This is a genomic window from Caballeronia sp. LZ062 (genome assembly GCF_031450785.1).
In the GTDB taxonomy this organism is placed as follows: Bacteria; Pseudomonadota; Gammaproteobacteria; order Burkholderiales; family Burkholderiaceae; genus Caballeronia.
Map to the genome: position 1 here is coordinate 1,310,739 of NZ_JARTWB010000002.1, position 57,671 is coordinate 1,368,409.

The 57,671-nt window shown below is 64.8% G+C and carries 51 protein-coding genes (2 of these 51 cut by a window edge); 19 read left to right on the forward strand and 32 right to left on the reverse strand.

Annotation, left to right across the window (positions count from 1 at the left end; genetic code table 11):
• A protein-coding gene (gene guaB, locus P9239_RS12225; protein WP_250533841.1) for an IMP dehydrogenase crosses the window boundary here: on the reverse strand, window positions 1-847 show its 5' portion. The gene continues 614 nt to the left of window position 1, outside the view; 847 of the gene's 1,461 nt are visible here — the first part of the coding sequence; it begins with the start codon at window positions 845-847; the stop codon falls past the left edge of the window.
• Window positions 848-1,044: 197 nt separating this feature from the next.
• Between guaB and P9239_RS12230 the strand changes: the two genes are divergently transcribed.
• Window positions 1,045-2,019: a DMT family transporter gene (locus P9239_RS12230; RefSeq protein WP_309751103.1), complete on the forward strand. Its 975-nt coding sequence runs from the start codon at window positions 1,045-1,047 to the stop codon at window positions 2,017-2,019.
• Between the two features lie 12 nt (window positions 2,020-2,031).
• Here the strand turns inward: P9239_RS12230 and P9239_RS12235 are convergent, their stop codons facing one another.
• Window positions 2,032-2,361, reverse strand: a complete 330-nt coding sequence (locus P9239_RS12235; protein WP_309751105.1) for an RnfH family protein — start codon at window positions 2,359-2,361, stop codon at window positions 2,032-2,034.
• Entirely contained in the window at window positions 2,358-2,795 is a 438-nt protein-coding gene (locus tag P9239_RS12240; protein WP_175940150.1) for a type II toxin-antitoxin system RatA family toxin, read from the reverse strand. Before P9239_RS12240 ends, P9239_RS12235 begins: the two co-directional genes overlap by 4 nt.
• A gap of 130 nt (window positions 2,796-2,925) precedes the next feature.
• Between P9239_RS12240 and smpB the strand changes: the two genes are divergently transcribed.
• Window positions 2,926-3,375 (forward strand): SsrA-binding protein SmpB, encoded by a 450-nt coding sequence (gene smpB / locus P9239_RS12245; RefSeq protein WP_244848515.1) that lies wholly within the window; start codon window positions 2,926-2,928, stop codon window positions 3,373-3,375.
• Between the two features lie 51 nt (window positions 3,376-3,426).
• Here smpB and P9239_RS12250 read toward each other — a convergent pair whose 3' ends face one another.
• The 3 genes from P9239_RS12250 to ppsA all read right to left on the reverse strand — a co-directional run bounded on the left by P9239_RS12250 (window position 3,427) and on the right by ppsA (window position 7,331).
• Window positions 3,427-4,353: an SPFH domain-containing protein gene (locus P9239_RS12250; protein WP_309751109.1), complete on the reverse strand. Its 927-nt coding sequence runs from the start codon at window positions 4,351-4,353 to the stop codon at window positions 3,427-3,429.
• 39 nt (window positions 4,354-4,392) lie between these two features.
• Window positions 4,393-4,821: an NfeD family protein gene (locus P9239_RS12255; protein ID WP_309751111.1), complete on the reverse strand. Its 429-nt coding sequence runs from the start codon at window positions 4,819-4,821 to the stop codon at window positions 4,393-4,395.
• A gap of 92 nt (window positions 4,822-4,913) precedes the next feature.
• A complete protein-coding gene (gene ppsA, locus P9239_RS12260; protein ID WP_309751113.1) occupies window positions 4,914-7,331 on the reverse strand; it encodes a phosphoenolpyruvate synthase in 2,418 nt (805 codons plus the stop codon).
• Window positions 7,332-7,771: 440 nt separating this feature from the next.
• Here ppsA and P9239_RS12265 point away from each other — a divergent pair, with 440 nt between their 5' ends.
• Window positions 7,772-8,590, forward strand: coding sequence for a pyruvate, water dikinase regulatory protein (locus P9239_RS12265; RefSeq protein ID WP_175940145.1), 819 nt, complete (start codon window positions 7,772-7,774; stop codon window positions 8,588-8,590).
• A 1-nt stretch (window position 8,591) separates the two neighbouring features.
• Here P9239_RS12265 and P9239_RS12270 read toward each other — a convergent pair whose 3' ends face one another.
• From P9239_RS12270 to rpsB, 16 genes are all read right to left on the reverse strand, one after another.
• Complete coding sequence (locus P9239_RS12270) at window positions 8,592-9,368, reverse strand: RNA methyltransferase (protein WP_309751116.1); 777 nt, start codon at window positions 9,366-9,368, stop codon at window positions 8,592-8,594.
• Between the two features lie 24 nt (window positions 9,369-9,392).
• Window positions 9,393-10,097 (reverse strand): ribonuclease HII, encoded by a 705-nt coding sequence (rnhB, locus tag P9239_RS12275; RefSeq protein WP_309751118.1) that lies wholly within the window; start codon window positions 10,095-10,097, stop codon window positions 9,393-9,395.
• Window positions 10,094-11,260: a lipid-A-disaccharide synthase gene (gene lpxB, locus P9239_RS12280; RefSeq protein ID WP_309751120.1), complete on the reverse strand. Its 1,167-nt coding sequence runs from the start codon at window positions 11,258-11,260 to the stop codon at window positions 10,094-10,096. Before lpxB ends, rnhB begins: the two co-directional genes overlap by 4 nt.
• An 11-nt stretch (window positions 11,261-11,271) precedes the next feature.
• Window positions 11,272-12,060, reverse strand: coding sequence for an acyl-ACP--UDP-N-acetylglucosamine O-acyltransferase (gene lpxA / locus P9239_RS12285; protein WP_309751123.1), 789 nt, complete (start codon window positions 12,058-12,060; stop codon window positions 11,272-11,274).
• Between the two features lie 32 nt (window positions 12,061-12,092).
• Window positions 12,093-12,557 carry a 3-hydroxyacyl-ACP dehydratase FabZ gene (fabZ, locus tag P9239_RS12290; protein ID WP_309751125.1) on the reverse strand — a complete coding sequence of 155 codons (465 nt, stop codon included), beginning with the start codon at window positions 12,555-12,557 and terminating at the stop codon, window positions 12,093-12,095.
• 115 nt (window positions 12,558-12,672) lie between these two features.
• Window positions 12,673-13,770, reverse strand: a complete 1,098-nt coding sequence (gene lpxD, locus P9239_RS12295; RefSeq protein WP_309754026.1) for a UDP-3-O-(3-hydroxymyristoyl)glucosamine N-acyltransferase — start codon at window positions 13,768-13,770, stop codon at window positions 12,673-12,675.
• 30 nt (window positions 13,771-13,800) lie between these two features.
• Window positions 13,801-14,301, reverse strand: a complete 501-nt coding sequence (locus P9239_RS12300) for an OmpH family outer membrane protein (protein ID WP_309754028.1) — start codon at window positions 14,299-14,301, stop codon at window positions 13,801-13,803.
• 112 nt (window positions 14,302-14,413) lie between these two features.
• Window positions 14,414-16,726, reverse strand: a complete 2,313-nt coding sequence (gene bamA, locus P9239_RS12305) for an outer membrane protein assembly factor BamA (protein WP_309751129.1) — start codon at window positions 16,724-16,726, stop codon at window positions 14,414-14,416.
• Window positions 16,727-16,803: 77 nt separating this feature from the next.
• The gene (rseP, locus tag P9239_RS12310; protein ID WP_309751133.1) at window positions 16,804-18,186 is read right to left on the reverse strand and encodes an RIP metalloprotease RseP; all 1,383 of its coding nucleotides are present in this window, start codon (window positions 18,184-18,186) and stop codon (window positions 16,804-16,806) included.
• A gap of 7 nt (window positions 18,187-18,193) precedes the next feature.
• Window positions 18,194-19,411 carry a 1-deoxy-D-xylulose-5-phosphate reductoisomerase gene (locus tag P9239_RS12315; protein WP_309751135.1) on the reverse strand — a complete coding sequence of 406 codons (1,218 nt, stop codon included), beginning with the start codon at window positions 19,409-19,411 and terminating at the stop codon, window positions 18,194-18,196.
• Between the two features lie 19 nt (window positions 19,412-19,430).
• Window positions 19,431-20,243, reverse strand: a complete 813-nt coding sequence (locus P9239_RS12320) for a phosphatidate cytidylyltransferase (RefSeq protein WP_309751137.1) — start codon at window positions 20,241-20,243, stop codon at window positions 19,431-19,433.
• Complete coding sequence (uppS, locus tag P9239_RS12325) at window positions 20,237-21,019, reverse strand: polyprenyl diphosphate synthase (protein ID WP_309751139.1); 783 nt, start codon at window positions 21,017-21,019, stop codon at window positions 20,237-20,239. Before uppS ends, P9239_RS12320 begins: the two co-directional genes overlap by 7 nt.
• Before the next feature lie 86 nt (window positions 21,020-21,105).
• Entirely contained in the window at window positions 21,106-21,666 is a 561-nt protein-coding gene (gene frr, locus P9239_RS12330; RefSeq protein WP_159835988.1) for a ribosome recycling factor, read from the reverse strand.
• A 103-nt stretch (window positions 21,667-21,769) separates the two neighbouring features.
• Entirely contained in the window at window positions 21,770-22,483 is a 714-nt protein-coding gene (pyrH, locus tag P9239_RS12335; protein WP_159835987.1) for a UMP kinase, read from the reverse strand.
• 250 nt (window positions 22,484-22,733) lie between these two features.
• Window positions 22,734-23,615: a translation elongation factor Ts gene (tsf, locus tag P9239_RS12340; RefSeq protein ID WP_309751146.1), complete on the reverse strand. Its 882-nt coding sequence runs from the start codon at window positions 23,613-23,615 to the stop codon at window positions 22,734-22,736.
• 136 nt (window positions 23,616-23,751) lie between these two features.
• On the reverse strand, window positions 23,752-24,504 hold the full coding sequence (gene rpsB / locus P9239_RS12345; RefSeq protein ID WP_087043768.1) for a 30S ribosomal protein S2: 753 nt from the start codon (window positions 24,502-24,504) through the stop codon (window positions 23,752-23,754).
• A gap of 370 nt (window positions 24,505-24,874) precedes the next feature.
• Between rpsB and map the strand changes: the two genes are divergently transcribed.
• The 4 genes from map (at window position 24,875) to P9239_RS12370 (ending at window position 31,012) form a co-directional block, all read left to right on the forward strand.
• Window positions 24,875-25,684, forward strand: a complete 810-nt coding sequence (map, locus tag P9239_RS12350; protein ID WP_309751151.1) for a type I methionyl aminopeptidase — start codon at window positions 24,875-24,877, stop codon at window positions 25,682-25,684.
• Window positions 25,685-25,772: 88 nt separating this feature from the next.
• Window positions 25,773-28,358 carry a [protein-PII] uridylyltransferase gene (locus P9239_RS12355; protein ID WP_309751153.1) on the forward strand — a complete coding sequence of 862 codons (2,586 nt, stop codon included), beginning with the start codon at window positions 25,773-25,775 and terminating at the stop codon, window positions 28,356-28,358.
• Between the two features lie 6 nt (window positions 28,359-28,364).
• Window positions 28,365-30,557, forward strand: coding sequence for a pseudouridine synthase (locus P9239_RS23390; protein ID WP_404980016.1), 2,193 nt, complete (start codon window positions 28,365-28,367; stop codon window positions 30,555-30,557).
• A gap of 218 nt (window positions 30,558-30,775) precedes the next feature.
• Window positions 30,776-31,012, forward strand: a complete 237-nt coding sequence (locus P9239_RS12370) for a hypothetical protein (RefSeq protein ID WP_309751160.1) — start codon at window positions 30,776-30,778, stop codon at window positions 31,010-31,012.
• A gap of 60 nt (window positions 31,013-31,072) precedes the next feature.
• Here P9239_RS12370 and def read toward each other — a convergent pair whose 3' ends face one another.
• From def to P9239_RS12395, 5 genes are all read right to left on the reverse strand, one after another.
• Entirely contained in the window at window positions 31,073-31,606 is a 534-nt protein-coding gene (gene def, locus P9239_RS12375; RefSeq protein WP_309751163.1) for a peptide deformylase, read from the reverse strand.
• The gene (ligA, locus tag P9239_RS12380) at window positions 31,603-33,681 is read right to left on the reverse strand and encodes an NAD-dependent DNA ligase LigA (RefSeq protein WP_309751165.1); all 2,079 of its coding nucleotides are present in this window, start codon (window positions 33,679-33,681) and stop codon (window positions 31,603-31,605) included. Before ligA ends, def begins: the two co-directional genes overlap by 4 nt.
• Window positions 33,682-33,861: 180 nt before the next feature.
• Window positions 33,862-35,115, reverse strand: coding sequence for a cell division protein ZipA C-terminal FtsZ-binding domain-containing protein (locus P9239_RS12385; protein ID WP_309751167.1), 1,254 nt, complete (start codon window positions 35,113-35,115; stop codon window positions 33,862-33,864).
• Window positions 35,116-35,268: 153 nt separating this feature from the next.
• The gene (smc, locus tag P9239_RS12390) at window positions 35,269-38,784 is read right to left on the reverse strand and encodes a chromosome segregation protein SMC (protein WP_309751169.1); all 3,516 of its coding nucleotides are present in this window, start codon (window positions 38,782-38,784) and stop codon (window positions 35,269-35,271) included.
• Window positions 38,785-38,905: 121 nt separating this feature from the next.
• The gene (locus P9239_RS12395) at window positions 38,906-39,862 is read right to left on the reverse strand and encodes a DMT family transporter (RefSeq protein WP_309751172.1); all 957 of its coding nucleotides are present in this window, start codon (window positions 39,860-39,862) and stop codon (window positions 38,906-38,908) included.
• A 204-nt stretch (window positions 39,863-40,066) separates the two neighbouring features.
• Between P9239_RS12395 and dapC the strand changes: the two genes are divergently transcribed.
• From dapC to cls, 6 genes are all read left to right on the forward strand, one after another.
• Window positions 40,067-41,293, forward strand: a complete 1,227-nt coding sequence (gene dapC, locus P9239_RS12400) for a succinyldiaminopimelate transaminase (RefSeq protein WP_309751176.1) — start codon at window positions 40,067-40,069, stop codon at window positions 41,291-41,293.
• A 48-nt stretch (window positions 41,294-41,341) separates the two neighbouring features.
• Complete coding sequence (gene dapD, locus P9239_RS12405) at window positions 41,342-42,169, forward strand: 2,3,4,5-tetrahydropyridine-2,6-dicarboxylate N-succinyltransferase (protein ID WP_309751178.1); 828 nt, start codon at window positions 41,342-41,344, stop codon at window positions 42,167-42,169.
• Window positions 42,170-42,171: 2 nt separating this feature from the next.
• Window positions 42,172-42,543 carry an ArsC family reductase gene (locus P9239_RS12410; protein WP_309751180.1) on the forward strand — a complete coding sequence of 124 codons (372 nt, stop codon included), beginning with the start codon at window positions 42,172-42,174 and terminating at the stop codon, window positions 42,541-42,543.
• Between the two features lie 106 nt (window positions 42,544-42,649).
• Window positions 42,650-43,789, forward strand: coding sequence for a succinyl-diaminopimelate desuccinylase (gene dapE, locus P9239_RS12415; protein ID WP_309751182.1), 1,140 nt, complete (start codon window positions 42,650-42,652; stop codon window positions 43,787-43,789).
• A gap of 32 nt (window positions 43,790-43,821) precedes the next feature.
• Window positions 43,822-44,706 (forward strand): 50S ribosomal protein L3 N(5)-glutamine methyltransferase, encoded by an 885-nt coding sequence (gene prmB, locus P9239_RS12420; RefSeq protein ID WP_309751183.1) that lies wholly within the window; start codon window positions 43,822-43,824, stop codon window positions 44,704-44,706.
• Between the two features lie 125 nt (window positions 44,707-44,831).
• Window positions 44,832-46,325 (forward strand): cardiolipin synthase, encoded by a 1,494-nt coding sequence (gene cls / locus P9239_RS12425; RefSeq protein WP_309751185.1) that lies wholly within the window; start codon window positions 44,832-44,834, stop codon window positions 46,323-46,325.
• A 5-nt stretch (window positions 46,326-46,330) separates the two neighbouring features.
• Here cls and P9239_RS12430 read toward each other — a convergent pair whose 3' ends face one another.
• Window positions 46,331-46,822: a glutathione peroxidase gene (locus P9239_RS12430; protein WP_309751187.1), complete on the reverse strand. Its 492-nt coding sequence runs from the start codon at window positions 46,820-46,822 to the stop codon at window positions 46,331-46,333.
• 153 nt (window positions 46,823-46,975) lie between these two features.
• Between P9239_RS12430 and P9239_RS12435 the strand changes: the two genes are divergently transcribed.
• Both P9239_RS12435 and P9239_RS12440 read left to right on the forward strand, forming a co-directional pair.
• Complete coding sequence (locus tag P9239_RS12435; protein ID WP_309751190.1) at window positions 46,976-48,922, forward strand: ATP-binding cassette domain-containing protein; 1,947 nt, start codon at window positions 46,976-46,978, stop codon at window positions 48,920-48,922.
• A 21-nt stretch (window positions 48,923-48,943) separates the two neighbouring features.
• A complete protein-coding gene (locus P9239_RS12440; protein WP_309751192.1) occupies window positions 48,944-49,975 on the forward strand; it encodes a CaiB/BaiF CoA-transferase family protein in 1,032 nt (343 codons plus the stop codon).
• On the opposite strand, the gene P9239_RS12445 is transcribed toward P9239_RS12440, so the two are convergent.
• The 3 genes from P9239_RS12445 to alr form a co-directional block, all read right to left on the reverse strand.
• Window positions 49,972-50,235 (reverse strand): DUF2866 domain-containing protein, encoded by a 264-nt coding sequence (locus P9239_RS12445; protein ID WP_241269851.1) that lies wholly within the window; start codon window positions 50,233-50,235, stop codon window positions 49,972-49,974. The two genes, P9239_RS12440 and P9239_RS12445, sit on opposite strands and share 4 nt — an antisense overlap.
• Window positions 50,236-50,393: 158 nt before the next feature.
• The gene (gene radA / locus P9239_RS12450) at window positions 50,394-51,782 is read right to left on the reverse strand and encodes a DNA repair protein RadA (protein WP_309751195.1); all 1,389 of its coding nucleotides are present in this window, start codon (window positions 51,780-51,782) and stop codon (window positions 50,394-50,396) included.
• Between the two features lie 46 nt (window positions 51,783-51,828).
• Entirely contained in the window at window positions 51,829-52,899 is a 1,071-nt protein-coding gene (gene alr, locus P9239_RS12455) for an alanine racemase (protein WP_309751197.1), read from the reverse strand.
• 290 nt (window positions 52,900-53,189) lie between these two features.
• On the opposite strand from alr, the gene lplT reads away from it, so the two are divergent.
• The 4 genes from lplT (at window position 53,190) to thiD (ending at window position 56,848) form a co-directional block, all read left to right on the forward strand.
• Complete coding sequence (lplT, locus tag P9239_RS12460; protein ID WP_309751199.1) at window positions 53,190-54,497, forward strand: lysophospholipid transporter LplT; 1,308 nt, start codon at window positions 53,190-53,192, stop codon at window positions 54,495-54,497.
• Window positions 54,498-54,561: 64 nt separating this feature from the next.
• The gene (gene thiM / locus P9239_RS12465; RefSeq protein ID WP_309751201.1) at window positions 54,562-55,377 is read left to right on the forward strand and encodes a hydroxyethylthiazole kinase; all 816 of its coding nucleotides are present in this window, start codon (window positions 54,562-54,564) and stop codon (window positions 55,375-55,377) included.
• 2 nt (window positions 55,378-55,379) lie between these two features.
• Entirely contained in the window at window positions 55,380-56,027 is a 648-nt protein-coding gene (gene thiE, locus P9239_RS12470) for a thiamine phosphate synthase (protein WP_309754030.1), read from the forward strand.
• An 8-nt stretch (window positions 56,028-56,035) separates the two neighbouring features.
• On the forward strand, window positions 56,036-56,848 hold the full coding sequence (gene thiD / locus P9239_RS12475) for a bifunctional hydroxymethylpyrimidine kinase/phosphomethylpyrimidine kinase (protein ID WP_309751202.1): 813 nt from the start codon (window positions 56,036-56,038) through the stop codon (window positions 56,846-56,848).
• A gap of 538 nt (window positions 56,849-57,386) precedes the next feature.
• On the opposite strand, the gene P9239_RS12485 is transcribed toward thiD, so the two are convergent.
• Window positions 57,387-57,671 carry the 3' end of a DUF1853 family protein gene (locus P9239_RS12485; RefSeq protein WP_309751203.1) on the reverse strand. The gene runs 690 nt beyond the window's last position, so 285 of the gene's 975 nt are visible here — the last part of the coding sequence; its start codon lies off the right edge, out of view — the gene reads right to left on this strand; it ends in the stop codon at window positions 57,387-57,389.

The following is a 57,671-nucleotide window of genomic DNA, read 5'->3' on the forward strand; positions in this document are numbered from 1 at the left end:
TCGCTGCCGCCGCCGTCGCGATGTTGCCGCCGATCACCTGCACGCGCGGATAATTCTGCTTGACCCAGCGCACGCGCTCCAGCACGCCCTGGCTATGACCGTGCGCGGTATCCACGACGATGACGTCGACACCCGCCTGCGCCAGCAGATCGACGCGCTCTTCGTTATCCGGTCCCACGCCGACCGCCGCGCCCACACGCAGCTTGCCGTCTTCGTCCTTGCAGGCGTCCGGATTCTCCGTCTGCTTGGTGATGTCCTTCACCGTCATGAGGCCGCGCAACTCGAACGCGTCGTTCACCACCAGCACGCGCTCCAGACGATGGCTGTGCATCAGCGCCTTCGCTTCGGCGAGCGACGTGCCTTCCTTGACCGTCACGAGACGCTCGCGCGGCGTCATGATGTTGCGCACCGGTTCGTCCAGCCGCTCTTCGAAACGCAGATCGCGGTTGGTGACGATGCCGATGAGTTGCGCGCCTTCCACCACCGGGAAGCCCGAGATGCCGTGCTGCTGCGTGAGCGCGATTACGTCGCGCACGCGCATTTGCGGCGGCACGGTGATCGGGTCGCGCACGACGCCGGACTCGAAGCGCTTCACTTTCGCGACTTCGCGCGCCTGTTCCTTCGCGGTGAGATTCTTGTGGACGATGCCGATGCCGCCCATCTGCGCCATCGCGATGGCGAGCCGGCCTTCGGTGACCGTGTCCATGGCGGCGGACACGAGGGGCATATTCAGGGAGATATTGCGAGTCAGCTGTGATTTCAGGCTGGTATCGCGCGGAAGAACGCTGGAGAACGCAGGCACGAGGAGCACGTCATCGAACGTGAGTGCTTTCTGGATCAGACGCATGGCAAATCCTATGGGCGCAAAAGCAGATTATACCGATAGTTCCCCGCATTTTCACTGCCCGAACAGCAGGTTACGGCGTCTCGCTGCAAAATCCGGACCTCTCGGCGGCGCGCTTCGCGGTGCAGCTTTGAACAAGACGCGCTCGGCGGGCCGCGCTACGCTCTCGCGTCATTCGAATGCAAGTTGGGAGTCGGGCAATGCAGCGCGGTGTGATGTACGGAATGTTTGCGGGAGCGATCTGGGGCTTTATTTTTCTCGCGCCGCGTCTGCTGCCGGATTTTTCGCCACTCACGCTGAGCATCGGGCGCTATGTCATGTATGGCGTCGTGTCGCTCGCCGTGGGACTGCCATTCGCGCGACGGCTCGCCGCGAAGCTCACGCGCGCCGATGTGATCGCGCTCGTGAAGCTCGCGCTCGTCGGCAACCTGCTTTACTACATGCTGCTCGCAAGCGCAGTGCAACTCGTCGGCGTCGCGCCGTCCTCGCTCATCGTCGGCATCTTGCCCGTGACCGTGACGCTCGCGGGCCGGCGCGATCACGGTGCAGTCGAGCTGAAGCGCCTCGCTGCACCGCTCTTGCTGGTGCTGGCGGGTATCGCCTGCATCAATTTGGACGTTTTCAGCGACGTGCTCACGCATCATGGCGACGCGTCCACCGGCAGCGTGCTCGCGCGCATCGCCGGGCTCGCGTGCGCGGTCGGCGCGCTGGCTGCGTGGACGTGGTACGCGGTCGTCAACGCGCGCTATCTTCAAGCCAACCACCATTTCGACGGCAACGAGTGGTCCGTGCTGTGGGGCATCGTGACGGGCTTGCTCGGCGCGGCGCTCGGGGCGATCGTCTGGATGCTTCCGCCCGGAATCCTGCAGCCGAGTGTGCCGGATGCGCGCTGGCACCTCTTCTGGATCGTGTGCTTCGCGCTCGCGACGGGCGGCTCGTGGCTAGGCAACATGCTCTGGAACGCGGCGGCGAAGCGCCTGCCGCTGACGCTTTCCGGCCAGATGATCGCGTTTGAAACCCTCTTCGCCCTGCTCTATGCGTTCGTGTACGACGGCCGCTGGCCGCGCGTGCCGGAGATGCTGGCTATCGTGCTGCTGCTGGCGGGCGTGAGCTGGTCGGTGCGGCAACATACCGTCGAGCCGGCGGCGGCATCGAAGGAAGCGCCCGCGCATTGATGCGCTCGGTGGTCAGCGCGAATCCTTCGACTGCCACTTGCGCCCTTCGATGGACCCCGCCTTGCGCGCCTTGTCCACGCGGCGCTGGCGCGCAGTCTTCGGATCGACCTTCAGCGGCCGATAGATCTCCACCCGGTCGAAATCGGCGAGCGCGGCATCGAGCGGTTGCAGTTTGCCGAAGATACCCACCTTCTGCGTCGCCAGATCGATTTCCGGATGCGCTGTGAGCACGCCGCTCGCCTCGATGGCCTCGCGCACGGTCGCGCCGTCGCTCAGATCGACGCGCGCCAGAAAGCTCTTGCCGTCCGGCAGGCCGTAGCAGACATCGATATGCAGATTCATTTCTTGCCGTACCGCTGATCCGCGCGCTTCACAAACGAATCGACGAACGTGTTCGCGATATGGCTGAACACCGGCCCAATGATCTTCTCGAGAATCAGGTTCGAGAACTCGTAGTGCAGCGCGAATTCGATCTTGCACGCGTCGGCGCGCAGCGGCGTGAAGCGCCAGTAGCCCGTGAACTTCTTGAAAGGGCCGCTCAGGAACTCCATATCGATGTTCGTCGGGCGCTTTTGCACATTGCGCGTCGCGAAATGCTGCTTGATGCCCTTGAAATTGATGTCGATCTTCGCTTCCATGCCGGTCTCGTCCTGGCGGCCGATCTCGACGCCGCCGCACCACGGCAGGAAATTGGGGTAATCGGCGACGTCGGTGACGAGGTCGAACATTTCTTCCGCCGAATGGCGGATCAATACGGTTTTCTGGACGTCGGCCATAAGGGCGCAGCGGGTGGCTTGATCGGGTGGCGGCGCGCGCGGCTTAGACAGTGAGCTTCGTCTGCCCATCGTCTGCCAAGCGGCGCGCTGCTAAAATCGTGATTTTAAACGAGTTGGGCACTTTCCATTCATGAGCATCATTGACAACAGAAAAGCCTTCTTCGATTACTTCATCGAAGAACGCTACGAGGCCGGTCTCGTGCTCGAAGGCTGGGAAGTCAAGGCGCTGCGCGAAGGCCGCGGGCAGATCAAGGAAGGCTATGTCGTGATCAAGAACGGCGAACTGTTCCTGATCGGCACACACATCAGCCCGCTGCCCGAGGCATCGAAATTCGCCAATCTGGACCCGGTGCGCACGCGCAAGCTGCTCTTGCATCGCGAGCAGATCGACAAACTCATCGGCAAAGTGGAACAGCGCGGCCATACGCTCGTGCCGCTCAACTTCCATTACAAGGAAGGCCGCGTGAAGTGCGAAATCGGGCTGGCGAAGGGCAAGAAGCTGCACGACAAGCGCGAGACCGAGAAGAAGCGCGACTGGGAACGCGAGCGCGCCCGTTTGATGCGCACGTCCGCGCGCTAACCGTTCGTCGTTACACACAAAAAGGGGCGCTCTAAAGCGCCCCTTTCTACATCAACTTTTTCGGATGACGCCGCCGCCCTCGCCCTTCACGATGGCGAGCGCCGACGCGATCATCGAACTCATGTCCGACATATTGCCCGGCACGATGAGCGTGTTGCCCGTCTTCGCGATGTTCGCGAAGGCGCCGACGTACTGCTCCGCGACCTTGAGGTTCACGGCGTCCATGCCGCCCGCCGACTGAATCGCGGCGCCGATCTTCTCGATCGCCTGCGCGTTCGCCTCGGCCACCGCGAGAATCGCCGATGCCTCGCCCTGCGCCTGGTTGATGGCCGCCTGACGCTCGCCCTCGGACTTCTGGATGGCCGCTTCGCGTGCGCCCGAGGCCAGATTAATCTGCTCCTGCTTGCGCCCTTCCGACGCCGCGATCAGCGCGCGCTTCTCGCGCTCGGCGGTGATCTGCGCCTGCATCGCGTGGAGAATCTCCTTCGGCGGCGTCAGGTCCTTGATTTCATAGCGCAGCACTTTCACGCCCCAGTTGGACGCGGCTTCGTCGAGCGCATTCACGATGCTGTGATTGATGTACTCGCGCTCCTCGAAGGTCTTGTCGAGTTCCAGTTTGCCGATGACCGAGCGCAGCGTCGTCTGCGAAAGCTGGGTAATGGCGAGCACGAAGTTGCTCGACCCATACGACGCCTTCATCGGGTCGGTGACCTGAAAATACAGCACGCCGTCCACCTGAAGCTGCGTGTTGTCGCGCGTGATACAGACCTGGCTCGGCACGTCGAGCGGGATTTCCTTGAGCACGTGCTTGTAAGCGATTCGATCGACGAACGGCAACACGATGTTCAGGCCCGGCGTGAGCGTCGCGTGATAGCGGCCGAGGCGTTCCAGCACCCACGCGTGCTGTTGCGGAACGATCTTGACCGTGTTGACCACGATCACGATTGCGATGACGAGCAAAACGGCAGCGAAAATCATGTGCGACTCCTTGAGTTCTTGTGCGGCAAGCGTGCGTGCTTAGCGTTTGGCGGCGACGACGAGCCGGCTTCCGTCGAGCGCGGTGATGCGATACCACCGCGCGCGCTCCGATTCGCCCGGCGCCAGCTCGACGTCCCACTCCGCGCCGCGATACATCGCGCGGGCCCGGCCGTCGTGCCATTCGGCCACTTCCAGCGTCGCGCCGATGTCGAGGTTCACGGCGGCATCGCGCGAAGCGTCGCGCCGCTTCCAACTTCCGAAGCGCGACCGGCGCAACGCGGCGACGGCAACCAGCGCAACGAGCGCCGCGACGCCCAGTTGCACATGCAACGCGAGCCCGACGGCGAACGCGATGCCGCCCGCTAGCACCCCAAGCGCGATCATCAACAGATAGAACGTGCCGGTGAAAAGCTCCGTGACGATCAGCGCGCCGGCTGCCATCCACCAGATGAGTTCATGGGTCGCCATGCCAGTCTCCAAACGAAAACACCCCGGAAGGTCCGGGGTGTTTTTATAGCACGCAGCGCCTTCCCGAAAGCATCCGGAAAGGCGTGACCGACTTATTTTGACAAAGTGGTCGCGAGCTTCTGCCACGTGTCGATGATCGTGTCCGGGTTCAGCGACATCGACTCGATGCCCTGCTTCGCCAGCCACTCGGCGAGGTCCGGATGATCCGACGGCCCTTGACCGCAAATGCCCACGTACTTGTTCAGTCTCAGACACGTTTCGATGGCGCGCTTCAGCATGAACTGCACGGCTTCGTCGCGCTCGTCGAAGTCTGCGGCGAGCAGTTCCATGCCGGAGTCACGGTCGAGACCGAGCGTCAGCTGCGTCAAGTCGTTGGAGCCGATGGAGAAACCGTCGAAGAACTCGAGAAACTGTTCCGCGAGAATCGCGTTGCTCGGCACTTCGCACATCATCACGAGCTTGAGGCCGTTCACGCCGCGCTTCAGGCCAAACTTCTCGAGCAGCCCGACGACGCGCTCCGCCTGCTTCAGCGTGCGCACGAACGGCACCATGATCTCGACGTTGTCCAGACCCATTTCCTCGCGCACCTTCTTCAGCGCGATGCATTCCATGTGGAACGCCTCGGCGAAGTCTTCCGCGATATATCGAGACGCGCCGCGGAAACCGAGCATCGGATTCTCTTCGTCCGGCTCGTAGCGCGAACCGCCGATCAGCTTCTTGTACTCGTTCGACTTGAAGTCCGACAGGCGCACGATCACAGGCTTCGGATAGAACGCCGCCGCGATCGTGGCGATGCCTTCCGTCAGCTTGTCAACGTAGAACGCACGCGGCGACGCATGACCGCGCGCGACGCTTTCGACCGCTTTCTTGAGATCGGCGTCGACGTTCGGGTACTCCAGAATCGCCTTCGGGTGCACGCCGATGTTGTTGTTGATGATGAACTCGAGCCGCGCGAGGCCGACGCCTGCGTTCGGCAGTTGCGCGAAGTCGAACGCGAGCTGCGGATTGCCGACGTTCATCATGATCTTGACCGGAATCTTCGGCAGTTCGCCGCGCTGCACTTCGGTCACTTCGGTTTCGAGCAGGCCGTCGTAGATCTTGCCTTCGTCGCCTTCCGCGCAGGACACGGTAACGAGCGCGCCGTCCTTCAGCAGGTCGGTCGCGTCGCCGCAGCCGACCACCGCCGGCACGCCCAGTTCACGCGCGATGATCGCCGCGTGGCAGGTGCGCCCGCCGCGATTCGTGACGATGGCCGATGCGCGCTTCATCACCGGCTCCCAGTTCGGATCGGTCATGTCGGCGACGAGCACGTCGCCCGGCTGCACGCGTTCCATTTCCGACGGATCGTAGATCACGCGCACGGGACCCGCGCCGATCTTTTGGCCGATCGCGCGCCCCGTGGCGATCACGTTCGACTGGCCCTTGAGCTTGAAGCGCATCTCGGCCTTGCCCGCCGCCTGGCTCTTCACCGTTTCAGGACGCGCCTGAAGGATGAACAGCTTGCCGTCGCGGCCGTCCTTGCCCCACTCGATGTCCATCGGACGCTGATAGTGCTTCTCAATGATGACCGCGTACTTCGCGAGCTCGATCACGTCTTCGTCGGAAATCGAGAAACGGTTGCGCTGCTCGTGCGGCACGTCGACGGTCTTCACGCGGCCCGGTTCGCCCGGCTGGGTGAACTCCATCTTGATGAGCTTGGAGCCGATGGAGCGGCGGATGATCGGATACTTGTTCTGCGCGAGCGTGGTCTTGAAGACGTGGAATTCGTCCGGATTGACGGCGCCCTGCACCACCGTTTCGCCGAGGCCGTAGCTCGACGTGATGAAGACCGTGTCCTTGAAGCCGGACTCGGTGTCGATGGTGAACATCACGCCCGCGGCGCCGACGTCCGAGCGCACCATGCGCTGCACGCCAGCCGACAGCGCGACTTCGGCGTGCGTGAAGCCCTTGTGGACGCGATAGGAAATGGCGCGGTCGTTATAGAGCGACGCGAACACGTGCTTCATGCGATCGAGCACGTCTTCGATGCCGACCACATTGAGATAGCTTTCCTGCTGGCCCGCGAACGATGCGTCGGGCAGGTCTTCCGCCGTGGCGGACGAACGTACGGCGAACGAAAGCTCTTCGGGCGAGCCCTTTTGCAGAACTTCGAATTGACGGCGGATTTCGTCTTCGAGACGCGGTTGCAGCGGCGCGTCGACGATCCACTGACGGATTTCCTTGCCCGCCTCGGCAAGCGCCTTCACGTCGTCGACGTCGAGCGTCTCGAGACGTTTGGCGATGCGCTCCGTCAGTTCGTTATGGTGAAGGAAGTCGCGGAATGCGAGCGCGGTCGTGGCGAAGCCCGTCGGCACGCTGACGCCGGCTTCGGAAAGCTGGCTGATCATTTCGCCGAGCGACGCATTCTTGCCACCGACGATTTCCACGTCGGTCATTCGCAACTGCTCGAATTGAACTACATACGCCTGATCCTTTGCGACATCGTTCGCAACATTGACTGCGTTAGTCATACAAGCCCCTAAGGTGGATGGAATTCACGATCGCACGAGTGGGCTCGCATGCAGCGGCGCTCATTGGAAGCACCGGCGCATCTCGTACAACCTGTTTGATAAGCCTTCGCGGCAATGGAGCAACCGCACTCCGGTTTGCGATAACCGTGCATTTTTGCGGCGAAAACGCACGAACTACCGGTCAATTGAGGAAGAACAGACTCAATCTCGACGCAATTGCTTATCGAACAGGTTGCCGCTATTCTACCGTGCCGATTCTCGCATTTGTCCGGGCACGGCCAGTAAATCCACGGCAAAATCGAGGTGTTTCACGCCTCTTGGTGCGCCTGCGCACACGTTTGGGCCGCTCAATGTAACACACGCTCAGGCGAGGCCGCCTGACTGCGCACGCTCTGGTTCGAGCGTGCTGTTTTCAACTCGTTCCCACTGGTTCACCGCCGATGCCGCCTTCCGTATTCATCGTTTCCGACGGTACCGGGATCACCGCCGAAACGTTCGCACATTCGATCCTCGCCCAGTTCGACCAGAAATTCCGGCTCGTGCGCGTGCCGTTCGTCGATTCCATCGACAAGGCGCATGCCACCGTCGAGAAGATCAACGAAGCCGTATCGCTCGACGGCCGCCGTCCGATCGTCTTCACGACGCTCGTGGACAGCGCGTCGAACGAGATCGTCAAGCGCTGCAACGCGCTCGTGCTCGACATGTTCCAGACGTTCATCGAACCGCTCGAACACGAACTGGAAATCAAGTCGACGCACGCCATGGGCCGCGTGCACCAGAACGCGGATACCGAGGAGTACAAGAACCGTATCGAGGCGATCAACTTCTCGCTCGCGCACGACGACGGCCAATCCAACCGCAATCTGACCGAAGCAGACGTGATTCTGGTCGGCGTGTCGCGCAGCGGAAAGACGCCGACGAGCCTCTATCTGGCGATGCAATACGGCGTGAAGGCAGCGAACTATCCGCTGATTCCGGAAGACTTCGAGCGCGGCAAGCTGCCGACGCCGCTTCTGGAACATCGCGACAAGATGTTCGGTCTGTCGATCGACCCGCAGCGGCTCGCGGAGATTCGCAACGAGCGCAGGCCGGGAAGCAAGTACGCCGCGCTCGAAAATTGCCGCTACGAGATCAACGAAGCGGAAAGCATGATGAAGCGCGAAGGCATCAAGTGGCTGTCCTCGACGCACAAGTCCATCGAGGAGATCGCCACGACGATCCTTCAGGAAATCAAGCCCGAACGGCCTTCGTATTATTGATTCAGCGCTGCTGGCGGCACTGCTCGAAGAGACAGATCGCCGCCGCGGCTGCGACGTTTAGCGATTCCATGCCGCCCGGCTGCGGAATGGTCACGCGATGCGTCACGGCATCGCGCCAGACCTGCGACACGCCCGCGCCCTCATTGCCGAAGACCCACGCGAGTGGCGACGACAGATCGCAATCGTAGATGGCGACGGCGCCGTGCGAATCCGTGATCGTCACCGGCACGTCGAGCCGCGCGATGAGTCCGGACGGCTCGACGTCCTCGAAAATATCCAGCAGAAAGTGCGCGCCCATGCCCGAGCGGAGTACTTTGGACGACCACGCGTAGGCCGTGCCCGGCGCGCAGAACACGCGGCCGACGCCCGCCGCCGCCGCGCTGCGCAAAATCGAACCGACATTGCCCGCGTCCTGAATGCCGTCGAGAATCACGCACGTCTCGCTCACGCGTTCGGGCAACGCCGCGTCGATCTTGTCGACGAGCAGCAACATGCCCACGCCGTGCACGACACTCGATAGCTGTCCGAAAAGCGCATCCGGCAACACGATCACGCGTTTCTCTTCGATGCGCGAGACGATCTCGCGCGCTTCCGCGTGCGTCAGCGCGCCCTCGGTGACGACGCACGTCTCCGGCTGACCGGCGGTATCGAGATAAGCGGCGGCGAGGTGCAGACCTTCGAGCAGCACGTGACCGCTGCGCCGCTGCTGCGCCGTCGAGCCGGCGAGCGCCTTCAGGCGCTTGTAGAGCGGGTTGTCCCGCGAAGTGACGGATTTCACGTTGTAATGGAACGGCGGGGCCGCTCAGAACGGATGCGCTTCGGAATCAGCGTCGAGCGCGGCGGTGGCCTGGATGATCTCCGGCGCGATGTCGGGCAGCACCGAGCCGAAGCGAAGATGCGCCTCACGCACCGGCGCGAACGAACGCCGATGATGTTCGCAAGGCCCGTGCTCGCGGAGCGCGGCCAGATGCTGTGGCGTGCCGTAGCCGGCGTGGACATTGAAGCCGTACATTGGATGCGCCTCGTGCAACTCGCAAAGCAGACGATCGCGCGTGACTTTCGCGAGGATCGAGGCCGCGGAGATTTGCTTCACGAGCGCATCGCCGCCGATCACGGCTTCCGCGCGTATCGACAGCACCGGGCAGCGATTGCCGTCGACTTTCACGAGCGTCGGCGCAACCGACAGCCCTTCGACCGCGCGCTTCATCGCCAGCATCGACGCGTGCAGGATGTTGATCGTGTCGATTTCCTCGACGCTCGCCGACGCGATGCAATACGCGAGCGCGCGATCCACGATCTTCTCGTAGAGTTCCTCGCGCTTCTTCGCCGACAAGGCTTTGGAATCGTCCAGCCCGTTGATGCGCGGTTTCGCCGGATCGAAGATGACCGCGGCCGCCACGACCGGTCCGGCAAGCGGACCGCGCCCGGCTTCATCGACGCCGCAGACGATGTCGAACGGCGAGCTGAAATCGAGTCCGCGTTGCGCCGACCGGTTCGCAGCCTTCATTGCGGTCTCCGCGTGTCGAGCACCCGCGCCACGGCTTCGGCCGCCCGCTGCGACGTGTTCTGGCGCAGCGCGATGTGCATCTCGGTAAAAATCTCGGTCAGAGTACGGCGGTTCGCGTCGTCGTTCAACTGTTTCAGCGTGGCATCGGCGAGGGCTTCGGGCGTCGCGAAATGCTGAAGGATCTCCGGCACGACGAAGCGCCCCGCCAAAATGTTCGGCAAGCCCACGTACGGCAGATAGCCCTGCCGCTTCATGATCTGGCCCGTGAGCCAGGGCACCTTGTATGAGATGACCATCGGCTTCTTCAGGAGCGCGGCTTCCAGCGTGACCGTGCCGCTTTTCACGAGAATGGCGTCGGCGGCGGTCATCGCGGTTTGCGCGCGCCCGTCCGTGATGGTCAGCGACAGATGCGGATGCGCCTCAACGAGCGGCTGCAGCAACTCGCGCAGCGCCGCGTTCGCGGCCGGCATCAGAAAGCGCACGCCCGGCTCGCGAAGCTGCATCAGCTCCATGGCGTCAAAAAACGTCGGGCCGATCAGCGCGATCTCCGAACGGCGGCTGCCGGGAAGCACCGCGATGACTGGTCCGCCTTCCGCGATGCCCAGCTCGCGCCGCGCGCCCGCCGTATCGGGCTCCAGCGGAATTTCATCGGCGAGCGGATGGCCGACATAGCTCGCCGAGACGCCTGATTTCGCCAGCAACGCGGTTTCGAAGGGGAACACGCACAGCATGTGATCGACCGCTTTGACGATCTTCTTGATGCGCCCGCCGCGCCACGCCCAGATCGACGGACACACGAAATGCACGGTTGGAATGCCGGCCTCGCGCAACGGCTGTTCGAGTCCGAAGTTGAAGTCCGGCGCATCGACGCCGATGAACACCGACGGCGGATCGGCCAGCAACTGCCGCTTCAGCTCGTTGCGAATACCGAGAATTTCGGGAATATGCCGCAGCGCCTCGACATAGCCGCGCACGGTGAGCTTGTCCATCGGCCAGTGCGCTTCGAAGCCTGCGGACGTCATGCGCGGGCCGCCGATGCCGCTATAGCGCGTGGCCGCCGGCAGGCGTTCCTGCAAGCCCTGGAGCAGCGAGGCCGCGAGCAGGTCGCCGGACGGCTCGCCCGCGACCATCGCGACGCGCGGTGCAGTGGTGATCAGCGTCATCGGGTGCGCGATCAGCGGATGATGCCGCGCTGCGACGCCGCGATGAAATCGGTGAACGCTTTGACCGGCACGTCGCCGTCGCCGCCCGCCGCGCCCAGTTCCTTCAGTTGCGCCTTGGCTTCTTCGAGCGACAGACCGCTCTTGTAGACGATGCGATATGCCTGGCGCAGCGCCGAAATGGCGTCCGGCGTGAATCCGCGACGGCGCAGACCTTCGACGTTGATGCCGTGCGGCTCCGCCTTGTTGCCGGCGGCGATCACGAACGGCGGCACGTCCTGCACGAGCGCCGACGCGCCGCCGAGCATCGAATGCGCGCCGATACGCACGAACTGATGCACGCCCGACATGCCGCCGACGATGGCGTGATCGCCGACCGTCACGTGCCCGGCGAGTTGTGCGTTGCTCGACATGATGACGTGGTTGCCCAGCCGGCAGTCGTGGCCGACGTGCACGTAGGCCATGATCCAGCAATCGTCGCCGATGGAGGTCACGCCCTGGTCCTGCACCGTTCCCGTGTGCAGCGTGGTGAATTCGCGAATGGTGTTGCGGTCGCCGATTTCGAGACGCGTCGGCTCGTCGCGATACTTCATGTCCTGCGGCCGTCCGCCGATGGACGCGTAGTGGCCAATGCGGTTTTCGCGGCCGATGGTCGTGTGACCTTCGATCACGCTATGCGAGCCGATGGTCGTGCCCGCGCCGATGACGACATGCGCGCCGACGACCGCGTACGGCCCGACTTCGACGGAATCGTCCAGTTGCGCGCCCGGCTCGATGATCGCGGTGGGGTGAATGATGGTCATGCGCCTCGCCTCTGTATGCTGTGTTTCTGCCGTTATGCGCTGGCGTCCGTGTTCTTCACGGTGCACATGAGTTCGGCTTCGGCGGCCGTCACGCCGTCCACTTCGGCGCGCGCCTTGAACTTCCAGATGCCGCGCATGTACCGCTCGAAGTTGACGTTCAGAATCAGCTGATCGCCCGGTTCCACCACGCGCTTGAAGCGCGCACCGTCGATGCCGACGAAGTAGTACAGCGTGCTCGTCGGATCATGCGGCTCTTCGGCGAACGTCAGTAGCGCGGCGGTTTGCGCGAGCGCCTCGAGAATGAGAACGCCGGGCATCACGGGCCGCGTCGGGAAATGTCCCTGGAAATACGGCTCGTTGATCGACACGTTCTTCAGCGCCTTGATGCTCTTGTGCGGCTCCAGTTCCAGCACGCGGTCCACGAGCAGGATCGGATACCGATGCGGCAGCAGCGTGAGGATCTTATGGATGTCGAGGTTGATTTTTTCTGTGCTCATGGTGGTTCTGCTCGCGCGCATGTCCTGCGCGGAAATTGACTGCGGGCGTCCTGCGCCCGCTCGTGAATCTGCTGTGTTGCCGGCGTTCGCTCGAGCGCCCGTCCGGCAGCCGTGCTTATGCTTCGTCGCCCTGCTTCGCGCCCTTTTCCTTCTGCTCGCCTAGAGCGGCTTCGAGCGCCTTGATGCGATCGCGGAGTTTGTCCAGATTGCGCACGAGCGCGGCGCTCTTGTTCCAGTCGGCATGGCTCACGGCCGGGAACGCGCTCGTGTACATGCCGGGCCGCGTGAGCGATTTCGAGACGCCCGACTGCGCCGTGACAATCACATGGTCCGCCAGCGTCACGTGTCCCGCGATACCCACCGCGCCGCCGATCATGCAATGCCGCCCGATATTCGTGCTGCCCGCGATGCCCGCGCAGCCGGCAATCACCGTGTACCCGCCGATGCGGCAGTTGTGGCCGATCTGCACGAGATTGTCGATCTTCACGCACTCTTCGATGACCGTATCGGCCATGGCGCCGCGGTCGATGGTGGTGTTCGCACCGATCTCCACGTCGTCACCGATCACCACCGCGCCGACCTGCGGAATCTTCACCCAGCTTCCGGTGCGCGCCTCGCCCTCGCCGACGAAATCCGGCGCGAAGCCGAAACCGTCCGCGCCGATCACCGCGCCCGCGTGCACGATCACGCGCGCGCCGAGCCTGCATTCATGATAGACGGTGACGTTCGGATACAGATGGACGTCGTCGCCGAGCGTGACGCCGCGCCCGATCGACACGCCCGCGTCCAGGCGCACCCGCTCGCCGACGACCGTCCCCGCTTCCACCGTGACGTGCGGGCCGATGACGGCGCTCGCGGCCACTTTCGCGGCCGGATCGATAAACGCGCTGGGATGCACGCCGGGCGTCGCTTTCGCCGATGCCAGTTCGATGAACGCCTGCGCAACGCGGGCGAAGTAAGCGTAAGGATTCGGCGTGACGATGAAATTGCTGCCTTCGCGCGGCGCGGAGAGCTTGTCGAGATCCGCGCGCGAAATCAGCACCGCGCCGGCGCGCGTCGTCTCGACCTGCGGCAGGTACTTCTGGTTCGCGAGGAACGAAAGCTGTCCGGGGCCCGCCTTGTCGAGCGGCGCGAGGCCTTCGACGCGATGCGTGCCCTGGCCGACCACTTCGCCGCCAAAGCGCCTGACCAGTTCGTCCAGCGTGATCGCCATGCCTGATGCCATGCCTGTGAAAACTCCTCGTCAGTTCGGGCTCGTGCCGCCGTTCTGGCTCGTCGCTGCGAGCGCCTTGAGCACCTGATCGGTAATGTCGATACGCGGGCTCACGTACACCGCTTCCTGCACGATCAGGTCGTAGTGCTGCTGCTCGGCGATCTGCTTGATGACCTTGTTCGCGCGATCCAGCACCGCCGCGAGTTCTTCGTTGCGGCGCTGATTCAGGTCTTCCCGGAATTCGCGCTGTTTGCGCTGAAAGTCCGCGTCGAGCTGGGCGAGATCGCGCTGGCGCGCGGCTCGGTCGAGCGGCGACATGGACGCGCCGTTCTTGTCGATGTTGTCCGACATGGACTTGAGCCGCTGCGCCATGTCCTGCAGCGCCTTGTCGCGCTTGGAGAACTCCTGCTCCAGCTTCGACTGCGCCGCCTTCGCCGCCGACGATTCGCGCAGGATGCGGTCCGAGTTGACCGCTGCGATGCGCGCTTCCTGAGCGTCCGCTTTCGCGACGGCGCCAAGGCCTACGACCATAGACAACGTCAGCGCCAGCGCCGCATGTTTCGAAAGCTTACCGGTTCGCAAAGTGTTCCTCACGTCACGTCTATTTGAATGAAGTCCGCGTTCGTTCACGTCGGGCCGTCTTTTAGAAGGCCGTACCGATCTGGAACTGGAACTTCTGGTACTGGTCGCCCGTGTGCTTCTGCAGCGGGAAGCCGAGGCTCAGCTTGAGCGGGCCGATCGGCGAAATCCAGGCGAGACCCACACCGTAGCCGTAGCGCAGCCCGTTCGCGCCGTCGCTCGTACCGCCCTGATTCGGGTCGCCCCACACGTTACCGGCATCGAGGAACGTGAACACGCGCAACGTGCGGTCGTAGCCCGTGCCCGGCAGCGGGAACGTCAGCTCGATATTGCCGACCGCCATGCGCGAGCCGCCGATCGGATCGTTCGTCTTCGCGTCGCGCGGACCCAGCGAGCTCGGCGAATAGCCACGCACCGAACCGATACCACCCGCGTAGTAGTTCTTGAAGATCGGGTACGTCTGGCCCTGGAAGCCCTTGCCGTAGCCGCCTTGCAGGTTGAAGCCGAGCACGAAGCCGCGTGCGAACGAGTAGTAATACTGGAACTGCGCGTCGAACTTGGCGTACGTTGTGTTGCCCAGCGGCGTGCCGTATTCCGCGTTCGACTGGATGTAGTAGCCGCGGCTCGGCACCAGCGCGCTGTCGCGGTTATCGCGCGACCAGCCGACCGTCACCGGATAGTTGTTCACCACGCGGCCGAAGTCCTGCACGTACTTCTGATAGGACGCCGGTGTGTTGCTGTCCACGTCCATGGTGTTCTGCTCGGCGCCGAGGCCGAAGAACACGGTGTCCTGCTCGGAGAACGGGATGCCGAACTTCGTGTCCGCGCCCATCGTCACGATCTTGAAGCTCGAATCGGTCGAGTAGTACAGCGGCTCGTAGGTACGGTAGTAGGCGTCCGTAATGCGCTTGATACCGTCGATGGTGAAGTACGGATCGACCTGCGTAACCGTCAGCGTGCGATACGTCTTCGCCGTGTTGACGTTGACCGAGAGGCTCGTACCCGAACCGAACACGTTGTCCTGCGAAACGCCCGCCGACAGTACCACCTTGTCGGTCGACGAGAAACCCGCGCCCAGCGTGATGGCGCCGGTCGGCTTTTCGGCCACCTTGACGTCGACATCCACCTGGTCGTTGGTGCCTTCCACCGGCGTCGTGGTGACGTCCACGTCCGTGAAATAGCCGAGACGATTGACACGGTCCTTGGAGAGCGCGAGCCGGCTCGAATCGAACCACGAGCTTTCGAGCTGGCGCATTTCGCGGCGCACCACTTCGTCGCGCGTGCGCGTATTGCCGACGATGTTCACGCGGCGCACATAGACGCGGCGGCTCGGATCGACTTGCAGCGTGAGCGCGACCGTGTGATGCGCCTGATCGATCTCCGGCTGCGCATTCACCTGCGCGAACGCGTAGCCATACTGTCCGAGCTTGTCGACGATCGCCTTGGTGGTCGCCTGCAGCTTCTCTGCCGAGAAAAGCTGACCCGGCTTCACGGTGATGAGCTTGTTGAGTTCGGGCTCGCGGTCGAGCAGATTGCCGGCGAGCTTGACGCTCGCGACCTTGTACGGCTCGCCTTCATGCACCGCGATGGTCAGGTACATGTCCTTCTTGTCCGGCGAGATCGACACCTGCGTGGAGTCGATGCTGAACTCGAGGTAACCGTGATTCAGGTAGTACGAACGCACGTTCTCGAGGTCGCCCGTCAGCTTTTCCTTCGCGTACAGGTCGCTCTTCGTGTACCACGAGAACCAGTTCGGCGTGGACAGTTGCATTTCGCTCAACAGCGTGCCGCTGCTGACTGCCTTGTTACCGACGAAGTTGATCTGGCGAATCTTTGCGCTCGGGCCTTCCGCCACCGAGAACAGGATCGAGACGCGATTGCGGTCCACCGGCGTCACGGTCGTCGTGACTTCGGCCGCATAGTAGCCGCGCGTCAGGTACTGGCGCTTCAGTTCCTGCTCGGCCTTGTCGAGCAGCGACTTGTCGTATGAGCGGCCCTGCGACAGGCCGACAGAGCGCAGCGCCTTGTTGATCGTGTCCTTGTCGAACTCGTGCAGACCGGTGAATTCGATATTCGAAATGGCCGGCCGCTCCTGCACCTGCACGACCACCACGTTGCCTTCGGTTGCAATCTGTACGTCGTTGAAAAAGCCGGTTGCATACAGCGCGCGAATCGCTTCGGAGGCCTTGTCGTCGGTGAACGTGTCGCCTTGCTTGATCGGCAGATAAGCGAACACGGAACCCGGCTCAATGCGTTGGAGCCCTTCGATCCGGATATCCTGCACGACGAAAGGCGTGGTGGCGTGTGCCGCCATGCCCGTTGCGGCGAGCGCCGCGGCCACAGCCGACTTAGGAACAAAGCGATGAGGTTTGAACAACGTGCTTCCCCAGTATTTAAAGCTGCATTCGTTCCGGCGGTCGCGTGAGGAGCGCCGCCAGACATTATCAAAGTGGATCAGAAACGGATCAGGCGAGTCAGGTCGTTGAAGAGCGCGATCATCGACAGAGCGACGATGCAGACCAGCCCCGCCCGCTGCAGAACCAGCTGCCAGCGATCGGACACGGCTTTGCCGGTAACGGCTTCAACCAAATAATATAACAGATGCCCACCGTCCAAAACCGGAATCGGTAACAAGTTCAACACACCGAGGCTAATGCTGACGAGCGCCAGGAAAGACACGAACGCGGTCAGACCGAGCCGCGCGCTCTTGCCCGCGTAATCCGCGATGGTGACCGGGCCGGACAGGTTCTTCAGCGACGCCTGCCCCACGATCATGCGGCCGAACATGCGCAGCGAATACACGCTGATGTCCCACGTGCGATTCACGCCGAGACGCAGGCTTTCGAGCGGACCGTAACGGACGTCGACGGTGGGCAACTGGTTCGCGAGCGCCGCGCCGATGCGGCCGACGTCCTTGCCCGTCGCGGCGTCGCGCTTCACATTGGGCACGATCTGCACGGACGCGCGCTTTGCATCGCCGCCCGTGCCGCGTTCGATCACGAGCGTCACCGGCTTGCCGCCGTGCGCTTTCACGTAATCGATGAAGCTCGTCGCGTTGTCGACCGGGCGGCCGTCGATGGCGCGCAGCCGGTCGCCAGCGGCAAGGCCACTCTTCTGCGCCGCGCTGCCCGGCTCGACGCCCGCGACCGTCAGCGTGCCGCCGCCCGGCGTGAAGCCGAGCTTGTCCATGAAATCCTGTTCGGCGTCCGCGTCCGTGATGCCCGCGACGTTCACCGGAAAGTCGAAGGTGCCGTCGTGCGTCTTCGCCATCAGCACGACGCGCCGGTGATCGAAGGACGCGTCGAGCAGCTTCCAGCGCAGGTCGGACCACGAGCGGATCGGCTCCGTCTGGCCGCCTTGCGCGTCGCGCATCGACATGATCTTCTCGCCGCCCTCGAAGCCGGCGCGTGCGGCGGCCGTCGCGGGCGCGGGCGTCGACACGATCGCCTGCGGTTCGGTCACGCCGCCCGCGAACACGGCGGAGAAGAGCGCAATCGCCAGCAGAAAATTCGCCACCGGCCCGGCCGCGACGATCGCAATGCGCTTGATGACCGGCTGCCGGTTGAAGGCGCGCGGCAAATCCTCGGACGGGATGCTGTCCTCGGTCTCGCGTTCGTCCAGCATCTTCACGTAGCCGCCGAGCGGCAGCGCCGAGATGGTCCACTCGACGCCGGTCTTCTTGCTGACCCAGCGCACGAGCGGCTTGCCGAAGCCGACCGAGAACCGCAAGACCTTGACGCCGCACAGTCGCGCGACGCTGTAGTGACCGAATTCGTGGACGACGACGAGCACGCCAATCGCGACGACGAAGGCGACGATTTCGGTCAGGAAGTTCATGACGGCCTCAATGGGCGATGGGTTCCGCGCCTGGCGCGCTCGCAGTGAGCTCTGCGACGAAACGGGACGCGAGACGGCGCGCGCTGGCATCGGCGGCGAGCACGTCGTCGAGCGATGCGGCGCTCGTGTTGGGCAACGCGTTCAGCACGCGCTCGACCACGCCGCCGATGGACATGAAGCCGATCCGGCGCGCGAGAAACGCTTCGACCGCAATCTCGTTCGCCGCGTTCAGCGCCGCGCTCGCGATGCCCCCGGCTTCGAGCGCGTCGATGGCGAGCGCGAGACAAGGAAAGCGCGCGAAGTCCGGCTTCTCGAACGTCAGCGACGCGATCTGCGCGAGATCCAGCGGCGCGACGCCCGAATCCACGCGATCCGGAAACGCCAGCGCGTGGGCGATAGGCGTGCGCATGTCCGGATTGCCGAGTTGCGCGAGCACCGAGCCGTCGGCGTACGACACCATCGAGTGAATCACGCTTTGCGGATGGATCAGCACTTCGATGCGCGAGCCCGGCAGATCGAAGAGCCAGTGCGCCTCGATGACTTCGAGGCCCTTGTTCATCATCGTCGCGGAATCGACGGAAATCTTGCGGCCCATCGCCCAGTTAGGATGCTTGCAGGCCTCGTCGGGCGTGACGTCGACGAGCGTCGAAGGCTCGCGCGTGCGGAACGGCCCGCCGGACGCCGTCAGAATGATCTTGGACACGCCGCCGTGGAGCCGCGCCTCGTTGTCCGCGCAGGGCGGCAGGCACTGGAACACGGCGTTGTGCTCGCTGTCGACCGGCAGCAGCACGGCGCCGTTGTCGCGCACTGCGTCCATGAAGATCTGGCCGGACATGACCAGCGCTTCCTTGTTGGCGAGCAGAATGCGCTTGCCGGCGCGCGCGGCGGCCAGCGTCGGCGCAAGGCCCGCTGCACCGACAATCGCCGCGACCACGGTATCGCACTGGGCGGCGCGGGCCACCTCGACGAGCGCGTCCGGGCCGTGCGTCACTTCGGTCTTGCTGCCTGCGGCGCGCAAGGCCGCGGCCACGCGCGCGGCAGTTTCAGCGTCGCCCACGACCGCCACTTCGGGCTGAAAGCGCAGACATTGCGCGACGAGTTTGTCGCCGTTGCGGTGGGCGGTGAGCGCGTAGACCGAGAACCGGTCCGGATGCCGCTCCACGACGTCGAGCGTACTGTCGCCGATCGAGCCCGTGGAGCCGAGCAATGTAAGACGTTTTTGCATGAAATCTTCTCTGGCCGATCTATGCGAGCATGAGCAATGCGATCGGCAATACAGGCAACAATGCGTCGATGCGGTCGAGCACGCCGCCGTGGCCCGGCAGCAGACCGCTCGAGTCCTTGACGCCGGCCTGGCGTTTCAGGAGCGATTCGAACAAATCGCCGACCACGCTGAACGCCACCAGCACGGTGAGCGCGACGAGCGCGCGCGCCCAGCCGAGATGTCCGACGAAAGCGGAGAACACGGTCGGCGCATAGGCGCCCGTGGCCGCCGCCAGCGAGCCGGTCACCATGACGGCCAGCCAGCCGCCGATGGCGCCTTCCCACGTCTTGCCCGGACTGATGGACGGCGCGAGCTTGTGGCGGCCCAATGCTTTTCCGGCGAAGTATGCGCCTATGTCAGCCAGCCAGACGACTAGTAGAAGCGATAGCACGAATGCCACGCCGACGGTGCGCGCCGCGACGACCGCATGCCAGCACGCGACGAACACGATAATACCGGCGAAAAGCAGGAAGGCGCGCCACGCGCCGCCTGCCAGAACCGGCTTGCGCAAGAGCGCGTACGGTCCCGCGAGCACCCAGAAGATCGCCGCCATCTGGAAGAGCGCCTTGGGCGCGACGCCGAGGTACGTGCTGAAAATGAGGGCGAGTCCCGCGACCAACGCGTAGGCCACCGGCCCTGCGCCGTTGAGCTTCAGCAGGCGTCCCCACTCCCACGCGGCGAACACGACGACAAAGCCGATCAGTGCGCCGAATGCGCCGATCGGCGCGAATAGCGTGACCGGCACAAGAACTGCCAGCAGCACGATTGCCGTGATGACACGGGTCTTTAGCATGAAAGGGTGTCGGCCTTCTGCGATTGCGAAGCGAGTTGCGCGCTGGTGCGCCCGAAACGGCGCTCACGGCCGCCATACGACGCGATCGCGCGGTCGAGCGCGTCGGCGTCGAAATCGGGCCAGTAGGTATCGGTAAAGTAAAACTCGGTGTACGCGAGCTGCCACAGCAGGAAATTGCTGATGCGCTGCTCGCCGCCCGTCCGGATGAAAAGGTCGGGCTCCGGCGCGTAGGCCATGGCGAGATGCTCCGCGAACGACTCGTCGTCCACGCGGGCGGGCGCGCCCTGTTCAAGCGATTGCGCGATGAGCTTTTTCGTCGCCTGCATGATGTCCCAGCGCCCGCCGTAATTGGCCGCGATGGTCAGCGTGAGGCGCGTGTTGCGCGCGGTCTTGGTTTCGGCTCGCTGGATGAGCGCGCGGATGCGGTCGTCGAACATGGAGACGTCGCCGACCACACGCAGGCGAATGCCGTTGGCGTGCAGCTTGCCGATCTCGCGTTCGAGCGCGGTCACGAACAGGCGCATCAAAAACGATACTTCGTCCGTCGGACGACGCCAGTTTTCGGAACTGAACGCGAACAGCGTGACGAACTCGACGCCGCGCTTCGCGCAGCTTTCGACGGTCGCGCGCACCGCATCCACGCCGCGCGTATGACCGGCGACACGCGGCAAACGCCGCTCGGTCGCCCAACGGCCGTTGCCGTCCATGATGATCGCGACGTGGCGCGGGACAGCCGCGACATCGGGCACGCGAACGGTAGAGCTGGTATAGGTCATGGCCGCTGAGTCTTGTAATCGACGGGAAGTGAAAAGCCAGCCTCGGGTTTTTCGTTACGCGAGGCTGGCAGGACCGGCTTTCGGCCTCACACCGTCATGATTTCGGCTTCTTTCGTCTGAACGAGCTTGTCGATTTCCGCCACGAACTTGTCGGTGAGCTTCTGAACGTCGTCGCTTGCGCGGCGCTCGTCGTCTTCCGAGATTTCCTTGTCTTTCACGAGCTTCTTCAATTGCTCGTTGGCGTCGCGACGCAGATTGCGCACCGCGATCTTCGCCGTTTCGCCTTCGCTCTTCACGACCTTCGTGAGTTCGCGGCGGCGCTCTTCGGTGAGCGCAGGCATCGGCACGCGAATCAGATCGCCTTGCGTGGCCGGATTGAGGCCGAGATCCGATTCGCGGATCGCCTTTTCGACGACGGCGACCATCTTCTTTTCCCACGGCTGCACGCCGATCGTGCGGGCGTCGACAAGCGTCATGTTCGCCACTTGCGAGATGGGCACATTGGAGCCGTAGTAATCAACCTGGATGTGATCCAGCAGACCGGTGTGCGCGCGGCCCGTGCGGATCTTGGCGAGATCGGCCTTAAATGCCTCGATCGATCGCTGCATCTTCTGATCGACGCCCTTTTTAATGTCAGCCACACTCATTTGAACCTCCAAAACCTGGGTTTACTGGCGATGCGAGCGCCCGCTTCGCCCTCTTCCGGCGCGGTTCACGCCGGGTGCGCGCGGCGCCCGATTACGCGAGAGTTTACACGTGGACGAGCGTCCCTTCGTCGTCGCCTTGCACGATGCGCTTAAGCGCGCCGGCCTTGGTGATCGAGAACACGCGGATCGGCAGTTTCTGGTCGCGGCACAGAGCGAAAGCCGTGGCGTCCATCACCTGCAGATTGCGGCCGATCGCTTCGTCGAAGCTGATCGTGCTGTAGCGCGTCGCGCTCGGATCTTTCTTCGGGTCGGCGGAGTATACGCCATCGACCTTCGTCGCCTTCAACACCACTTCGGCGCCGACTTCCGAGCCGCGCAGCGCAGCAGCGGTGTCCGTCGTGAAGAACGGATTGCCCGTGCCGGCCGCGAAAATCACGACCTTGCCCTCTTCGAGCTGGCGAATGGCTCGCGGGCGAATGTACGGCTCGACCACCTGATCCATGCGCAGCGCCGACTGCACGCGCGCCTCGATGCCTGCGTGGCGCATGGCGTCCTGCAGCGCGAGCGCGTTCATCATCGTGGCGAGCATGCCCATGTAATCGGCCGTCGCACGGTCCATGCCGGCCGCGCCGCCTGCCACGCCACGGAAGATGTTGCCGCCGCCGATCACGACGGCCAGCTGTGTTCCCATCCGCACCACTTCAGCGACGTCCGCCACCATCCTTTCGATTGTTGCGCGATTGATGCCGAAGGCATCGTCGCCCATGAGGGCTTCGCCGGAGAGTTTGAGGAGTACGCGTTTGTAGGCTGTGGGCATATGAGGTTCCGATCGCGCCGAGGAGGGTTGCAACAACGTAGAACTGTAGGGGTGAAACAATATTTACCGCAAGCGGCCCGGATCGGAACGACGGGCGCGGCATGCGCGGGTTAACCCGAACCTACCGCGCCCGCCACGTGATGCGAACCGGAACGCCTTGATGCTTGCGGCAGATGCGTGCTGCGATCCGCCGCGGATGTTCGCTTCGACGCGGCGCCGCGCCATTCAGCGCACGCGCCGCGGGTACGGCTTACGACTGCTTGGCCGCCGCGACTTGCGCCGCCACTTCTGCCGCGAAATCGTCCTGGCGCTTCTCGATGCCCTCGCCCACCACGAAGAGCGCAAACTTCTGCACCGAGGCGTTGGCTGCCTTCAGCATCTGTTCGATCGTCTGCTTGTCGTTCTTCACGAACGGCTGGTTCAGCAGCGAGACTTCCTTCAGATACTTCTGGACGCTGCCGTCGACCATCTTCGCGACGATCTCAGCCGGCTTGCCCGATTCAGCAGCCTTCTGCTCGGCGATGCTGCGTTCCTTCGCGATCAGATCGGCCGGCACTTCGTCCGCCGACAGCGAAACCGGCTTCATCGCGGCGATGTGCATCGCCACGTCCTTGCCGACTTGCTCGTCCGCGCCGGTGAACTCGACCAGCACGCCGATGCGCGTGCCGTGCAGATACGACGCGAGCTTGTTCGACGTTTCGAAGCGCACGAAGCGGCGGATCGACAGGTTTTCACCGATCTTGCCGACGAGCGCGAGACGCACGGCGTCGACCGTGTTGCTTTCGTACGGCATGGCCGACAGCGCGGCCACGTCAGCCGGGTTGCTCTTCGCGACCAGCGCCGCGATGCCCTTGCCGAAGGTCATAAAGTCGTCGTTCTTCGCGACGAAGTCGGTTTCGCAGTTCAGCTCGACGAGCGCGCCCACGCCGCCTTCGACGTGCGCCACGACGATGCCTTCGGCCGTCACGCGCGATGCCGCCTTGCTCGCCTTGTTGCCGAGCTTCACGCGCAGCAGCTCTTCAGCGCGCGCCATGTCGCCGTCGGCTTCGGTCAGCGCCTTCTTGCATTCCATCATCGGCGCATCGGTCTTCGCGCGCAGTTCTGCCACCATGCTTGCGGTAATTGCCGCCATCATTCGCTCCTTGAGTCTGTTTGATACGTGCCGCCGGCGCGTCTGCGCCCACGGCAAAGATTGGTTCAACCATCGCGCCGACTAAAAAAAAGGGGCCTTTCGCAAAGCCCCCTTTTTTGCCGGCCACAGGGCTCGATTACGCCTCTGCGTTGACCTCGACGAACTCGTCGCCTTCGCCGTTGCGCACGGCCTGAACGACGTCGTTCACGGCGTTCGCGCGGCCTTCGAGTATCGCGTCCGCAACGCCTTCGGCGTACAGGGCGACGGCCTTCGACGCGTCGTCGTTACCCGGGATCACGTAGTCGATGCCTTCCGGCGAGTGGTTCGTGTCGACCACGGCGATGACCGGAATGCCGAGCTTCTTCGCTTCGGTGACGGCGATCTTGTGGTAGCCGACGTCGATCACGAAGATCGCGTCCGGAATGCCGCCCATGTCCTTCACGCCGCCGATCGACTTTTGCAGCTTGGCGATTTCGCGTTCGAACAGAAGGGCTTCCTTCTTGCTCATGCGCTCGGTTTCACCCGACTCGACCGCTGCTTCCATGTCCTTCAGGCGCTTGATGGACACTTTCAGCGTCTTGAAGTTCGTCAGCATGCCGCCGAGCCAGCGGGCGTTGACGAACGGCATGCCTGCGCGCTGCGCTTCCTGCGCAATGGTGTCGCGCGACTGACGCTTCGTGCCGACGAAAAGAATCGTGCCGCGATTCGCTGCCAACTGGCGCACGTACTTCAGCGCGTCGTTGTAGAGCGGCAGCGTCTTTTCGAGGTTGATGATGTGAATCTTGTTGCGATGACCGAAGATGTACGGGGCCATCTTGGGGTTCCAGAAGCGCGTTTGGTGACCGAAGTGGACACCGGCTTCCAGCATTTGACGCATCGTGACTGCCATGAAATTCTCCGCGAGGGTTAGGTCTTAAGCCGGCTGCCGCATCCTGCGCCCGGTTTCAGCGACATCTCTCGCTGCCCGGACGCCGGACACCCTGGGTGCGCCGGCTTGAGTTTCGAAATAGCGCTGCCTTGTGAACCGCGAACGCTTCTAAGTCCAGCCACACCGAGTGGACTAAGACTTAGCCCATGAGTATAGCATGTGACGATTACACGGCTCAAGCTGCACGATGGCCGCAAAACCAGCGCCGAAACCGGCGCAAGCGCCGGGCGCGCAGCAGAATCGCGCTGCGGCGCCTTTCCTAAGGTGCGATAATGCCCGCTTTCGCGGCTCACGCCCGCCTTCCCGCCACACCGCGCATTCAGAGCCAGTCATGTCCATTACGCTGAAAAACGATCACGATATCGCGCAGATGCGCGTCGCCTGCCGGCTCGCCAGCGAAGTGCTCGATTTCATCACGCCGCATATCGTTCCCGGCGTGACCACCGAAGAACTCGACCGCCTTTGCCACGAATACATGGTGAAGGAACAGGGCACGGTGCCCGCACCGCTCAATTACCAGCCGCCCGGCTATCCGCCGTACCCGAAGGCCACTTGCATCTCGGTCAACGACGTCATTTGCCACGGCATTCCCGGCGAGAAGGTGCTGAAAAGCGGCGACGCGCTGAACATCGACATCACGGTGATCAAGGACGGCTATTTCGGCGACACGAGCCGCATGTTCATCGTCGGCGAGGGTTCGATTCTCGCCAAGCGCCTGGTGCAGACGACGTTCGACTGCATGTGGCTCGGCATCGATCAAGTGCGCCCGGGCGCGCATCTGGGCGACATCGGCCACGCTATTCAGAAGCACGCCGAGGCGCAAGGCTACAGCGTCGTGCGCGAGTACTGCGGCCACGGCATCGGCAAGGTGTTCCACGAAGAGCCGCAGGTGCTGCACTACGGGCGGCCGGGCACGGGCATCGAGTTGCAACCGGGCATGATCTTCACCGTCGAGCCGATGATCAATGCCGGCCGGCGCGACATCCGCACGATGCCCGACCAGTGGACCGTCAAGACGCGCGACCGCAGTCTGTCCGCACAATGGGAGCACACGGTGCTCGTGACGCCGACCGGCTACGAAGTGCTGACCGTGTCCGCCGGCACGCAAGCGCCCTCGCAACTGATCGCGGCGACCGCGTAAGAAACGTTCGACACGCTGCGCGCGCCGCGCGCAGCCGCCTTCCTGATCCGTCTTCCGCCGTTCCCGCCAACTCACGCCGACCCGTCCCATGAGCGTCACTGCCGCCGTCGCCTCGCCTTGCGAAACGCTGCGCGCCGCCTACAAGGCAGCGAAAGCCGCACTCATCGAACGCTTCGAGACGGCGTCGAACGTCGAATCGCTGATGCAAGCGCTGGCCCGCATCACCGACGACGCCCTGAAAGGCGCCTGGTCCGCGTCCGGCATGCCCGCGAGCGCGACGCTCGTCGCGGTCGGCGGTTACGGGCGCGGCGAGCTTGCGCCCTATTCCGACGTCGATATTCTCGTCTTGCTGCCGGACGCCGTGGCGCAGGCTGAAGAGGCCGACGTCAACGAACGCGTCGAGCGTTTCATCGGCATGGCGTGGGATCTGGGGCTCGATATCGGCAGCAGCGTGCGCTCGGTCGATCAATGCATCGCGGAAGCGAGCAACGACGTCACGGTGCTGACATCGCTGCTGGAAGCGCGGCGCATCGGCGGCGACGCGGCGCTCTTCGCCCGCTTCACGGAACGCTATCGCGAGACGCTCGACCCGCGTTCCTTCTTTCAGGCGAAAGTGCTGGAAATGCGCCAGCGTCACGCCAAATTCCAGGACACGCCGTACAGCCTCGAGCCGAACATCAAGGAAAGCCCGGGCGGCTTGCGCGACCTGCAACTGATTCTGTGGATCACGCGGGCGGCGGGATTCGGCTCGAGCTGGCGCGAACTGGACGCGCGCGAACTGATCACTGAGCGGGAAGCGCGCGAACTGCGCCGCAACGAAGGTTTCCTGAAGACGCTGCGCGCCCGCCTGCATGTGATCGCCAAGCGCCGGCAGGACATCCTCGTTTTCGACTTGCAGACGCCGCTCGCCGAGAGCTTCGGCTTCAAGGCGACCGCCGCCAAGCGCGCGAGCGAGCAGCTGATGCGGCGCTATTACTGGGCGGCCAAGGCCGTCACGCAACTCGCGACCATTCTGATTCAGAACGTTGAAGCGCAGCTGTTTCCGTCGACGTCGGGCATCACGCGCGTGCTGTCGGAGCGGTTCGTCGAGAAGCAAGGCATGCTGGAAATCGCCAGCGACGACGTGTTCGAGCGGGAACCGCACGCCATCCTCGAAGCGTTCCTGCTGTATGAGCAGACGCGCGGCGTCAAGGGACTCTCCGCGCGGACTCTGCGGGCGATCTACAACGCCCGCGAAATCATGGACCGCAACTGGCGGCGCGACCCGGAGAACCGTCGTCTTTTCATGGAGATCCTGAAGCAGCCCGAAGGCATCACGCATGCGCTGCGACTGATGAACCAGACGAGCGTGCTCGGGCGCTATCTGCTGAATTTCCGGCGCATCGTCGGGCAGATGCAGCACGACCTCTACCACGTCTATACGGTCGATCAGCACATCCTGATGGTGCTGCGCAATCTGCGCCGCTTCGCGATTGCCGAGCACGCGCACGAGTATCCGTTCTGCAGCCAGCTGATGGGCAACTTCGAGCGGCCGTGGGTGCTCTACGTGGCGGCGCTCTTCCACGATATCGCGAAGGGACGCGGCGGTGATCATTCGACGCTCGGCATGGCCGACGCCCGCCGCTTCTGCCGCGAACACGAGATCGGCGCCGACGACACGGAACTCGTCGTGTGGCTGGTGCAGCAGCATCTGACCATGAGCCACGTCGCGCAGAAGCAGGACACGAGCGATCCCGAAGTCATCAAGCAGTTCGCGTCGGTCGTGAAAACGGAGCGGCGCCTGACGGCGCTCTATCTGCTGACCGTGGCGGACATTCGCGGCACGAGCCCGAAGGTCTGGAACAACTGGAAAGGCAAGCTGCTGGAAGACCTGTTCCGCGCGACGCTCGCCGTGCTCGGCGGCGCGCGCCCCGACACGAACTCCGAGCTCAAGTCCCGGCGCGAGGCCGCGCTCGCGCTGCTGCGCCTCGAAACCGTGCCGGAAGGCGCGGAAAAGCGCCTGTGGGATCAGCTCGACGTCGGCTATTTCCTGCGTCACGATCCGGCGGATATCGCGTGGCAGACGCGCGTGCTGTGCCGGCATGTGGAAAGCGAGTCGCCCATCGTGCGCGCGCGGCCCTCGCCGATCGGCGCGGCGTTGCAGGTGCTCGTCTATCTGCGCGACCGGCCGGACCTCTTCGCGGGCATTTGCGCGTATTTCGACAAGAACGGCTTGTCCGTGCTCGATGCACGCATCACCACCACGCGCCACGGCTACGCGCTAGACAACTTCCTCGTGGCGCATCCGGATCACGACGGGAGTTATCGTGATATCGCCAATCTCGTCGAGCAACAATTGAGCGCGCGCCTGACGGACGAAAGCATTCTGCCGGAGCCCTCGAAGGGCCGCGTTTCGCGGCTCGTGCGCACTTTTCCGGTCACGCCGCGCGTGGATTTGCGCCCCGACGAGCGTGGCCAGTATTACATCCTGTCCGTGTCGGCGAACGATCGGCAGGGCCTTCTTTATTCGATCGCGCGCGTGCTGGCGCAACACCGGATCGGCGTGCAGGCGGCCCGAATCAACACGCTCGGTGAACGCGTCGAAGACGTGTTCCTGCTCGATGGCAAGAGCCTGTCGTCGAACCGCACGCAGATCCAGGTCGAAACCGAACTGCTGCGCGCGATCGCAGCCTGAGACTTTATGCGCGTCAAACTGACAGCCAAACATCCGCGTCCCACGTCGGGGACGCGATCGCCGGTTCGCTCCGGAACTATCACCGGGCGCAAGCCTGCGCGCGAAACGGCGCCTGACAAGGCGCTGGTCAAGCGCGGAAAGCCTGCGGAGGCGCGGGCGGCTTCGACCGGACGCGGCGACGCACCGGGAGAGCGGCGTGCGCTTAAACCGCGCGGCGATGATTCGCGTGCTGCGTTCGGGGAACGTCGGGCAGCGGAAGGACGCGGTGAGCGCGATCCGCGCGGCGACCTACGGCGTGCGTTCAAACCGCGTGTTGATGATTCGCGCCCTGCCTTCGGGGAGCGCGGTCCGCGTCGTGCCGTTGAAGGACGCGGTGAGCGCGGTTCGCGTAGTGACGGGCGGCGTGCGTTCAAACCGCGTGGTGATGATTCGCGCCCTGCCTTCGGGGAGCGCGGTCCTCGTCGTGCGGCCGAGGGACGCGGTGAGCGCGATTCGCGTAGTGACGAGCGGCGTGCGTTCACACCGCGTGGTGATGATCCGCGCGATTCGTTCGGAGAGCGTGGGCCGCGTCGTGCGGCCGAAGGACGCGGTGAGCGCGATTCGCGCGGCGGCGAGCGGCGTGCGTTCACACCGCGTGGTGATGATTCGCGCCCTGCGTTCGGGGAGCGTCGAGCGACTGAAGGACGCGGTGAGCGCGATTCGCGCAGTGACGAGCGGCGCGCGTTCAAACCGCGTGGCGACGACTCGCGCTCTTCGTTGGGCGATCGCGGTCCGCGTCGGTCGTCCGAAGGACGCGGCGACCGCGACTCGCGTAGTAACGAACGGCGGCCCTTCAACCCGCGCCACGACGACGCACGCCCGGCGTTCGGCGAACGCGGTCCGCGTCGCGCAACCGAAGGACGCGGCGAGCGCGATTCGCGTACTGACGAGCGGCGCGCGTTCAAACCGCGGCACGACGACTCGCGCCCGGCGTCCGGCGAACGCGGCCCGCGTCGGTCGACGGAAGGACGCGGCGAGCGCGATGCTCGCGGCAACGAGCGGCGTACGTTCGAACCACGCGGCGATGCATCGCGCTCTCCGTTCGCCGATGGCGGTCCGCGTCGCGCAACCGAAGGACGCGGCCAGCGCGAGTCGCGTGGCGACGACCGCCGTCCGATGAATCCACGCGGCGACGACTCGCGCCCTGCGTTCGCCGAACGCGGTCCGCGCCGGTCCACCGGAGCACGCGGCGAGCGCACCTCTCGTGGCGACGACCGCCGTCCGGTCCGATCAGGCAGCGATGCGCCGCGCATCGCGTCGAATGACCGCGCGCTACGCAAGCCACTCGACGACCGCTCCGCTCAGGGCAAGGCCCGCAAGCCCGAGCACGCCGCGGATCGTGCAGAACGCGACCGCGCCTCAGCGAGCACCGACACGCCCAGAAAGCCGCACGCCCACGCCGACAACCTCGTGCGCCTATCCAAGGTCATGTCCGAACTCGGCCTGTGCTCACGCCGTGAAGCCGACGAGTGGATCGAAAAGGGCTGGGTGCTCGTCGATGGCGAAGTGATCGACACGCTCGGGTCCCGCATCCGCCCGGACCAGAACATCGAGATCCTGCCCGCCGCGCGCTCGGCACAGTCGCAGCTCGTCACGATCCTGCTGCACAAGCCGGTAGGCTACGTGTCGGGGCAGGCAGAAGACGGGTACGAACCCGCCGTCACGCTGATCAACCCGGCGAATCACTGGGACGAAGACCGCTCCGGAATCCGCTTCTCGCCGGGCCACCTGCGCACGCTCGCGCCCGCGGGCCGTCTCGATATCGATTCCACGGGCCTGCTCGTCTTGACGCAGGACGGCCGCATCGCGAAGCAACTCATCGGCGGGCATTCCGAAGTGGACAAGGAGTACCTTGTGCGCGTGCGCTACGGCGAGCATACCGTCGATGTCGATCAGCACTTGCCCGAAGAGAAGCTCGCGCTTCTGCGTCACGGTCTGGAGCTCGACGGCGTGCCGCTCAAGACCGCCCAGGTGAGCTGGCAGAACGGCGAGCAGCTTCGCTTCGTGCTGCGCGAAGGCAAGAAGCGCCAGATCCGCCGCATGTGTGAACTCGTCGGCCTCGAAGTCGTCGGGCTGAAGCGTATTCGCATGGGACGCGTCACGCTCGGCGCCCTACCGCCCGGACAATGGCGCTATCTGGCTCCTGACGAGACCTTCTGATTCGGCAGCATCGTCGCGGAAACGCGACATTCGAAGCAAAGAACGGCGCGATCGCTCATGCGATCGCGCCGTTTTATTTTGTCCGCATTTAGGCTAAAGAAAATCGGTCAAATATCCGTTAGACACGGAATGTCCGAGAACTTTTGACAGCCCCGTCGTGTCGGGGACGGGCATTGGAATAACGGCAATCAGCATCAACGCTTCGAGGAGAAATGTCCATGTCAGTTGAGATCATCGTTCGTGCGACGGAAACCGGTCTTGAAATCGTGAGCGGCCGACGACGGCTCGAAGCGTTGCTCGCCCTGCGCGATGAAGTCGTCGTGACGAGCCCCGGCATCGGCGAAATGGTGTTCGCGCGTCTGCCCGACGGACGTTTGCAAGGCTCGGCGAATCCGGCGCATGTCGCGCTGTTCCGCCAGCCCAATGCGACGCGCGATTCACAAACGCTGGCCTGAAAAAAGGAACCCGCTTGGCTACAAGCGGGTTTTTTCTTTACGGTCAGCCAGCGGTTCGATTCAGTCGTCGCCCGCCGGATCGAGCCCAGGAAAGAGCACTTCAGTAAAGCCGAACTTCGAAAAGTCGGTGATGCGCATCGGATAGAGCTTGCCGATCAGGTGGTCGCACTCGTGCTGCACGACGCGCGCATGAAACCCTTCCGCGAGCCGCTCGATGGCGTTGCCGTACTGATCGAAGCCCTGGTAGCGGATCATCGAGAATCGCTGGACCGCGCCGCGCAGTCCCGGTACGGAAAGACATCCCTCCCATCCCTCCTCCATGTCATGCCCGTTGGGCGTGATAATCGGATTGATCAGCACCGTCTCCGGCACGGGCGGCGCGTCCGGATAACGCTCGTTGTGCCGGAAGCCGAAGATGACCACCTGCAGATCGACGCCGATTTGCGGCGCGGCGAGTCCCGCGCCGTTCGCGTCGCGCATGGTGTCGAACATGTCCTGCACGAGCGTGTGCAGTTCCGGCGTGTCGAAATGTTCGACAGGCTGGGCGATGCGCAAGAGACGCGGATCGCCCATCTTAAGAATTTCCCGGATCATGGCGTGACTCCTTCCAAAAGCTTCTTCATGCCGTCTTCGTCGACGACGGGAACCCCGAGTTCCTCCGCCTTTGCGAGTTTGCTGCCCGCTTCGGCGCCCGCCACCACGTAGTCGGTCTTTTTCGAGACGGAACCGGCCACTTTCGCGCCAGCCGCCTCCAGCATTTCTTTCGCTTCCTCGCGCGAGAGCGTCGGCAACGTTCCCGTCAGCACCACGGTCTTGCCGGCCAGCACGCCCTGCGGCGCTTTCGGCGCAGGCGGCCCTTCAGGCCACGACACCTTCGCCCGCAACTGCTCGATCACGTGCTGGTTGTGCGCTTCGCTGAAGAAGTTGTGAATAGCCTCGGCGACGACCGGTCCGACGTCGTTGACTTCCAGCAGTTCTTCGACGGATGCCGCCATGATCGGGTCGAGCGAGCCGAAATGCTTCGCGAGATCTTTGGCGGTGGATTCCCCAACGTGACGGATGCCGAGCGCATAGATGAAACGCGGCAGCGTCGTACGACGCGCCTTCTCGAGCGAATCCAGCAGGTTCTGCGCTGATTTGTCGGCGAAGCGGTCGAGCGCCGCAAGCGTCGAGAAGCCGAGGCTAAACAGATCGGCGGGCGTGCGCACGAGATTCTGCTCCACCAACTGGTCGATGATCTTCTCACCGAGACCGTCGATGTCGAGTGCGCGGCGTTGCGCAAAGTGCCACAGCGCCTGTTTGCGTTGCGCCGGGCAAAAGAGCCCGCCTGTGCAGCGGGCCACGGCCTCATCCGGCAGCCGCTCGATCTTCGAGCCGCACACGGGGCACTCCGTCGGCATGACGAACTCGCGGGCGTCGGCAGGACGCCGTTCCAGGATCGCGCCGACGACTTCGGGAATCACGTCGCCCGCGCGGCGCACGGTCACCGTATCGCCGATGCGAATGTCCTTGCGGCGCACTTCGTCTTCGTTATGCAGCGTCGCGTTGGTCACCGTCGCGCCGCCGACGAACACCGGCGAGAGCCGCGCAACCGGCGTGATCGCGCCCGTTCTGCCGACCTGCACGTCGATGGCCACGAGTTGCGTCAGCGCCTCCTGCGCCGGAAACTTGTGCGCCAGTGCGAACCGCGGCGCACGGGAAACGAAGCCGAGCTTCTCCTGCTCGTCGCGCCGGTTGACCTTGTAGACGACGCCGTCGATGTCGTACGGCAGCTTCTCACGCTTCTCGCCCGTCTTCCGAAAGAACCCGAGCAAACCCTCCGCGCCTTCGACCACACCGCGCTCCGCGTTCACCGGCAGGCCCATTTCGTGATACCAGTCGAGCAGCGCCGCGTGCGTGTCGGGCATATCTGCGCCGTCCAGCACGCCGATGCCGTAGGCAAAGAACGACAACGGCCGCTGCGCCGTCATTTTCGGATCGAGCTGCCGCAGGCTGCCCGCCGCGGCGTTGCGCGGATTCGCGAATTCTCGCTGGCCGGCGTCGCGCTGGCGCGCGTTCAGCCGCTCGAAGTCGCGCTTGAACATGAGCACTTCGCCGCGCACGTCGAGACGCTTGGGCACATGCGCGCCTTTGAGCGTGAGCGGAATCGAGCGGATGGTCCGCACGTTGGCCGTCACGTCCTCGCCGGTGGCGCCGTCGCCGCGAGTCGAGGCCTGCACGAAGCGGCCGTCGTCGTAGCGCAGCGAGATCGCCAGGCCGTCGAACTTGAGCTCGCACGCGTACTGCACAGGCGCATAGCCGAGCGCGTCGGACACGCGTTTGTCGAACGCCGCAATGTCTTCGTCCGCGAAGCCGTTGTTGAGCGAAAGCATCGGCACGTCATGGACGACCGGCGCAAAGCCTTCGGCAACCTGCCCGCCCACGCGCTGCGTCGGCGAATCCGGCGTGACCAGTTCGGGATGCGCAGCTTCGATTCCCTGCAACTCCTTGAACAGCGTGTCGTATTCGGCGTCGGGCAAATCCGGCTGGTCGAGCACGTAGTACGCGTAGTTCGCGCGTTCGAGTTCCGTGCGCAGCCATGCGGCGCGTTCCTCCGGCCGGTCGGCGCTTGGCACGGGCGCGAGCGACTTGGCGGTGGCGGCGGATTCGGCTTTCGTTTTTGCGGACATGCGGCTTTCGAGGAATGAGATGAGTCAGTTCAACCGACCGTTCGATTGTCTCAGAAGATCAGTCATCGCGGCATCGGCCAAACGGTCTAGGCAAAATGCACGTGTGGCGGCGCGCACCAACGGAAAGCGCCCCGGCAAGGGGCGCGATCGAAACACTAAACAGAACCTACAGACGAAGCGTTACTGGCTGAACAGCCTTCGCGTGGCAGCCGAGCCGGCCGGCATACCTGCCTGCTCCAGCTTCGCGTAGAGCGTCATCAATTGCTTCTCGATGGCGAGCAGTGCCGATTCCGGCAGCGGCCGGCGCTGATCGTCGACCACGCGCGCCCCGATGCGCTCCGACAGCGACTTCGCGTAATCGCACATCAGGCGGAACGGCAGGATGTCTTCATCGGCGACGGGCACGTCCAGCACCAGCGTGATCATCTGGCCGCCTTTATACGTGAGGTCGTCGCGCAGGAAATTCGTGTCGCCGAACTGGAGCATGAACACCGGGTTCTGCTTCGCGTCCAGCTTGACAAAGCGCGTGCCGTCGCGCGAGAGCAGCAAGCCGTCCTGCGAGGCCACCGCCTGCACGTAGTTGGCGGACCACGGCGCGCCGTCGGAGAGAATGTTGATGGACAGTTGCGCATCGCACTGCGCGGCGAAACCGTCCAGCTCGCGCGCCATGCCCACGGTTTCCATCATGTCGGGGAATTCGGGTGCGCCGTCGATGGCGTCCGCCAGACGCTGCACGCCCGTCACGAATTCCGAGAATTCCAGTTCGTTCAGCGGACCGCTGCGGTTCGCAAGTTGCGCCGCCGCGCGCAGTTCCTCGTAGCGCACGCCGTGGCGCAACAGTTCCCACGTGCTCTCGCCTTCCGCCTTGCCTTCGATGGTCACGGGTTTCGTGCCGGCGCGACGCAGCCGCTGCGCGAGCGGAATCACGCGATCGCCGGGCACCGGAGCCGCGAGCCGAATCGGCACCACGCAGTCGATGCGCCGGTCGACGACAGCCGGCGGCGCCGAAGAAATGGTCGTGGCAGCGGGCATGACCGGCTCACTGCGTTCGTCTTCCTCGATGAGCGCGGGTTCTTCGGCCACGCCGTTAGCGGACGTCGCTTCCGCCTGCAAATCGACAGGCGTGTCCGCCGGCGCGACGGCAGGCGTGACCGCCGCAGCCTCGGTCGATACAGGGACGCCGCCGAAACTCGGTTCGACGCGCGCGTCCTGCTGCGCATCTTCCGCGACCGGCTCGCGCCGCGCGGGGCGCACCGGCTCGATGAACGGCTGCTCCTCGTCGGTTTCCTGGCGCGCGAGCGCGTCGGCGGCCTCGTCGGGCATCGGGCGCGGCATCCTGCGCCGCACTTTCGCGCTCTGCCACGCGTTGTACACCACCACGCCGCCGACCACCACCGCTCCCGCTCCGATCAATCCGAGTGTCAACTCGTCCATGCACGCTCCATCATTCTTTTGGGTTACGAAGCGCCGCGCGATCTGTCGCGCGCATCCGATGCGCCGGCCTTTGCCGCCGCCTCGCCGATGCGCGCCACTCCGCGCCTGCGCGCCTGGCCGGCTCCACGTCCGGCCGTTATTCATAAAACCGGGTCAGCCGTTCTGCGCGAATCCTGCGGCGGATTCCATATCCACCGCGACGATGCGCGACACGCCCTGCTCCTGCATGGTGACGCCGATCAGCTGCTGCGCCATCTCCATCGCGATCTTGTTGTGCGAGATGAAGAGGAACTGGGTCTTGCTCGACATGGCCCGCACGAGGTTGGCGAAGCGTTCCGTGTTCGCGTCGTCGAGCGGCGCGTCCACTTCATCCAGCAGACAGAACGGCGCGGGATTCAACTGGAACATCGCGAAGACGAGCGCCGTCGCGGTGAGCGCCTTTTCGCCGCCCGACAGCAGGTGAATCGTCGAATTCTTCTTGCCGGGCGGCTGCGCCATGACCTGCACGCCGGCATCGAGAATTTCGTCGCCCGTCATGATGAGCTTCGCCTGCCCGCCGCCGAAAAGACGCGGGAACAGATCGCCGAAATGGCGATTCACTTCGTCGAACGTGCCTTGCAACAGGGCGCGCGTTTCCTGGTCGATCTTCTGGATTGCGTCTTCCAGCGTGCCGATGGCGTCGTTCAGATCGGCCGACTGCGCGTCGAGGAAGTGCTTGCGCTCGGTCGCCGCCGCGAGTTCTTCGAGCGCGGCCATGTTGACCGGCCCGAGCGCGATCACGGCGTTGTTCAGGCGCGTAACTTCCCCTTGCAGATACGACGGCTTCATGTCGGGCGTGAGCTTCGCCTGCAATTCCGCTTCGTCGACGCCCGCGGCCTGCAACTGCTCGACGTACTGCTCGCCGCTGATGCGCGCCGCCTGTTCCTTCAACTGCAATTCGTTGATCTTGTCGCGCAGCGGCTGGAGCGACCGCTCGGTCTGAAGGCGCTGCTCGTCGGCCTGACGCAGCCGCGCGGTGAGATCGTCCAGTTCGATGCGCGCCGCGTGCAGCGCCTCTTCGCGTGCCGCGCGTACTTCGAGCGCGTCCTGCAAACCCGTCTGCGCAGTCTGCGCGTTGATGGTTTCGAGTTCGGCCCGCGCGTCTTCCAGCGCGCCCTCGACGCGTTCGCTCTGCTCGTGCGCCGTGTCGATGCTGCGCCTGTATTCCTCGATCTTCGCTGCGAGACCGCGCGCCGCGAAGTTCGCGTCGCTGGCCGCGCGTTCCAGTTCGCGCAATTCATGGCGCGCGTTCGTGAGCGCCTCGTCGAGCGATTCGAACGCGAGCTGGTTGTCTTCGAAACGCGCCTGCAATTGCGCGATTTCGGCGTCGTGCTGCTCGAACGCAGCTTCGGATTCAGCTCGCAGCGCACGCTGTTCCTCGATCTGCGCGGCGATTTCTTCCAGTTCCTCGCCGATCTGCGTGCTGCGCTGCGTGTAGCGCTCGTGCGCCTGCGTGAGCTTGAGCACGTCCATCTGCAACGCGTGGACGCGCTGCGTCGCGCGCTCGGCGGCGGAACGCGCGTCGGCGAGAACTTGCGATGCCTGCGTGTGAGCGGCGTCGGCGCGCACGGCGTTGGCCTTCGCTTCATCCGCGAGCAGCGCCTGGGCGCGCACTTGCCGCGCGAGATTTTCGATTTCCTGCGCGCGGGCCAACATGCCCGACTGCTCGGAATCCGACGCGTAAAGCTGCACGCCCACGCGCGTGACCGTATGCCCCGCCTTCACGACGAACGCGCCGCCTTCCGGCAATTGATTGCGCATGGCGAGCGCCTGCGCGATGTCGTCGGCGATGAACGTATTGCCGAGCCATTCGTTGAGCACCGCGCGAATGCCCGGATCATCGATGCGAAGAAGCGCGGTCAACGGCCGCAAACCCTGCGGCGCGTCGAGCGGCTTGCCGGCGACGGGCGGCGCGAAGAACGCGAGCTTCGCGGGCGGCGCGTCGCTCGCGAACGCCTTGATCCAGTCGAGATTCGACACTTCGAGCGCGGCGAGACGCTCGCGCAGCACGGCTTCGAGCGCCGGTTCCCAGCCCGCTTCGACGTGCAGCTTCTTCCACAGACGCGGCAGCGCGCCGAGTTCGTGCTTGTCGAGCCACGGCTGGATCTTGCCTTCTGTCTGCACGCTCTCCTGCAACGCTTTCAGCGCGGCAAGGCGTGCTTCTAGCTGATGAATCTGTGCGCTTTCCGCCTGCACGCGCTCTTGCGCGGCGCGGCGCTCGGCGTCGAGGCGCGGCACGGTTTCCTGCGCATCGGCAAGACGCGCCTGCGCTTCGGCCAGAATCTCTTCGTTCTCGGCAAGCTGCATGCGCAGTTCTTCGAGTTGCGCTTCGTCGGGGGCGTCGAGGCCGCCCGCTTCGTTCTTCAGGCGTTCCTGACGCTGCTGCAATTGCTGAAGCTGCTGATCCGCGTTGCGCTGATGCGCCGCTTCGAGCTTGAGCGCCTGCTCGGCCCGCGCGATGCCCGCGCGTTCTTCGTTCAGCTTCGCCTGAGCGTCGCGCCAGCGGGCTTCGAGCGCGGGCAGCGCGTCATGCTTCGCAGCGGCGTTCTCTTGCGCGATCGCGGCCTTCTCTTCGCCTTCGGCCAATGCTTCGGACGCCGTTTCGATTTCGTCGCGCGCCTTTTGCGCCTGCATCTGCCATTGCTCGCGCTGCGCGGCGAGCGCGGCAATCTGCGCCTGAACGCGATTGCGCGACTCGACGATGAAGCGGATCTCCGCTTCCAGCCGGCTCACTTCGGCATTCGCCTCGTAGAGCGCGCCCTGCGCGCCCTGCATGGCGTCGCTCGCGCTGTAGTGCGCGACGCGCAGCGTTTCCAGTTGCGCTTCCACTTCGCGCAGACGCGCCGTCTGCGCTTCGAGTTCGATCTGTGCGTCGCGGATGGCGCGCTGCTGGCGCTCGGCTTCGTTGCCCGCTTCGTTCTTGCGCAGAAGCCACAGCAGACGCTGCTTCTCTTCGCCTTCAGCCTGCAATGCCTTGTATTTCGTCGCGACGATGGCCTGCGCTTCCAGCTTCTCCAGATTAGCCGTCAGCTCGCGCACGATATCTTCCACGCGCGTCAGATTTTCGCGCGTATCGTGCAGACGATTTTCCGTCTCCCGCCGACGCTCCTTGTATTTCGACACGCCCGCGGCTTCTTCGAGGAACACGCGCAGGTCTTCGGGCTTCGCCTCGATGATCCGCGCGATCATGCCCTGCCCGATGATCGCGTAGGCGCGCGGACCGAGACCCGTGCCGAGAAAGATGTCCTGTATGTCGCGGCGTCGCGCGGGCAGGTTGTTGATGTAGTAGCTGGAGGTGCCGTCGCGCGTGAGGACGCGCTTGACGGCGATCTCGCCGTAGGCGCTCCATTGACCGGCGGCGCGGCCGTCGGCGTTATCGAAGATCAGTTCGACGCTCGCGCGGCTGCCCGGCTTGCGCGCGGTCGATCCGTTGAAGATGACGTCCTGCATCGACTCGCCGCGCAATTCGGATGCGCGCGATTCGCCGAGCACCCAGCGCACGGCGTCGATGATGTTGGACTTGCCGCAGCCATTCGGCCCGACGACGCCGACCAGCTGGCCGGGGACCTGGAAATGCGTGGGATCGACGAAGGACTTGAAACCAGCGAGTTTGATCGAAGTCAGACGCACGGCGATATCGCTGTTTGAAGTGAATGACGGAGGATGAACGGCAGACAAGCCGCAGCGCGGCCGGTCGCGGATGTGTCCCATGCGCGCCGGACGCCGCCTGCTGCGGCGCGAGCGGACACCATCATACCATCGCGCGTGTCGATTTCTTTTCGGGCTCGGCCGCGTCCGGCGGGCTTGGCGATACCTCGCGGCCCTGCCTGTGCGCCCATGCCGAAAGCACGCACGCGGCCACGATGCACGCGCCGCCCGCCCATTCGCGCGGCCCCGGCACTTCGCTCGCGATGAGCCACGACGACAGCGCCGTCACCACCAGTTCGAACAGCATGATGATGGACGCGCGATTGGCCGGCACGCGCGCGAGCCCGATCTGCACAATGACGTTGTTGACCGCGAGCACGACGCCGAGCGCGATCACGACGAACACGACCGCGCCCATCTGCGATGCGGCGGGCGGCGCGGGCATCGGCTCGAAAAAGGTAGCGAGCGTTGCGACGACGGCCGCGCCGCCGAAGATCACGGCCGTGCGCATCTCGGGCTTCATGGCGGGCATGACACGCGTGATCTTGACGACGAGCACGTTGCTCATTGCGAAGCCCATGCCGCCCATGAGTCCGGCCCACTCTGCGAGATTCGCGGGCAGCGGCACACCGAGTTCGGGCGACCAGAGCATCGTGACCGCGCCCGCGAGCGACAAGAGCGACAGCGCGGCATCGGCGCGCGTCAAGCGGTCGCGCAGGATGAAATGCGCGAACACGGCGGTCCACGCGGGCGTCAGATAGAAAAGGAGCAGCACGCGCATGACCTGCCCGTGGATCGCGCCCCAGACGAAGCCGACGCTCGTCACGCCCGCCGCCACGCCGAGGCACGCGAGCAGCCAGTGCCACGACACCGTGCGAATGGAGCGGCGCTTGAGCAGCAGCACGAAGAGGCACGCTGCGCCGCTCGTCGTCGCGCTGGCGGCGGTGCCGGTGAGTCCCATCGATGCGAGCAGGCGCATCGGATACCAGACGAAGCCCCAGACCGACGCGCCGATCATGATGGCGAGCGTGGGGAGCGCGTCGTGCAGGCGGCGCGTCATTGCGGCGCTCCGGCGCGCGTTGGTTTCAATACGGTTTTGCTACGTGTCATGCCTCTGTCGTCCTTGCCGCCGCGCGCCGTGAAGCGCAATAGCGCGCGGTATAATCGCCCGTTCTCTGATGTCTTTCTCATGCCGCCGCGCAAAGTCGCTGCGGCCGCATGGCGCTTGGCCGCCACCCGACGTTCATCGCTCAATCGACACGCCGTGAATCCACTTCTTCAGAAACTCCAGCCCTATCCCTTCGAAAAGCTGCGCGTGCTGTTCAAGGGCATCGAGCCGCGCGCCGGATTCACGCCGATCAGCTTCGGCATCGGCGAGCCGAAGCATGCGACGCCCGCGCTGATCCGCGACGCCGTGATCGACGCGCTCGGCGGCCTCGCCGCCTACCCGGCAACGCTCGGCAGCGAGCCGCTGCGCGAAGCCATCGCCGCGTGGGTGAAGGCGCGCTACGGACTCGCTTCGATCGACGCGGCCACCGAAGTGCTGCCCGTCGCGGGCTCGCGCGAAGCCTTGTTCGCGCTCGCGCAGACGGTGATCGACAGCCGCAGCACCGCCGAACTCGCGGGCGGGAAACCGCCGATCGTACTCTGCCCGAACCCGTTCTACCAAATCTACGAAGGTGCGGCGCTGCTCGCGGGCGCGGAACCCTACTTCGTCAACAGCGACCCCGCGCGCAACTTCGCATGCGATTACTCGGCCGTGCCCGACGACATCTGGGCGCGCACGCAACTGCTCTATGTCTGCTCGCCCGGCAACCCGACGGGCGCGGTCCTCACGCTCGACAACTGGCGCGAACTCTTCGCGCTTTCGGACAAGCACGGCTTCGTGATCGCCTCCGACGAATGCTATTCCGAGATCTACTTCGACGAAGCGCAGCCGCCGCTCGGCGGTCTCGAAGCCGCGCGTCTTCTGGGCCGCGGCTTCGAGCGCCTCGTGATGCTGTCGAGCCTCTCGAAGCGATCGAACGTGCCGGGCATGCGCTCGGGCTTCGTCGCCGGCGACGCTTCGGTGCTCAAGAGCTTCCTCTTGTATCGCACGTATCACGGCGCGGCGCTTTCGACCGTATTCCAGCGCGCGAGCATCGCCGCATGGCAGGACGAAGCGCACGTGCGCGAGAACCGCGCGCTCTACGTGAGCAAATTTCGCACGGTCACGCCGATGCTTGCAGAGGTGCTCGACGTGCGTCTGCCCGACGCCGCGTTCTATCTCTGGGCGAACGTTTCGCGCACCGGACTCACGGATACCGAGTTCGCCGCGCGCCTGTACGCCGACTATAATGTGACGGTTCTGCCGGGCTCCTTCCTCGCTCGTCCCGCGCACGGCACGAATCCCGGCGAAGGGTTCGTGCGCATCGCGCTCGTTGCCGGGACCGAGGAATGTATCGAAGGCGCCCGCCGCATCGTCGAATTCTGCCGCACGCTGAAGTCCTGAACGGTCCCGAACGCGCTGCCGGTCCCTCTCTCCATCCTTGATATCACTATGTCGGAACAACTTCAGAGCATCATCGACAACGCCTGGGAAAACCGCGCCGAGCTGTCGGCGAAAGCCGCGCCCGCGGAAGTGCGCGAAGCGGTCTCGCACGCCATCGAGCAACTGGACCGCGGCGCGCTGCGCGTCGCGGAAAAACGCGACGGCGACTGGGTCGTGAACCAGTGGCTCAAGAAAGCCGTGCTGCTGTCGTTCCGCCTCGAAGACAACGTGCCGATGCCTGCTGGCGGCTACAGCCAGTTCTACGACAAGGTGCCCTCGAAGTTCGCCAACTACACCGCCGATGACTTCGCAGCGGGCGGCTTTCGCGTGGTGCCGCCGGCCATCGCGCGCCGTGGCTCGTTCATCGCGAAGAACGTGGTGCTGATGCCGTCGTACACCAACATCGGCGCTTACGTCGACGAAGGCACGATGGTCGATACGTGGGCCACCGTCGGCTCGTGCGCGCAGATCGGCAAGAACGTGCACCTGTCGGGCGGCGTGGGCATCGGCGGCGTGCTGGAGCCGCTGCAGGCAAACCCGGTCATCATCGAGGACAACTGCTTCATCGGCGCGCGTTCGGAAGTGGTGGAAGGCGTGATCGTCGAGGAGAACTCGGTTATTTCGATGGGCGTCTACCTCGGCCAGAGCACGAAGATTTATGACCGCGAAACCGGTCAGGTGAGCTACGGCCGCATTCCGGCGGGCTCGGTCGTCGTGGCGGGCAATCTGCCCTCGAAGGACGGCTCGCACAGCCTGTACTGCGCGGTGATCGTGAAAAAGGTCGATGCCAAGACCCGCGCGAAGGTCGGCCTGAACGAACTGCTGCGAGGCGACTGATCGTGGCGCGCGGCTCCCATGCCACGACCGTCGTGTACGGCATCCCCAACTGCGACAGCGTGAAGAAAGCGCGCGTGTGGCTGGAAGAGCACGGCGTGCCGTTCGAGTTCCACGACTTCAAGAAGGCCGGCGTCAACGAGAAGCTGGTTCAGGACTGGCTGAAGGACGTGTCGCTCGACCAGCTCATCAACAAGCGCGGCACGACGTGGCGCGGCCTCTCGGACGTGCACAAGGCCGAAGCCGACACGACCTCCGGCGCGATCGCGCTGATGATCCACAAGCCGTCGATCATCAAGCGGCCGGTCGTCGTGGTGAACGGCCGCGTGAAGACGCTCGGCTTCTCGGCCGAGCAGTACGAGACGCTCTTCGCGTGATCTGCGTGCGATGGCTCTGAACATCACGCCGTCGCACCACACCGAACCGCCTGCCGGCCCCGCGCCGGCATTTTTTATCGCTGTCGAAAAGAATGCAGGTTGAACCATGTCCGGCACCTTGTCCCTTACCGAAGCGCTGATCGAGCGCGCATCCATCACGCCCGACGACCGCCATTGCCAGGCGCTGATGATCGAGCGTCTGTCGGCTGTCGGCTTCGAATGCGAAACCATCGAGTCGGGCGGCGTCACGAATCTGTGGGCGGTCAAGCGCGGAACGGAAGGCGCGTCGGGCAAGCTGCTCGCGTTCGCCGGACACACCGACGTAGTGCCGACCGGCCCGCTCGATGAATGGACGTCGCCGCCCTTCACGCCGACGCATCGCGATGGCAAGCTCTACGGGCGCGGCGCGGCCGACATGAAAACGTCGCTCGCGGCGTTCGTCGTGTCGAGCGAAGAGTTCATCGCGAAGTGTCCGCAGCATCGCGGCTCGCTGGCATTGCTCATCACGAGCGACGAAGAGGGCCCCGCCACCGACGGCACCGTGAAAGTGGTCGAAGCGTTGAAGGCGCGCGGCGAGCGGCTCGACTACTGCATCGTTGGCGAGCCGACGTCCAACGAAACGCTCGGCGACATGGTCAAGAACGGGCGGCGCGGCTCGATGTCCGGCAAGCTCGTCGTCAAGGGCGTGCAGGGGCATATCGCCTATCCGCATCTCGCGCGCAACCCGATTCACCTGCTCGCGCCCGCGCTCGCGGAACTCGTGGCGCAACGCTGGGATGACGGCAACGAATATTTCCCGCCGACGACCTGGCAAGTGTCCAACCTGCGCTCGGGCACCGGCGCGACCAACGTGATTCCGGGCCACGCCGAGCTGATGTTCAACTTCCGCTTCTCGACGGCGAGCACGGTGGAGGGCCTGCAAAGCCGCGTCCACGCGATTCTCGACAAACACGCGCTCGACTACGATCTCACGTGGACAGTGAGCGGCCTGCCGTTCCTGACGCCGCGCGGCGCACTGTCGAACGCGCTCGAACAAGCCATTCACGACGAAACCGGCGTGCGTCCGGAACTGTCTACCACGGGCGGCACGTCGGACGGACGCTTTATCGCGCGCATCTGCGAGCAGGTCGTCGAATTCGGTCCGCCGAACGGCAGCATCCATAAGATCGACGAACATGTCGACGTGCGCTTCATCGAGCCGCTGAAAAACGTGTACCGGCGCGTGCTCGAAGCACTCATCGCGTAAATTTCCATCCGTAAAAGAACAAGGAGCCTTCGATGGCGCTACCCTTCACCACCGTTCGCGACCTGCTGCGCTTCGGCGTCTCGCGTTTTACCGAAGCGGGCCTGTCCTTCGGTCATGGCTCGACCAACGCCTATGACGAAGCGGCGTATCTGATCCTGCATACGCTGCACCTGCCGCTCGACACGCTGGAGCCATTTCTCGACGCGCGGCTGCTCGACACCGAAATCGATGCCGTGATGCAGGTCATCGAGCGCCGCGCGAAGGAACGCGTGCCGGCGGCATACATCACGCAGGAAGCGTGGATGCACGGCCGCCGTTTCTACGTGGACGAGCGTGTGATCGTGCCGCGCTCGTTTATCGGCGAATTGTTGCAGGACGGCCTGCAGCCCTACGTGCCCGATCCGGACCACGTCACGCACGTGCTCGAACTGTGCACCGGCTCCGGGTGCCTGGCGATTCTCGCCGCGCAAGCGTTCGAAAACGCGGATGTCGATGCCGTCGACATCTCCGCCGATGCGCTCGCGGTCGCGCGCCGCAATGTCGACGACTACGGTCTGCAGGACCGCATCACGCTCCACGAAGGCGACCTGTACGCGCCGCTGCCGGCGGCCCGCTACGAAGTCATCATCACCAACCCGCCCTACGTGAACGCCGCCGCCATGCAGGCGTTGCCCGAAGAGTACCGTCACGAGCCCGAACTCGCGCTCGCGGGCGGCCCAGACGGCATGGACGTGGTGCGGCGCATCGTGCGCGATGCAGGCAAGTGGCTGACAGAAGACGGCGTGCTCGTCGTCGAGATCGGCAACGAGCGGGCGAACGTCGAGGCCGCGCTCGGCGGGCTTGATCTCGTATGGCTCTCGACCAGCGCCGGCGATGACAACGTGTTCCTGATCCAGGCGGCGGACCTTCCCGCCTGAGCGGCATTCGCCCAGCAAGTCACCTTCGGTAATATGACGCATCGCCGCCGCGGCTCGCGGCGGCGTTCGCCGTCCGGCTTCGCGTGGCAATCCGCGCGCACGAAGCTCCGAACCGAACGCACCCTATGCAAGCAGCAGACTGGCTCCACGTCGGCACCCTCGTGATGGCCGCGCATGTGCTCGGCGTGATCGCGGCCGTCCACGCGATCATCAACACACGCACCTCGCAGGGCGCGGTCGCGTGGGCGGTATCGCTCGTCGCGATGCCCTATCTCACGCTTATCCCGTACCTCTTCCTCGGCCGCAGCAAGTTCGCCGGTTATATCGACGAGCGCCGGCTGGAAATCGAAATCCTGCGCAACCGCTCGAAGCCGATCGAATGGGATTCGCCCGTCCGCACCGATGCATCGCCGGACAACAGCGCGCTCGTCGACGCCTCCGGCGCGCGCGGCGAACTCGACACAGGACCCGCGCGTTACCTCGGCAATCCGACCATCCGCACGCTGCAACGGCTCTCCGGCATGCCGTTTCTGCGCGGCAATGCCGTGCGCGTGCTGGTCAACGGCGAAGCGACGTTCTCCGCCATTCTCGAAGCCGTCGCAGCGGCCGAACAGTACGTGGTCGTGCAGTTCTTCATCGTGCGCGCCGACGCGCTCGGCGAGATGCTGAAGGACGCGCTCATCGCCAAAGCGAAAGCCGGCGTGCGCGTCTATTTCCTCTACGACAGCATCGGCAGCTTCGACCTGCCGCATCGCTACGTGCATGCGCTGCGCGCGGGCGGCGTCGAAGCGCATCCGTTCGCGACCAAGCGCAAGTTCGTGCACCGCTTCCAGATCAACTTCCGCAATCATCGGAAGATCGTGATCGTGGACGGCAAGCGGGCATTCGTCGGCGGGCACAACGTGGGCGTCGAGTATCTCGGCGGTAATCCGCGGCTTTCGCCGTGGCGCGACACACATGTCGAAGTGCGCGGGCCAGCGATCGCCAGCATCCAGTTCGTCTTCACCGAAGACTGGTACTGGGCGACGCAGCGCCTGCCCGAACTCGGCCCCGCGACTCACAGCGACGAGAACATGCATTGCATGGTGCTCTCGAGCGGCCCCGCCGACAAACAGGAGACGTGCTCGCTTTTCTTCGTCGAAGCGATCAACGCGGCGCGCGAGCGGATCTGGATCACCTCGCCGTATCTGATTCCCGACGAAGCCGTGTTCTCGGCGCTCCGGCTCGCGGTGATGCGCGGCGTGGACGTGCGCATTCTCATTCCGAGCCGGCGCGATCACCGCGTGGTGTTCGCCGCCTCGAAGCTGTACGCCTACGACCTGGTGCAAGCGGGCGTGCGCATCTTTCGCTACAAGCCGGGCTTTCTGCATCAGAAGGTGGTGCTCGTCGACGACATCGCCGCGTCGGTCGGCAGCGCGAATCTCGATAACCGCTCGTTCCGGCTGAACTTCGAAATCACGGTGCTGACCGTGGATCACGACTTCGCCCGCGACGTCGAAACCATGCTGCAAGCGGACTTCGCCCATTCATACGAAATCGACGGCGACGATTATCGCGGCGCCGCGTTCTGGCGGCGCATGGCGATGCACGTCGCCCGGCTGTTTTCCCCGATTCTCTGAGCGCGTCAGAGCAGCTTTTCGATGTCGTCCGCGATGGACTCGGGCTTCGTGATCGGCGCGTAGCGTTTCACGATGTTCCCGTCGCGGTCGATCAGGAACTTCGTGAAGTTCCATTTGATCGCCTCCAGCCCGAGCACGCCCGGCTCCTTCTCGGTCAGATACTTGAAGAGCGGATGCGCGTTCGGCCCGTTGACGTCGATCTTCGCGAACATCGGAAACGTGACGCCGTAGTTCGACTCGCAGAAGCTGCCGATCTGCGCCGCGTCGCCCGGCTCCTGCTTGCCGAACTGGTTGCACGGAAAGCCGAGCACCTCGAAGCCGCGCCCCGCGTACAGCGTGTACAGCTCTTGCAGGCCCCTGTACTGCGGCGTGAAACCGCATTCGCTCGCGGTGTTCACGATCAGCAGCACCTTGGCGCGGTACGCGTCGAGACTCGTGGTCGTGCCGTCGAGCCGCTGTGCCGTGAAGCCGTAGATGCTGTCGGTGGTCGAATTCATGCCGTGCTCCGCGCGTTGAAATAGTGAAAGTCAGGCGATGCTACTCCCCTGCGCGTTCGGCCGCCATTAGCCGAACGGACGACCCCTTGCGGGATACGCGCCCGGTCTAAAATAGCGGTTTCCTTCAGTCCGCGCTCTTCGCCGCCCTCCGACGTGATCCGCTTCAAACAGTTCAGCCTGTCCCGCGGCACAAAGCCGCTTTTCGAAGACACGAGCTTCACGCTCAATCCGGGCGAGAAAGCCGGTCTCGTCGGCGCGAACGGCGCGGGCAAATCCACGCTCTTTTCCGTGCTGCGCGGCGAGTTGCACGCGGACGGCGGCGATTTCTCGATGCCGCCGTCGTCGCGCATCGCGCATGTCGCGCAGGAAACGCCCGCCGTGGATCGCACCGCGCTCGACTACACGCTCGACGGCGACACGCAGTTGCGCACCATCGAAGCGCGGATCGCGGCGGCGTCCGCCGCGCACGACGGCGCGGCCGAAGCCGAAGCCCACGCCGCTTTCGCCGATGCCGACGGCTACACCGCGCCCGCCCGCGCGGAAACGCTGCTGCTCGGGCTCGGCTTCACGCTCGAACAGACGCGCGAGCCGGTGGCGAGCTTCTCGGGCGGCTGGCGCATGCGTCTGAACCTCGCGCAGGCGCTGATGTGTCCGTCCGACCTGCTGCTGCTCGACGAACCGACGAACCACCTGGACCTCGACGCGATCGTCTGGCTGGAAGACTGGCTCGGCCGTTATCCGGGCACGCTCGTCGTGATCTCGCACGACCGCGAGTTTCTCGATGCGGTGTGCAACGTCACGCTGCATCTGGAGAACCGGCAGGTCAAGCGTTACGGCGGCAACTACAGCCAGTTCGAAGTGCTGCGCGCGCAACAGCTCGCGTTGCAGCAAAGCGCCTACGAGAAGCAGCAGAAGACGGTGCAGCATTTGCAGAGCTTCATCAACCGCTTCAAGGCCAAGGCCACCAAGGCGAAGCAGGCGCAAAGCCGCGTGAAGGCGCTTGAAAAAATGGAACTGATCGCGCCCGCGCACGCCAGTTCGCCGTTCACGTTCGAATTCCGCACGCCGGATGCCGCGCCGAATCCGATGATGGTGATGGAAGACGTGCGCTGCGGTTATCGCAGCGACGAAAGCGTCGAGATTCCGATTGTCGAAGGCGTGACGCTGTCGATCCAGAACGGGCAGCGCATCGGTCTGCTCGGCGCCAACGGTCAGGGCAAGTCCACGCTCATCAAAACGCTCGCCGGCACGCTAGACGCCCTCTCGGGTCACGTGCGGCAAGGCAAGGGCTTGCAGATCGGCTATTTCGCGCAGCATCAACTCGAAACCCTGCGCCCGGACGACTCCGCGCTCGCCCATCTCGCGCGCCTCGCGCCCGACACGCGCGAGCAGGAACTGCGCGACTTTCTCGGCAGCTTCAACTTTTCGGGCGACATGGCCACCGCGAAAATCGCGCCGTTTTCCGGCGGCGAGAAGGCCCGGCTCGCGCTCGCCCTCATCATCTGGCAGAAGCCCAATCTGCTGCTGCTCGACGAACCGACGAACCACCTCGATCTCGAAACGCGTCACGCGCTGACCATGGCGCTTGCGCAATTCGAGGGCACGCTCATTCTCGTGTCGCACGACCGCCATCTGCTGCGCGCCACCACCGACACGTTCATGCTGGTGGCGAAGCACCGGCTGAGTCCGTTCGACGGCGATCTCGATGATTATCGCGACTGGCTTCTGCAACATGCCGCCCAAACGCGCGCCGCCGCAAAGGAAGCGAACGGCGCGGCATCGGACTCCGGCAACGCGCAGGACAACGCGCTCAACCGGAAGGAGCAGCGCAGGCAGGAAGCGCAGGAGCGGCAGAAGCTCTCGCATTTGCGCAAGCCGCTGCAGTCGCGCATCGCGAAGATCGAGAAGGAAATGGACGCGCTCAATGCAGAGAAATCGACGCTCGATGCGTTCGTCGCCGATCCGGCGAGCTACGACGCCGCGATGAAGGCGAAGCTGACCGACACGATTCGCCGCCAGGGGGAAGTCAACGCGCGGCTCGAGACGCTCGAACTGGAGTGGCTCGAGGCGCACGAGGAACTCGAACAACTGAGCTCGTAATCCTCCACGGAGACCGACGACTTGACGACCTCTCCCGCTCTCGCCGGTCTTCGCGTGCTCGATCTGACGCGGCTTCTGCCCGGTCCGGTCGCTACGCTGCGCCTAGCCGAACTCGGCGCCGACGTGCTCAAGATCGAACCGCCGGGCGAAGGCGACTACGCCCGCTCGATGCTGCAAAGCGACGCCGACCGCGCGAGCGGCGCGCCGAGCGCGTTCTATCGGATCGTCAATCGCGGCAAGCGGTCGATGACGCTCGATCTGAAGACCGAAGCCGGTCGCGCGAGATTGATCGACCTCGCGCGCGATGCGGACGTGCTCGTCGAGAGCTTCCGGCCATCGGTCATGCAGCGGCTCGGCGTCGGTTACGACGTGCTGCGGCAAGCGAATCCGAGGCTCGTCTATTGCGCGATCACGGGCTTCGGCAGCAAAAGCGCGTTCGCCGACAAGGCGGGGCACGATCTCAACTACATCGCGTATGCAGGCGTGCTGGATCAGCTTGCCGAAGCGGACGGCGCGCCCATCGTGCCGAATTTCCAGCTGGCGGACCTGCTCGGCGGCGCACTCACGGCCGTCATGGAGATGCTTGCTGCGCTGTGGCACGTCGCGCGCGGCGGCGAAGGCCGCTTTCTCGACGTTTCCATGACGCACGCCGTCCATGCTAACAACGTGATGGCGCATGTCGCGCTCGCCAATTCCGACGAAGCCAGCACGCGCGCGGGCGCGGGACTGCTCAACGGCGGCGTGCCTTGCTACAACGTGTATCGCACGAAAGACGACAAGTTCATGGCGGTCGGCGCGCTCGAACTCAAGTTCTGGCAGACGCTATGCGGCGCGCTCGGCCGCCCGGACTGGGCCGCGCGGCACTGGAGTCTCGGGCAGGCCATCGGCGGCGCGGATGCGAAGGAACTCGCAGCACACGTGGCCGCGTGCTTTCGCGAGCGCACACGCGACGAATGGATCGCGCGACTCGAACCGCTCTATTGCTGCGTCGCGCCGGTGCTCACGCCGGCGGAAGCGGCGGTGCATCCGCTCTTTCGCGGCCGCGAAGACTAGCGTCGCGGCAAGGTCTGGCGCGGCTGCCGTTCGTCGTCGACGAGAACGTGCTTGCGGCCTGTGACATGACGGCGGATGGTGGCGACGACTTCGGCCTCGGTCACATCCGCGGACACGACGCGCCGCGAAATCTGCCCTTCACCGTCGATCCATTCGACGATCCGGCATCCGCTGCCGAACGGCTGTTGCAAGGGCGCCGAGACGCGGCAGCCGCGCAGGTGAAACGCAGGCGCGGGCCGGGCTGTTTTGACATGTTTCAAAGCGTGGTCCTCTCGATCCTTCCAGTCACTTCGGCGCGGCGGCGCGTAGTGGCTTCATCCGCCGGTCCTTGGTCCCGAAAGGATAGGGAAACCGCGCCCGCACTAGGTTACAGCCGCGCGCGAGTTTCTTACGGCCCGTTACCGAGGGTCCGATCCGTTCATTCGAGATCCCGCACGCGGTCGATCGCTTCTTCGATGCGATCGACCGCGATCACCTTGAGACCGTCCACAGCTTGCTTCGGCGCATTGGCCTTCGGAATCAGCGCGACGGAGAAGCCGAGCTTGGCCGCTTCTTTCAGGCGATCCTGCCCGCGCGGCGACGGGCGAATTTCCCCGGCGAGCCCCACTTCGCCGAAGGTAATCAAGCCCTTCGGCAGCGGTTTGTTGCGCATCGACGAGTGAATCGCGAGCAGCACAGCGAGATCGGCGGCAGGTTCGGTGATCTTCACGCCGCCTACCGCGTTCAGAAACACGTCCTGATCGAAACATGCGATGCCTGCGTGCCGATGCAGCACCGCGAGGAGCAACGCGAGCCGGTTCTGTTCGAGACCGACCGCGAGCCGACGGGGATTCGGCACATGCGCAGTATCGACGAGCGCCTGCACTTCCACGAGCAGCGGCCGCGAGCCCTCCTGCGTCACGAGCACACACGACCCCGCGACGCTCTGCTCGTGCTGCGACAGGAACAGTGCCGACGGATTCGCGACTCCGCGCAGACCCTTCTCGGTCATCGCGAACACGCCGAGTTCGTTCACCGCGCCGAAGCGGTTCTTAAACGCGCGCACGAGCCGGAACGAGGAGTGGGTGTCGCCCTCGAAGTACAACACCGTATCGACGATATGCTCCAGCACGCGCGGCCCGGCGAGGCTGCCTTCCTTCGTCACGTGGCCGACCATGATGATGGCCGTACCCGTCTGCTTCGCGATGCGCGTCAACTGCGCTGCGCATTCGCGGACCTGCGCGACGGAACCCGGCGCGGACGTCAGCGCTTCGGAATAGACGGTCTGGATCGAATCGATGACGGCGACTTCGGGACGCTGCTCGTCGATAGCCGCCTGAATCTTTTCGAGCTGAATTTCGGCGAGCAGCGCGAGGTCCGCCGCCGCGCTCGCCGTGCCGCCGAGCAGCCCGAGCCGCTGCGCCCGCAGTGCGATCTGCGCGCCTGACTCTTCGCCGCTCACATACAGCGACGGCCGCTCGCGCGCGATTTCGGCGAGCGATTGCAGCAAAAGCGTCGACTTGCCGATGCCCGGATCGCCGCCGATCAGCACCACGCCGCCCGGCACCAGGCCGCCGCCCAGCACGCGGTCGAATTCACCGACGCCGGTCGTGAAGCGCGGCACGTCCGCCGCTTCGATGTCGGCGAGGCGCTGCACCGGCGAAATCTTCGCGAGCGCCTGAAAGCGATGCGCCGAGGGCGCCTGCTCCACCGATTCCACGAGCGTGTTCCACGCCCCGCATGCCGCGCACTGTCCGGTCCACTTCGGCGCTTGTCCGCCGCATTCGCTACAGATGTAAAGCGTCTTTGCCTTCGCTGCTTTTGCCACGTATTGCCTTTAGAGATTCATTGCTTATAACGCGATGCGCCCGCGCTCATTCCGCGCGGACCGGCACGCGTTGCGCGATCGCGCACATCAGCTCGTAGCCGATGGTGCCGCACGAGGCCGCCACGTCGTCGATCGGCAGGTTCGCGCCCCACAATTCGACGCGCGAGCCGATGCCCGCGTTCGGGCACGGTGTCAGATCGACGGTGAGCATGTCCATCGAAACGCGGCCGACAAGCGCCGTCCTCACGCCATCGACGATGACCGGCGTGCCTTCCGGCGCGATGCGCGGATAGCCGTCCGCGTAGCCGCACGCGACCACGCCGATGCGCATCGGCCGGCCCGCCGTGTAGGTCGAGCCGTAGCCGATGCTGTCGCCCGGCCGCACCGTCTGCACGGCGATCAGCTCGGACGAGAGCGTCATCGCGGGTTTCAGGCCCACATCGGCGATATCGGCCGTTACGCCCGACGGCGACGCCCCGTACAGGATGATGCCCGGGCGCACCCAGTCGAAGTGCGCGTCCGGATGCCATAGCACCGCCGCCGAGTTCGAGAGACTGCGCGCGCCCGCGATGCCTTCCGCGCCGCGCTCGAACGCCTCGAGCTGATGCGCGATGCCGCGTTCGCTGTCGGCGTCGGAAAAATGGGTCATGAGCGTGATCTGCCCGATGCCCTGACAGGCGCGCGCCCGCTCCCACGCCGCGCGAAACCGCTCGGGCGTGTAGCCGAGCCGGTTCATGCCGCTGTTCATCTTCAACTGCACGTTGACGGGCTTCGAGAGCCGCGCCATTTCCAGCATGCGCAGTTGCTCGTCGCAGTGAATCGCCGTGGTGAGGCTATAACGGTCGATCACGTCGATGTCGGTCGGACGGAAAAAGCCTTCGAGCAGCAAAATGGGCCCCGCCCAGCCGAGTTCGCGCAACTTCGCCGCTTCTTCGAGGTCCAGAAGACCGAAACCGTCCGTTGCGCGAAGTCCGGGGAACGCTCGCGCGAGTCCGTGGCCATACGCATTGGCCTTCACGACGGCCCATATCTTGGATTTCGGCGCGTACTTGCGCGCAATGGCAAGGTTGTTGGCGAGAGCGGCGGTATGAATGGTTGCGGAAAGGGGGCGCGGCATGAGTTTTGGTCGGAAATGCGGTTCGGGCGGAAAGGCAAGCATACGCCACTGGCGCGAGCGGCCCGTTCGCCGGTCGAGACACCTTGAGAATCAGTACCTTATGACAAATGGCGCTTGCGGAGGGCTGGTCTCGCGCGTCATCGAGATTACTGCTAGTCAGAATGTGCCTATTTTCGTGTTATAAAGCCGTGCGCACAACCCATTTCGAACGGCATAAGCCCGAACGCGTGACCGGCCGCAGCGGCGGCAGCGAGGGCGGATTCCCGGCAGTGAGGAAAGCTTCGGATCAGATGAAAAAAGGTTTTTACACCATCATGGCCGCGCAGTTTTTCTCGTCGCTGGCCGATAACGCTCTACTGATCGCTGCCATTGCACTGCTGAAAGACCTTCACGCGCCGAACTGGATGACGCCGCTGCTCAAGCTGTTCTTCGTGCTCTCCTATGTGGTTCTCGCAGCGTTCGTCGGTGCTTTCGCGGATTCCAGGCCCAAAGGCCGCGTGATGTTCGTGACCAATTCCATCAAGGTAGTCGGCTGCGTGACCATGCTCATCGGCGCGCATCCGCTGCTCGCATACGGCATCGTCGGCTTCGGCGCGGCGGCGTATTCGCCCGCGAAGTACGGCATTCTCACCGAGCTGCTGCCGCCCGACAGGCTCGTCGCGGCCAACGGTTGGATCGAGGGCACGACGGTCGGCTCCATCATTCTCGGCACCGTGATGGGCGGCGCGCTCATCAGCCCGCATATCGCGAGTCATCTGCTGACGCTGCACATACCGCGCATCAACACGCCCGCCGAAGCCGCGATGCTCGTCATCATGCTGATGTACGTGGTCGCCGCGATCTTTAATCTGCGCATTCCCGACACCGGCGCGCGTTATCCGAAGCAGGAACATCGGCCCATCAAGCTCATCACCGATTTCGCGGACTGCTTTCTCACGCTCTGGCGCGACAAGCTCGGCCAGATTTCGCTCGCCGTCACGACGCTTTTCTGGGGCGCGGGCGCGACGCTGCAGTTCATCGTGCTCAAGTGGGCCGAAGTGTCGCTCGGCATGACGCTTTCGCAGGCGGCCATTCTGCAGGCCGTGATCGCAGTGGGCGTGGCGGTCGGCGCGGTGCTCGCGGCGGCGCGCGTGCCGCTCAAGCGCTCGCTGTCGGTGCTGCCGGTGGGTATCGCAATGGGGCTCGCCGTCATGCTGATGGCGTTCTACACGCGGCACCTCTTTCCCGCGCATTGGGGCGTCTACTTCGGCAAGATGCACTTTCCGGGTTATCTGCTGATCGCGTATCTGTTCCTGATGATCGTGGGCGGTCTTTCGGGCTTTTTCGTCGTGCCGATGAACGCGCTCTTGCAGCATCGCGGGCACGTGCTGCTTTCTGCCGGACACTCCATCGCCGTGCAGAACTTCAACGAGAATCTGTCCGTGCTCATCATGCTGTGCCTCTACGCCGTGCTCGTGTGGCTCGACATGCCCATCCAGTTCGTCATCGTGATGTTCGGATCCTTCGTGTGTCTGATGATGTACTTCGTCATGCGCCGCCATCAGGCGAATCAGCGCGCGTTCGATTCGGTCGCGCTGATCGGAGAAGCGCGGCACTGACACCGCTGCGCTGGCTGCCGGTTTCACTGCGCGCATCGGCCGATCGGGCTAATCTTTCTTCATCATGCTTGCTGCCGATCTCTTCTCATTCGTCACGCGCGTGCGCGAGCGCGCGCCGCTCGTTCACTGCCTGACGAACCTCGTCGTCACGAATTTCACGGCCAACGTGCTGCTCGCCATCGGCGGGGCGCCGGCGATGGTCGTCGCGCGCGAGGAAGCCGCGCAGTTCGCGCCGCTGGCCAATGCGCTTCTGGTCAACCTCGGCACGCTCGACGTGCCGCAGATGCGCGCGATGCGCGCCGCCGTCGATGCCGCCAACAGCGCGGGCACGCCCTGGGTGCTCGATCCGGTCGCTGTCGGCCCGCTCACGTTTCGCACCGAATTCGCGCTCGAATTGCTCGACGCGAAACCGGCCGTGATTCGCGGCAACGCGTCGGAGATCATCAGCCTGTCGGGCGGCGAAGCGAGCGGACGCGGCGTCGACAGCACCGCCGCCACCGACGCCGCGCTCGACGCCGCGCAAATTCTGGCGCTGAAAACGCAGGCCGTCGTCGCCGTCACCGGCGCGACCGATTGCATCACCGATGGCCGCCGCGTGATCGCGCTCTCGAACGGCTCGCCGCTGATGACGCGCGTGACGGGCGTCGGCTGCGCGCTCTCGGCGACGGTCGCGGCGTTCGTCGGCGCGGCGCAGTCTCGCGATGAACACTGGGCGGCGACGATCGCCGCCATCGCCTATTCGACCGTCGCCGGGGAGCTCGCCGCCCGTGAAGCCGCGTTGCCCGGCAGCTTCGCCGTCGCGTATCTGGACCGGCTCGCCTCGGTCGATTCGCAAGCATTCGACGCGACGCTCGTGCTCCGCGAGGTGACCGTATCGTGACCATGCGGCGCGCGTTCGATCTTTCGCTCTATCTCGTGCTCGATCCCGTGCAGTGCGGCGGTCATGACGCGGCGCTTTCCGTCGCCCGCGGCGCGCTCGACGGCGGCGCGACGCTGCTGCAACTGCGCGCGCCCCAGTGGCACAAGCGCGCGTGGCTGGCGCTCGCGCTCGACCTGTTGCCGATGACGCGCGCCTGCGGCGTTCCGCTCGTCATCAACGATCACGTCGATGTCGCGCTTGCGGCCGGCGCGGACGGCGTGCACGTCGGCCAGCGTGATCTGCCGGCGGAGCTCGCGCGGCGGCTGCTCGGGCCCGATGCGCTGATCGGTCTGTCGGTGTCGAATCTCGCGGAAGTCGCCGACGCGAACCGGCTCGCGGGCGTGATCGACTATGTCGGCGCGGGACCGGTCTACGCGACGCCGACCAAAACCGACGCCTCGGCGCCGTGCGGTATCGACGGTCTCGCCGCTCTGTGCGCGAGAGCGCGCTTCCCGACCGTGGCCATAGGCGGCATTCAGGCGCACAACGCCGCCGACGTCATGCGCGCGAAACCCGCGGGGCTCGCGGTCGTCTCGGCGATCTGCAAGGCCGAAAATCCGCGCGATGCCGCAGCCGCCCTGCGCGAGACGATCACCCGCGTTCAATCCTGACTTTTCTCATGTCTTCGACGAAACCCATTTTCAACGCGCTCACGATCGCCGGTTCCGACTCCGGCGGCGGCGCGGGCATTCAGGCCGATCTCAAGGCGTTCTCTGCGCTCGGTGCTTACGGCGCGAGCGTCATCACGGCGCTGACCGCGCAGAACACGCGCGGCGTCACGGCCGTCCACGCGCCGGACCCGGCATTCGTCACGGCACAGCTCGACGCCGTGTTCGACGACATCCGCATCGACGCGGTCAAGATCGGGATGCTGGCGAACGCGGGCATCGTGCGCGCGGTCGCGGATGCGCTGAGGCGCCATCGCCCGGCGCATGTCGTGCTCGATACGGTGATGATTTCGAAGAGCAATCACGCGCTGCTCGCGCCCGAAGCGGTGGCGGCGCTGCGCGACGAACTGCTGCCGCTCGCCACGCTCGTCACGCCGAATCTGCCCGAAGCGGCGGCGCTGCTCGGCACGCAACCCGCCGCCGATGAAGACGCCATGGTGCGCCAGGGCGAGGCGCTGCTTGCCTCGGGCGCGCGCGCGGTGCTGATGAAAGGCGGGCATCTGGCGTCGCCGGACAGTCCCGACTGGCTCATCCAGACCACGGGCGCGTTGCGGCTTTCGGGCGCGCGCGTCGCGTTGAAGAACACGCATGGCACGGGCTGCACGCTGTCGGCGGCGATTGCCGCGCTGATCCCGCAGACCGGCGACCTCGCGAGCGCCACTGCCGAAGCCAAGCGGTATCTCACCGGCGCGATTGAGGCAAGCGCTCGCCTGGAAGTGGGCCACGGCGTGGGGCCGGTGCATCACTTCTATCGGTGGTGGTGACGGAGTAGCTGTAGGAAGCGGCGGACGCTTCGCCCCGCGACGTCGTTCGTCCGGAGAGGTGAATTCGCGGATTCCTCCGGCGAGCGCCACCGCCGAATCACCAGCGCGATCCAGCCGAGCGCACGGCCGCGCGTCAGTCACGGCGTCGGGCCGGTGCATCACTTCTTCCGGTGGTGGTGACGGAGCAGTTGCAGGAAACGGCGAACGCTTAGCCGGACGACGTTGTTCGTCCGGAAAGATGAAGCTGCGCGATTCCTCCGGTCAGCGCCACCGCCGAAGCCAAGCGGTATCTCACCGGCGCGATCGAGGCGGGCGCGCGCCTGGAAGTGGGCCACGGCGTCGGGGCGGTGCATCACTTTTATCGATGGTGGTGATTGAACAACTGTAGGAAGCGGCGAACGCTTAGCCGGACGACGTTGTTCGTCCGGAGAGATGAAGCCGCGGATTCCTCCGGCGAGCGCCACGGCCGAAGCGAAGCGCTACCCAGCGGCGCGATCAAGGCGAGCGCGCGGCCGAGGGTCGGCCTCGCGTCGGATAGTCACGCGGGCGCGGGAAGCCCGAAAGCAGCGAACGCCCTTGCGCGTCCGGGCCAGTCGTCCGGAACGACGAAGCCGCGCGATTCCTCGCCCCAGCCGCCCGCTTCGTCGCGCACGTAGCCGGCGATCATCGTCGGCGCAGTGATGGCGGCGAGATACGCGTGAATGGCGGCGGCTTCGGTTATCAGCGATTCGGCATCGGAGGCGCTCAGGCGGCGCGGCGCGAGCCACGCGAGACGCGGCTGCACGACCCACACGCGATTTTCATGCCGTCCGGCCTGCCCGTG

Excerpts from the sequence above, each read along its gene's own strand:
- P9239_RS12430 (WP_309751187.1), bottom strand. The coding sequence starts at position 46,822 with ATGAATTCGACCACCGACAGCATCTACGGCTTCACGGCACAGCGGCTC.
- P9239_RS12240 (WP_175940150.1), bottom strand. The coding sequence starts at position 2,795 with ATGGCCGACGTCCAGAAAACCGTATTGATCCGCCATTCGGCGGAAGAA.
- smpB (WP_244848515.1), top strand. The coding sequence starts at position 2,926 with ATGAGCATCATTGACAACAGAAAAGCCTTCTTCGATTACTTCATCGAA.
- lpxB (WP_309751120.1), bottom strand. The coding sequence starts at position 11,260 with ATGACGCTGATCACCACTGCACCGCGCGTCGCGATGGTCGCGGGCGAG.
- lplT (WP_309751199.1), top strand. The coding sequence starts at position 53,190 with ATGAAAAAAGGTTTTTACACCATCATGGCCGCGCAGTTTTTCTCGTCG.
- P9239_RS12230 (WP_309751103.1), top strand. The coding sequence starts at position 1,045 with ATGCAGCGCGGTGTGATGTACGGAATGTTTGCGGGAGCGATCTGGGGC.
- rpsB (WP_087043768.1), bottom strand. The coding sequence starts at position 24,504 with ATGGCAGTCACGATGCGTCAAATGCTGGAAGCCGGTGTCCACTTCGGT.
- ligA (WP_309751165.1), bottom strand. The coding sequence starts at position 33,681 with ATGTCCGCAAAAACGAAAGCCGAATCCGCCGCCACCGCCAAGTCGCTC.
- P9239_RS12300 (WP_309754028.1), bottom strand. The coding sequence starts at position 14,301 with ATGGTCGTAGGCCTTGGCGCCGTCGCGAAAGCGGACGCTCAGGAAGCG.
- P9239_RS12320 (WP_309751137.1), bottom strand. The coding sequence starts at position 20,243 with ATGCTAAAGACCCGTGTCATCACGGCAATCGTGCTGCTGGCAGTTCTT.
- thiE (WP_309754030.1), top strand. The coding sequence starts at position 55,380 with ATGCGGCGCGCGTTCGATCTTTCGCTCTATCTCGTGCTCGATCCCGTG.
- P9239_RS23390 (WP_404980016.1), top strand. The coding sequence starts at position 28,365 with ATGCGCGTCAAACTGACAGCCAAACATCCGCGTCCCACGTCGGGGACG.
- frr (WP_159835988.1), bottom strand. The coding sequence starts at position 21,666 with ATGAGTGTGGCTGACATTAAAAAGGGCGTCGATCAGAAGATGCAGCGA.
- P9239_RS12355 (WP_309751153.1), top strand. The coding sequence starts at position 25,773 with ATGAGCGTCACTGCCGCCGTCGCCTCGCCTTGCGAAACGCTGCGCGCC.
- ppsA (WP_309751113.1), bottom strand. The coding sequence starts at position 7,331 with ATGACTAACGCAGTCAATGTTGCGAACGATGTCGCAAAGGATCAGGCG.
- uppS (WP_309751139.1), bottom strand. The coding sequence starts at position 21,019 with ATGACCTATACCAGCTCTACCGTTCGCGTGCCCGATGTCGCGGCTGTC.
- P9239_RS12370 (WP_309751160.1), top strand. The coding sequence starts at position 30,776 with ATGTCAGTTGAGATCATCGTTCGTGCGACGGAAACCGGTCTTGAAATC.
- dapD (WP_309751178.1), top strand. The coding sequence starts at position 41,342 with ATGTCGGAACAACTTCAGAGCATCATCGACAACGCCTGGGAAAACCGC.
- pyrH (WP_159835987.1), bottom strand. The coding sequence starts at position 22,483 with ATGCCCACAGCCTACAAACGCGTACTCCTCAAACTCTCCGGCGAAGCC.
- thiD (WP_309751202.1), top strand. The coding sequence starts at position 56,036 with ATGTCTTCGACGAAACCCATTTTCAACGCGCTCACGATCGCCGGTTCC.
- thiM (WP_309751201.1), top strand. The coding sequence starts at position 54,562 with ATGCTTGCTGCCGATCTCTTCTCATTCGTCACGCGCGTGCGCGAGCGC.
- P9239_RS12395 (WP_309751172.1), bottom strand. The coding sequence starts at position 39,862 with ATGACGCGCCGCCTGCACGACGCGCTCCCCACGCTCGCCATCATGATC.
- tsf (WP_309751146.1), bottom strand. The coding sequence starts at position 23,615 with ATGGCGGCAATTACCGCAAGCATGGTGGCAGAACTGCGCGCGAAGACC.
- map (WP_309751151.1), top strand. The coding sequence starts at position 24,875 with ATGTCCATTACGCTGAAAAACGATCACGATATCGCGCAGATGCGCGTC.
- P9239_RS12250 (WP_309751109.1), bottom strand. The coding sequence starts at position 4,353 with ATGATTTTCGCTGCCGTTTTGCTCGTCATCGCAATCGTGATCGTGGTC.
- rseP (WP_309751133.1), bottom strand. The coding sequence starts at position 18,186 with ATGAACTTCCTGACCGAAATCGTCGCCTTCGTCGTCGCGATTGGCGTG.
- prmB (WP_309751183.1), top strand. The coding sequence starts at position 43,822 with ATGGCGCTACCCTTCACCACCGTTCGCGACCTGCTGCGCTTCGGCGTC.
- fabZ (WP_309751125.1), bottom strand. The coding sequence starts at position 12,557 with ATGAGCACAGAAAAAATCAACCTCGACATCCATAAGATCCTCACGCTG.
- P9239_RS12265 (WP_175940145.1), top strand. The coding sequence starts at position 7,772 with ATGCCGCCTTCCGTATTCATCGTTTCCGACGGTACCGGGATCACCGCC.
- lpxD (WP_309754026.1), bottom strand. The coding sequence starts at position 13,770 with ATGGCGATCACGCTGGACGAACTGGTCAGGCGCTTTGGCGGCGAAGTG.
- rnhB (WP_309751118.1), bottom strand. The coding sequence starts at position 10,097 with ATGAAGGCTGCGAACCGGTCGGCGCAACGCGGACTCGATTTCAGCTCG.
- P9239_RS12255 (WP_309751111.1), bottom strand. The coding sequence starts at position 4,821 with ATGGCGACCCATGAACTCATCTGGTGGATGGCAGCCGGCGCGCTGATC.
- lpxA (WP_309751123.1), bottom strand. The coding sequence starts at position 12,060 with ATGACCATCATTCACCCCACCGCGATCATCGAGCCGGGCGCGCAACTG.
- P9239_RS12315 (WP_309751135.1), bottom strand. The coding sequence starts at position 19,411 with ATGCAAAAACGTCTTACATTGCTCGGCTCCACGGGCTCGATCGGCGAC.
- alr (WP_309751197.1), bottom strand. The coding sequence starts at position 52,899 with ATGCCGCGCCCCCTTTCCGCAACCATTCATACCGCCGCTCTCGCCAAC.
- P9239_RS12385 (WP_309751167.1), bottom strand. The coding sequence starts at position 35,115 with ATGGACGAGTTGACACTCGGATTGATCGGAGCGGGAGCGGTGGTGGTC.
- def (WP_309751163.1), bottom strand. The coding sequence starts at position 31,606 with ATGATCCGGGAAATTCTTAAGATGGGCGATCCGCGTCTCTTGCGCATC.
- P9239_RS12235 (WP_309751105.1), bottom strand. The coding sequence starts at position 2,361 with ATGAATCTGCATATCGATGTCTGCTACGGCCTGCCGGACGGCAAGAGC.
- cls (WP_309751185.1), top strand. The coding sequence starts at position 44,832 with ATGCAAGCAGCAGACTGGCTCCACGTCGGCACCCTCGTGATGGCCGCG.
- dapE (WP_309751182.1), top strand. The coding sequence starts at position 42,650 with ATGTCCGGCACCTTGTCCCTTACCGAAGCGCTGATCGAGCGCGCATCC.